Below are 57,163 nucleotides of genomic sequence, written 5' to 3'. Positions count from 1 at the left end.
CCATCTCCGTATCTGTCGGTGCAACCGTCCAGGATGCACTTTCTCAGCTTCTTTCCAACAAACAACGTAAGAGGACCGTTGCTGCCTATGCAGGTGACCAAGTAATCGACCTACTTACGCCCCTGACCGAGGATACCGTTCTTACCCCGATCCAGATTAACAGTGAGGAAGGGCTTGATGTCATTCGCCACTCCACCGCTCATATCATGGCTCATGCGGTTCGGGATCTTTTCGGTGACAATGTAAAAGTTGCTATTGGACCGGCCATTGAAAACGGTTTTTATTACGATTTCCTGCGCGACGAGGCCTTCACTCCGGAAGATTTCGAGAAAATTGAAGCACGGATGCAGGAGATCGCTGCCCAGAATATTCCATTTAGCCGCAAGGAGTTGCCAAGCGCTGAAGCCATCAAATCCTTTGCTGCCGAAGGAGAAAAATACAAGGTCGAACTCATTGAGGATCTTGAAACGGAAACAGTCTCCCTCTACAGTGTGGGTGATTTTGTCGACCTCTGCCGGGGCCCGCACGTACCGAACACCTCTTTTATCAAGGCGTTTAAGCTGCTTCGCGTAGCCGGTGCTTACTGGCGTGGTGACGAGAAACGAGATGTTCTCCAGCGTATTTATGGGACGGCATTCTTTGACGCCAAGGCACTCAAAAAACACCTCAACGCTCTTGAGGAAGCCAAAAAACGAGACCATCGCAAACTCGGCAAGGAACTGGAACTATTCACCACCGAGGATCAGATCGGTCCAGGCCTTATTTTGTGGCAACCAAAAGGTGCCCAATTACGAAGACTTATTGAGGACTACTGGAAGGACGAACACTACCAGCACGGTTACGAACTCCTGTATACGCCGCATATTGCCCGCCAGGATCTCTGGAAGACCTCCGGTCATCTCGATTTCTACGGCGAGAATATGTATTCGGCTATGGATATTGATGACGTTCAGTACCAGCTCAAACCGATGAACTGCCCCTTCCATATCGGTGTCTATCAATCAAAGAAGAGGAGTTACCGGGAATTCCCCTTGCGCTGGGCTGAACTGGGTACCGTATATCGTTATGAACGTGCCGGTGCACTCCACGGCTTGTTGCGCGTTCGCGGTTTTACCCAGGACGATGCACACATCTTCTGTCGCCCAGACCAGCTTGAAGACGAGATATTTAATATCCTCGAACTCAACCTGCATATCCTGAAAACCTTCGGATTTGACGATTACGACATTTACCTCTCCACAAGACCGGAGAAATATGTCGGTACCGATGAAAACTGGGAGGCTGCAACCAACGCCCTGAAGCTCGCCCTGGAGAAAAAAGGACTCAATTATGAGATCGATCCGGGTGAAGGTGTTTTCTACGGACCCAAAATAGACATCAAGATCAAGGACCAGCTTTCTCGCTCCTGGCAATGCTCCACCATTCAGGTCGACTTCAACCTGCCGGAACGTTTTGAAATGAGCTTTGTCGGAGCCGATAACGCTGAACATCAACCAATAATGATACATAGAGCCCTGATGGGTTCACTGGAACGCTTCATTGGTGTGTTGATTGAGCACTACGCTGGCGTCTTTCCACTCTGGTTTGCTCCGGTACAGGCACGCATACTCAATATTACTGATGATCAGGCCGATTACTGCGAAGAAGTTTACGGCGCCTTGAGAAAAGCCGGACTGCGTATTGAAAAAGATCTTCGAAACGAGAAATTGAACTACAAAATACGCGAAGCTCAATTGGCTAAGATACCGTATATGCTAATCATCGGAGACAAGGAAAAGGAAAGCAACCAAGTCACAGTCAGGTTGAGGGACGGTAAGAACCTGCCACCTATGTCCATCAACGAGTTTGCAGATAAAGTCCGTAATGAGGTACAATCAGGAAGAGGAATCTGATTTTTTTTCATCCTGATGAATTTAATCATGTACCGGATGGAAAAAATACGCTATTATCATGATCTTTTTATAACGGTGAAGAATACTTATTTCTTTACAGCTCGTAAAATTTCAATGGAGGAACAGTTATTAACAGGAGAGGAAGGCCCACGCCGGCTCAACGTGAAGTAAAAGCTGTCATTAATGATGCTATCCGTTACCCGCAAGTACGACTTATAGGTAGTGACGGAACACAACACGGCGTTGTCACTATAGACGAAGCTCGTGACAAGGCATATAATGAAGGTCTGGACCTGGTCGAAGTATCTGCAAACGCTGATCCGCCTGTTTGCAGGATAATGAACTACGACAAGTTCCGCTACGAGCAGAAAAAGAAACAGCAGGAAGCCAAGAAAAAGCAGACTACTGTTGAAACAAAAGAGATTAAGTTCAGACCCAAGACAGAAGAACACGACCTGAATTTCAAGATCAAGAACATTAAAAAATTTCTTGGTCAGCGAAACAAGGTGAAAATCACCATGCGTTTCAGGGGCAGGGAAATTGTGTATTCCCAGTCCATCGGTCTGGAAGCAATGAACAAGATTGCCGAGGCACTAAAGGAAGACGCCATTATCCTGCAGCCGCCGAAGATGGAAGGCCGGCAATTGGTGATGTTTGTAGGACCAAAATAGCTTTGAATTTTGATTATGGATTTCTCTCCCCGTTGAAACCCATTTTCGTTTAACGATAAAGCCGATCATAAGAAAGACTGCATCAACTTCCCTCTCGATGAGGTTGATCTTTGCTGTCGGCAACGTATATGGAGTGCAAAGGAGTAACTACCATGCCAAAGATGAAAACTAACCGGGGCGCTGCCAAGCGTTTCTCGAAAACCGGCTCAGGAAAACTTAAGCGCAATAAAGCGTACTCAAGTCACATCCTGACCAAGAAGTCGACTAAAAGAAAGCGCGGCTTGCGTCAGAGTGATATAGTATCAGCCGCTGATCATAAGGGAATCAAAAGGATTCTTCCATACATGTAAAGATCTGGCCGGAGGTGTCTTTTTAGCGACATATTCTCCGGGCTATGAGATCCTGCACGTACTGCAGGGATAAAAGGAGTTTAACATGCCACGCGTTACACGAGGTTTTAAAGCACGCAGAAGAAGAAACAGAGTTCTGAAGCTTGCAAAAGGTTACAGGGGAGGCCGATCACGGCTTTACCGTACAGCCACTGAGGCTGTTGATCGTGCATTAGTATATGCCTACCGCGATCGTCGTACCAAGAAAAGAGATTTTCGTCGTCTCTGGATTGCCCGCATCAATGCCGGCACACGGATGAATGACATGAGTTACAGCCAGTTCATCGGCGGCTTGAAAAAGGCCGGTGTAGAACTGGACAGGAAGGTACTCTCGAACATGGCGATTCTCGACGCCGAAGCTTTCTCCAAGGTTGTTCAGGTAGCAAAAGCAGCGAACGCGTAACCCCTCCTGTTTTATACGTTTTTTGTATCTACATGCCGGTAATGGTTCTTAACCATTAACCGGCATGTTCATTCATTGAGCACTTAGTTTCCTCATTTATATGTATCAGGACAGCCAAAGGTTGCAAAGAAACAGGGCAACAGCGCTCATGCTTTCCTTAGGCATCAGCGAAACCACTACATACTGTTTCACTGATCCCAGACTTATAGATAACCTGCATCTGTCCAGTGACGATATTCGCCGAAGATTTGTTTGCCTTCTTAACCCGTTGACCAAAAAACAAGGGGTTATTCGTACCCTCCTGTTGCCGGGCCTTCTTAAACGCGTTAAAAAGGATATTGAAAGCCAGCAATCAGCAGTCCGCCTTTTTGAGATCGGTACAGTATTCCACCCTGTAAATGAGAGAAGCAAGCCCCAGGAAATAATACATATCTCCGGCGTATTAACTGACTCCAGGCAAAGTGAAGATCCAGTTCTTTATGATCCAGCTTATACCATCGATATTTCCGATACCCAAAAGGTTGTTGAGCGCTTGCTTGATGAATTGCGTGTCAGCGAAGAAATCAATGGGGAAATAGAATTTGTCCATCCTGCCCAAGAAGGTGTGGAAAATTTTTGCAATCCCGACTATGCTCTTCTGGTTTTTGCTGGAGGCACTTTTTTGGGGTCTATCGGTAAGATCGACCCGGAAATTCTCCGTAGTTTCAGCATCAAAAATGAGGTTTGCTATTTTGATCTCAACTTTGATGCAATCTGCGAGTTGAAAACAGGAGTGAGCAGGTTTTCATTACTGCCGGTTCGCCCGTCAGCCAGAAGAGATATCTCCCTGGTAGTAGATCAGAACGTGACTGAAGGCCAACTCCTTGCCACCATACAGAACAGCCGAGAGGAACTCATCAGATCAGCCGAGATACTTGATGTGTTCCAGGGCAACATGATTGACAAAGGAATAAAGAGCGTCTCGGTCTCGATCACCTATCGATCGTTCACCAAGGCACTTACAGAAAAAATTGTGGAAAATGTCCACACAAAAATAGTAAAGTTGCTTACCGATAAGTTCGGGAGCAGTTTCAGGGATGCATAAGTTATGAACAGCAGTAATTTAACACGTAAAGACCTCGCAGAGGCAATCGCTAGCCGCCTCGGTTATCCGCAGTCCAGTTGTGCTGATATTGTCGACAGCTTTTTAGACACCATGAAGCAAGCACTTCTTGAAGGAGAGAGCATCAAGCTTGTCCATTACGGGACCTTCACCATCCGCGATAAATCACCGCGCCGTGGCAGAAACCCAAGGACTGGAGAATCGATAACCATTAAAGAGCGTCAAACAGTTAATTTCAGACCTAGCAAAAAACTGAGAGAGCAGATTAACGCCGCAGCATAAAACTACTCAGAACCATTTTAAACGGAGTTCACCTGGCAACATGCACGTTGACATTCCAGATAAGCTCTATTTTAAAATCGGTGAAGTTGGAAAACTGGCCGAGGTGCCAACTCACGTCCTTCGTTACTGGGAATCGGAATTCAAGGGTATAAAACCCAAACGTGCCAGTTCCAAACAGCGATTATATCGGCGTGAGGATGTGGAGTTAATCCTGCAGATCAAGAGTCTGCTGCATGAGCAAGGCTACACCATTGCCGGAGCCAGAAAGCTCATTGAAAGCGGAGCTGAAATACCTGCTGCTCCAGCTCCAACCGCCAAACGCGGTACTGTCGACCGTGACGCAGCACAAAAACTTGATGAAATTAAGGATGAATTACAGCAATTGCATCAGTTCATTCAGAAAATGAAATAATGTGCCATACTTTCTTGCCTGATTCATTGACAGTAAGGCCAAGTAATGGTACAAAAGCAAACCAGGTCGGGATGTAGCGCAGTCTGGTAGCGCACCTGAATGGGGTTCAGGGGGTCGGAAGTTCAAATCTTCTCATCCCGACCAGTTTTTTCTAAAGATATAAGCGAGCTATCTAGCTCGCTTTTTCTTTTTTGGTGTCCCGGTCGTATCCCGTCTTGTCGCCTCGTAAATCCCTTGTAGTTCTTCCCCTGAAACTTGAAAATGTCTGTCGAAAGCTTTGTTTGTTGAGTGCATTGTTGCACGCTTTATTTGTTCCGGCAAGGCTATCTCTCTTAATGACACCGCTGAGCTGTGACGTGTACCACCGTATACGTCCACCCCTTCTATTCCTAGATTTGTACAAGCAATCTTCCACCACTTATAAAAAACATTTTCCCCAAACCTCTGCCCAAGAGCAACCCCACTGACTCCTTTGCCGTGACGGAAAAAGTACAAATCCGGTAAACCTGTCGGCTACTTCGATAGAAAATCTATATCTTCTTTGATGAGTAGAACTATTTGCCGCCAGTGGTATTTGTCAGCTCGAACGCCTTGATAATAGTTATGGCCTTCCTTCAGGTGAGATAAGATTGTGGAAGTACCACCAACCACATTCCCCCCACCCAAAGGAGGCCATCGCATGAAATTTTATAGCAAACAACATCAGTATTACTGTGGAATCGATCTACATGCCAGAAAAATGTATGTCTTCGTTATCAATAGCAAAGGGGAAGTGAAAGTTCACAAGAACATTAAAACAGACCCCGATGAACTGCTCTCACTCCTCAAGACTTTTCTTGATGACATTATCATTGGGGTAGAGTGTGTTTTTTATTGGTACTGGCTCGCTGATTTCTATGCCAAACAAAACATCCCCTTTACTCTCGGCCATGCGCTGTACATGAAGGCAATCCACGGAGGCAAGACCAAGAACGATAAGATCGATTCCTATAAGATTGCTTTACTGTTAAAGGGAGGTAATTTCCCAACAGCGTATCCCTATCCGCAAGAGTGGCGTTCAACCCGTGATCTTCTCAGGCGTAGAATATATATCTCACGCCTTGTGGCGAACTGGTTGCCCACATACAGAACACCAACACCCAGTACAATCTTCCGCAACTCCGGAAAAAACTGACCAGAAAGTTCAATCATGACGGTGTTGCAGAACGATTCGATGATCCGGCTGTCCGTAAAAGCGTTGAGGTAAATCTGGAAATGGTACAGGCTCTTAACGGGGTGATGCGTAAGCTGGAGTGGTATCTGGAAAAAACTGCCAGGCAGCACGATTACCATTCACTTTATCTGCTGCGCTCTATTCCTGGTGTCGGTCAAATACTCGCCCTGGTGATCCTCTATGAAGTTCACGATATAAAACGTTTCCCAAGGGTCCAGGACTTCTCGTCCTATGCCAGACTTATCAGACCGACGAAGGAATCAGATGGCAAATGGGCAGGAAATTCAAACAAGAAAATCGGAAATCACCATCTCAAATGGGCCATCAAGGATGGCGGCAATTCTCATGCTCCGTGATTCACAGCAGGCCAAATATTATTTCTCAAAACTTACCAGGAAATACAACAAAGGGAAGGCACTGAGGATTTTTACACATAAACTTGGACGAGCGATCTATTTTCTGCTCAAAAACAAGGAGGCTTTCGATATCGATAAATTCTTTGCAGTAGCATGAGGGAAGGGAAGGAGGAACTTGTTGTATAACTGAAATCACTTACGGTTAGTCCAGTTCTCTTTATTTTTTGTATGTGACGTTGATCACCGCCAGAGAGTGGATAATGACCATGAAGTTCAAGGGCTTTGATTGGCACTCCTTCCCATTTTCCTTTTCAGCATACAGATCGTTGGCGATGTTATGATCGTGCTCTGCCCCTTCCCTATGTCCCGATCTGAATTTCAAAATTATTGGTTAAATCACCATGGGCCCTTATTTAAGAAATTTGCTGCCACCTATAAAGCTGTACGCTACGTTCAAAGCCATACGTTTGACACACCTTTAAACGAAAGCATGCAAAGAAATCGTGGAACATTAATGGATTATGATGGGGTCGGAGAAATCTGGTGGCAATCAGAAGAAGATTTTTTGGCTGCTATCAATTCTCCTGAAGGCCAAAAACTTCGTCCTGTCTTCATTGAAGACGAAGCAAAATTTGTAGATATGGAAAAATCATCAGTCTTTTTTACAACTGAACATGTATTAGTTGATGAGATCAAACCACAACAACCGCAAAATAAGCCTACTAGCCGTTCCTTAACAGAAAAAATAATAAAGGTGAGTGTAATTGTATCCGAAAATCGAAAACTGCAGGTTTGACGCCGAATACTATCTCACCACGCACATTCCCATGATTAAAGAAGCCTTAGGCACAGCACTTAAAGGGATTGAATTTGAAACAGGCATCTCTGGTCGTGAGTCTAGTTCATCGCCGTCATATGTCGCAATAGGACATATGTACTTTGATTCCGTAGAAGAATATCGAAATGCTATGGGATATCATGTTGAAAAAATGAAAAGAGACATCCATAAGTTTACGAATGTTATGCCAATAATACAAATTGGTGAGGTCAGGCTCTCATCCGTCCCAGAAATCAACTTATCAAAGTAAAAGCATAAATTAAAAGCGTAAACAATGTAATACTAAAGCTGTAACGGAAGTACAGCCAGAGGATCTTTTGATCGACAAACGAAGAGCGTTTTATCAACAGTCCCGCCCACGATTGAACCTCGGTGTTCCTCGCTATATCGGAAATGGCCATCTCCCCTGAGCTTATAGGTAAAAGCGGGATTGTTGATAAAACGTTGTTGAACTGAGCCGAAATTTGTAGGCGAGTGGCGTTGATAGACCTCTCTGTGGATTTTGAATTGAAAGTCCTGTTTTGTATGAAGAATTTCAGCTATGCTGAACATCTTCATTGTGCCGTTTTCCTCCTGCTGTTGGCACTGGTGGATAGGCTTTCAGTCTAGCAGATCAATTGTGCATCAGCAAAGTCTTTTTCGCGAAGCGATTAAGAGCATAACGAGTCTGTAGAAAAAGGCATTTTAGAAGGACACAAGATCCTCAGCCCATTTTTTTATCGGGTTATAAGAATCGCTCTCTAATCTAGCGTTGTATATCTTTCTATTACATTCTTACGTCATTTTGCTCTCTAGTGCATTGTATGAGTATACAGGGAGACACCTCGCTCCTCTTCTATCTTATCAACTTGCCACTGCTCCATATGTATGGACCTTTTTCAAGTTATGAACAACGCAGAACAGGTTCCACTGTGTGCTGACTTTCTTCTTTCTACGCAGACTGAACCGATCAAGGCCCATAGTCGACCGAATATGGGCAAATGGTGGTTCACCAACAGCCAACCGCATACCATAGATCGCTCGGCCTATGGTCGTGTCAATCTTCCGTTTCATTTTCTCTGTGAAGCGTTCTTTACCCGTACGCTTTTTTCCGGAAAAGTAGGCAACCTGGCGGATCTCAGTTTTCTCGGGCTTTCGCAAACATTCACGGCGAAGATGACAGGGGAGGCAGTCTCGCTTAGCACCCTTGAATTTGTATGCAAGATAGTCCTTCACCCTGACCTTGCTGCCGCTTCGATAAAGTTTTTTGCCAGCAGGGCATATTGCGTGGCTCAGATCATCGGCAAAAGTAAAATGCTCCGGTCTGAATAGACGCTTGCCACCTGACCTGGTCGCAAAGTGATAGGAAGGAAGATCTTTATACCGCTCTGCAGTTACAAAGCGAGGATCGCGCTTTCGGAAACGGTTATCTGCCACATACGCATCGATATTTTCATTATAGAGATACTCAAGATTTTTCTCTGAATGGTACCCGCTATCAGCTACCACTTTGGTCTTTTCAAGGACCTCTGGATCACCTATCTTTTCGAAGTTGGCTTGTATCGACTCCACTACAGGTATCAAAAGGTTGGACTCGCTGCCCTGCCCATAGGCTTCTGCTCCAACAATGACCTGATTCTTCTTGTCAACAGAGGCAACACCGACATACCCTTGTATTACTCCCTTCGATGTAGCCATTTTGGCAGATTCATTATCGGTAATGTTTGATTTGACTGCTTTCCCGCCGCTGCCACGGTGATCGTCATGGTCTTTCAACCAATCCCTGATCTTTGCTGCACTCTTTCGCAGCTTCTCCTTATACTTCTCTTCACGCTCAAGTACTTCTGGCTCCATTTTCTCAAGATCCATGCACTGATGGCGAAAAACCATTCTTTGCAGGGCCCTTTCTATCTTCTCTGCCTTTTTAGTCAAATATCCTAGGTACCGCTCCATTCTTTGGAGGCATTGCTCGGGAGCTTGCAACCATCAATGGCAAACATTTCCCGGCCGATAAGATTCTGTTGGTCACAGACTAAGAGCACTTGCAGGAACAGGGCGACGACCTCCTTGTCCATGCTTGAGATAAAGCTGGCTATGGTCGTGAAGTGAGGTCTACTATTGGCAGAAAGAGCCATAAAGAGAACATTCTTCTCACAACATTCAGCGATAGATCGACTTGACGTGATTCCACGGGAATAGGCAAGTAGTATGATCTTCAGTAAAATCCTTGGATCGTAGGCTGGGGCATCAGTCTCGTCGTTGTTGAATCTGGCATCAAAGATGGAAAGATCGAGTTCGTTGTCGACTAGACAGTTCATGGTGTACTCAAATGTGCCCTTCTGTATCTGTTCTTTGAAGACTACTGGTATGAACATCCCCTGAGCGTAGGAATACGGCTTGTATTTTGCCATGGCTTTCGACTTTCTGCAGGGTTGAGCGGTTGATTACCTATTAACGATGCTCATCGTACCAGCATGTATCTGATTTGACTATTGTTATTACCTTTTTCTACACGCTCAACGTTTTGGGTAACCTGACCGCGTCACCCACATTTTCCGCGTCAGCGCCGCCACCGTTCACACGGTCAGGTTGACCCTTTGGTTGTGCGGTTTTTTATATATTTTCCTCTTCATATTCTCTAGCTGAAGAAAGTGCAGAAGCTACAAGACCTGTTGGGACTGCTACTACCCCTAAACCGACCATAAGAACAAAAAACGTAAATATCTTCCCGCCCGCTGTAACTGGGTATACATCTCCGTAACCAACTGTCGTAAGTGTGCACAATGCCCACCATAAACTTTGGAAAACTGACGAAAAAGCTTCAGGCTGCGCACTATTTTCGAAAAAGTATATTCCAACTGATGCAAAATAAAGAACCATCACCGCAACGATTGTAAATAGCACTAATTCTTCTTTGGCAATTAAAAGTGCCCTGTGAAACCTTTTTATGGCAAGGCTGTACCGAAGTAACTTGAACGCTCGAAACAGCCTAAGAAGTCTCAAAATTCTTACTGCCCTTAAATCAATTCCAGTTGGCAAATAGAAGGGCAATATTGCGAGAAAATCTATGATACCGAAAAAGCTGAATACAAATTCGAATTTTCTGTCAGCGACAACAATTCTGCTTAAATATTCTAAAGTGAAAATTGAGACAGTAATTACTTCGATGTATTTCAGAATTCTTATGGTTTGCCCTGACAAATTAGGCAATGTTTCTACTGAAAAGGAAACTAAAGACACCAATATAAGGAACTGAATAAATAGGTCGAAAATACGACCTTGGGGTGTGTCATTATTTTCTATAATTTGTTTAAAGTTCATGATCCTTCTTTAGACGCACAACGTTCGGAGTGACTGGCAATATTACCATGATAATGGAGCGCTTGCGCTTCTATTATCATGGTAATATTGTCCAGTCGACTCCGTGGTTATCGGTTGCGCAGCACCGTTAACCACGGTGGCGGCTGGTTTCCAGGCACTCCGGACGTTATTACGGAGCGTAGCGGAGTAAGTTCCGGTGGAATGACTTGTTGGACGAAGCCGCTACGCGGCAGACACCCTCCGAAACATATCAAGTTGCATTTTGTAACCCATTGCTTTTTCAGTAATAAGAACGAGCCGACAATGCAAGATACTTTTGTCGGCAGCAACCCTTATTACTTGAAGGAGGTTACAATGAACTGCAAGATGCCAAGCGATCCGCAATTTTCGACGCATTATCAAAAACACCTCAAGTGCCTGAAACTCAACGGCCTGCAACCAAAAACAGTGGAGGCGTTCTCCCGGGCGCTCAGGCGCATCGGCAACTATTTCGATGGCGAAATTGCCGACCTTTCCCCAGACGAGTTACTCGACTATTTTCACGACCTGTTGGAGTCCAGATCCTGGAGCGCGGTCAAACTCGATCTCTATGGCCTGAAATTCTTTTACACCCATGTCTTGAATAAACCATGGCAGGATATTCCCCTGGTCAAGCCGCCGAAAACCTCGAGGATCCCGGACATATTGTCCGTTGAGCAGCTCAATGCCTTACTGGCGGCAACCACCACCATCAGCTACAAGGTCTTTTTCTTTACCGCCTACAGCATGGGATTACGCCTTGGCGAAGGGATCAACCTGAAAGTTGGCGATATCGACCGCACCACTATGCGGGTCCATGTTCGAAACGCCAAAGGCAACAAAGACAGACTGGTGCCGATAACTGACTATACGCTCCATGTATTGAGATCCTTTTGGCAGATGCACAGGCATCCGCAGTTTATTTTCCCCAATCGCAAAAGAGGGTTGAAAAAGGCCCACCTGGCCGAGACTCCTCTGGACCGGGGCGGTATTCAGGTCGCAATGAAAACCGTTGTCGAGGAGCTCGGGATCAAAAAACAGATCTCTTGCCACTCGCTCCGTCACGCCTTCGCCACCCATTTGCTGGAAGCTGGTGTCGATCTCGTCGAATTGCAGCAGATTTTAGGGCATGTCAGCATCCTGACCACCGCGCGATATACGCACTTAACCACAAAAACCAAAAACAATGCCTATCAGGCAATCAACACCCTGGTTCATTCCGTTGATATTCAGTGGGGAGGTTGGAAATGATTCTTCTCTCCTCCATTATCAACCATTTCGAAACGACTTTTCTTGAGAAGTACCAAGATGTTCTCTTGCCCGGCCATAAAAAAGCGCTGCGTGATATGAAACGGTGCAGGTCGAAGCAGGGGTTGCATATGCTGGCAAGCTGCTCCGACCTGGACTGCACCGAGCGGGTATATATCCCGCATTCCTGCGGCAACAGGAACTGTCCCCATTGCCAGAACCACGAAAACTGGCAATGGATTGAAAATCAACTCGACAAGCGGTTGCCCGCCACCTATTATCTGGCCACCTTTACCTTGCCGCAACAACTCCGCGACCTCACCTGGAAGAACCAGAAGCTCATCTACTCACTGATGTTCTCCTGCGTCCAGGATGTTCTGAAGACATTTACCAGCAACGATAAAAAACTGCGTGGCTCGGCAGGATTCACCACCGTATTGCATACCAAAGCCAGAAATCTCGATTTTCATCCCCATATCCATGTGGTCATGCCCGCTGCAAGCATCAATGAGAAAAGTGGCATGTGGCGGGTGAAATCCGCCGGCTATCTTTTCAACCATAAGAACCTGGCCAAGGTCTTCAGGGCAAAACTGCTGGAGGCCGCTGTCGACCAGGGACTGTACGTCCCTGCAACTACCCCGAAAGATTGGGTGGTTGACTGCAGGGATGTCGGCAACGGCGATAAGGCCTTCATCTATCTCGGCAAATATCTATACAAGGGCGTCATTCAAGAAAAGGACATTCTGCGCTGCGAGAATGGCGAAGTCACATTCAGATACATGCATGCTGAAAGCAAAGCGTATCGAACCAGGACCGTTAGCGGAGAATATTTTCTCTACCTGTTGATGCTCCATGTTCTGCCGAAAGGTTTTCAAAGAACACGATGCTATGGTTATCTTCATCCCTGCAGCAAGAAACTTGTCAAGTTTTTGCAGTTGGTTCTACGAGTACCGGCCTTTCTCATGCACAAACGAAAAAAAGAGCGAGCAACGATTACCTGTCCACGGTGTGGCAAACCAATGAAGATCGTCAAGACAGGTCTTCGTAAACCGCCACTTGATCTGGCCGCGTGCTTCACCTAAGCATGACAGGAGAATCGGTTATGTAACCTGTAACGACATACGCCTTTTCAAAAACCGATTCGCTCGGCAAAGCATTACTACGCTCAAAAAACAGGCAATTTGAGAAGCAATAGCAGTTATTAACCCGAGAAATCAGGTACAATAGCATATCTTGCCTGCGACCGATTTTTTCTCTTTCCTGATTGCCTGTTCGTCCCCCTCTGTATCAAAAAGCTATTTGCTATAGGACTCGGGCTTGTCCAACCAACGGTTCAGATCTTGGTTCGCTGCGCTCTCAAGATCTAACCTTATTCGTTAGGTTTTAATATTACAGATTATTTTAACCTTCCAAAATAACTCATAGCTTTTGCTTTTTGTCCATTCATGGTTTCTGTTTCAAATATTTCACATTTCATTTTCTGAAAAGACTTTAGTATATTTATCAACTCATTTGGCTTTTGATGATGCATAGTAATACCAAAATTGGATTTAAATGTTTTGTCTGAGTCACAACAAAATTCGACCAAATGTAGAATACCACCTGGTTTTAATATACGTTTGATTTCTGCAATAATTTTTTCTTTTTTTTCAAGCTCTGGAACGCAAGTTAGTACAGCACATAAAATGATGGTCCCAAACTGGTTATTTAAAAATTTTGTTTTTGTGTCATTACTTTCAATTAATGATAACTCTGGATTTATCTTATTTCCTCGCTTTATCATTTCAGGAGATGTGTCTATACCAATAATATTGTTATAGCCTTGTTCCAAAAGAACTTTACAAACTCTTCCGTAGCCACAACCATAATCAAGGATAGGACTATCAAAAGCAACATGTTGCCTAAAACTCAACTGATCCACTTCAAGATTAAAATTAATCTGTTGTGCCACAGAATTCCAAGCTTCAACTTGCATAGATTTTTATTTTTGTTACCTAACGAGTCTGTAGAAAAAGGCAGTATAGAAGGACACAAGAGTCTTAGCCCATTTTTTATCGGGTTTTAAGAATCGCTCTCTAATCTACCGTTGTATATCTTGTTTATTTCATTCTTACGTCATTTTGCTCTCTAGTGCATTGTATGAGTATACTTGGAGACACCTCGCTCCTCTTTTATCTTATCAACTTGCCACTGCTCCATATGTATGGACCTTTTTCAAGTTATGAACAACGCAGAACAGGTTCCACTGTGTGCTGACTTTCTTCTTTCCACGCAGACTGAACCGATCAAGGCCCATAGTCGACCGAATATGGGCAAATGGTGGTTCACCAACAGCCAACCGCATACCATAGATCGCTCGGCCTATGGTCGTGTCAATCTTCCGTTTCATTTTCTCTGTGAAGCGTTCTTTACCCGTACGCTTTTTTCCGGAAAAGTAGGCAACCTGGCGGATCTCAGTTTTCTCGGGCTTTCGCAAACATTCACGGCGAAGATGACAGGGGAGGCAGTCTCGCTTAGCACCCTTGAATTTGTATGCAAGATAGTCCTTCACCCTGACCTTGCTGCCGCTTCGATAAAGTTTTTTGCCAGCAGGGCATATTGCGTGGCTCAGATCATCGGCAAAAGTAAAATGCTCCGGTCTGAATAGACGCTTGCCACCTGACCTGGTCGCAAAGTGATAGGAAGGAAGATCTTTATACCGCTCTGCAGTTACAAAGCGAGGATCGCGCTTTCGGAAACGGTTATCTGCCACATACGCATCGATATTTTCATTATAGAGATACTCAAGATTTTTCTCTGAATGGTACCCGCTATCAGCTACCACTTTGGTCTTTTCAAGGACCTCTGGATCACCTATCTTTTCGAAGTTGGCTTGTATCGACTCCACTACAGGTATCAAAAGGTTGGACTCGCTGCCCTGGCCATAGGCTTCTGCTCCAACAATGACCTGATTCTTCTTGTCAACAGAGGCAACACCGACATACCCTTGTATTACTCCCTTCGATGTAGCCATTTTGGCAGATTCATTATCGGTAATGTTTGATTTGACTGCTTTCCCGCCGCTGCCACGGTGATCGTCATGGTCTTTCAACCAATCCCTGATCTTTGCTGCACTCTTTCGCAGCTTCTCCTTATACTTCTCTTCACGCTCAAGTACTTCTGGCTCCATTTTCTCAAGATCCATGCACTGATGGCGAAAAACCATTCTTTGCAGGGCCCTTTCTATCTTCTCTGCCTTTTTAGTCAAATATCCTAGGTACCGCTCCATTCTTTGGAGGCATTGCTCGGAAGCTTGCAACCATCAATGGCAAACATTTCCCGACCGATAAGATTCTGTTGGTCACAGACTAAGAGCACTTGCAGGAAAAGGGTGACGACCTCCTTGTCCATGCTTGAGATAAAGCTGGCTATGGTCGTGAAGTGAGGTCTACTATTGGCAGAAAGAGCCATAAAGAGAACATTCTTCTCACAACAGTCAGCGATAGATCGACTTGACGTGATTCCACGGGAATAGGCAAGTAGTATGATCTTCAGTAAAATCCTTGGATCGTAGGCTGGGGCACCAGTCTCGTCGTTGTTGAATCTGGCATCAAAAATGGAAAGATCGAGTTCGTTGTCGACCAGATAGTTCAGGGTATACTCAAATGTACCCTTCTGTATCTGTTCTTTGAAGAATACTGGTATGAACATCCCCTGAGCGTAGGAATACGGCTTGTATTTTGCCATGGCTTTCGACTTTCTGCAGGGTTGAGCGGTTGATTACCTGTTGATGGTGCTCATTATACCAGTAAGTATCTGATTTGACTATAGTGAATACCTTTTTCTACAGACTCAACGTTGAACTCAGTGGTTTGCGGATTAATAGCAAGATGCTGGCGTCAAGAAGAACTTACTTGATGCCCTGTAATTTCAAAATACCGCCAACCTCAGCAAATCCACTGGAGTGACTGGTTATTTTAATTATTCTGTTTCATCTTCATTGTCAGTTGGGTAAACTGACAACCCCAAAGAAATTCCAATGTTACCAAGAATTTTCAATAGTTCTGGCTCAAAATAGAAAGAACACCATCCTGGTGGATATATTTCAGCCCCAAAATCAGCAACTGCTCCATCTACACCTTGATGAGAAACTAACTTAGTGAGAACTTTTTGATGAGATTTGCAAAACGATATTGCTTCATTAATTTGCTTCTCAATTTCCGAAAAATCTGAACTACTCAATTCAATACTAAGACCAGATGTTTCATTAAGACGACTATTAGGGTTGGAGTTGAATTTGGGCTGACCTTTTCGCCAAACTTTGATTGCTTCAAGTTCTGGTTCTAAAGTGATGCTATCAACATCAAATTCATTTCCCCATACTCTAAGAACACAACTCATTTCAGATTCTCACCTGTATATTCTTTTTGGTGCTTTGAAAAATAACGTCGCAAATAACCGGCGCAAATGGAGCGCAGCGTAATTTGCGTCCGAGTTAATTTGCTTTGTTAGCCCTTCTCATCTTCCTGAAAGGTTCGAATTTCTTTTTCGCCATTTCTATCCAAGGACGCAGGTTGTGGTCTGCAAGATAGTCCCTCTTCGTCTGCTCCTCAGACTCTCTGCAGAAATAGGAATCTTCATATACGTTTAGATAGTGATACGAAGTCTCGCAGTCCCAATCTGCGTTGGCTGCATCCAGGTGCTCCCCGGCTAGCCTGAGGAACGTGGCCCATGATAACTCCCGCCGCTCATACCGAAGCCATAGACATGCAACATGGAACTTCTCCATGTCGCCAGGACCCGCCACAAATGGTTCCGAAAAAATGTATTCTCGAATCGACTTGGACTGGTCGCCGCAGTACTTCTTGATTGCGAGGTCACCGAGCCAGGGTGGAGCGGCGTCAAGTCCCATGATGATCTGCTCGGCCCATGGGTGGGTATAGCTAAAGTCGATCAGATGCGACTCAATCATCTCAAGGACGTAAAAACATTCCTGTTTGCTTGGAATCGACATCGTCATCTTCCTTTGGCTAACGTCCGGAGTGACTGGCAATATTGCCATGATAATGGAGCGTTTGCGCTTCGATTATCATGGTAATATTGTCCAGTCGACTCCGTGGTTATCGGTTGCGCAGCACCGTTAACCACGGTGGCGGCTGGTTTCCAGGCACTCCGGACGTTATCACGGCGCGAAGCGACGTGATAACGTGCTGGTCACCGGTTGCTATGGAGCGGCAGCGGAATAGCAATCCGGTGGACTGGTTTGATAATAGTTATGGCCTTCCTTCAGGTGAGATAAGATTGTGGAAGTACCACCAACCACATCCCCACCACCCAAAGGAGGCCATAGCATGAAATTTTATAGCAAACAACATCAGTATTACTGTGGAATCGATCTACATGCTAGAAAAATGTATGTCTGCGTTATCAATAGCAAAGGGGAAGTTAAAGTTCACAAGAACATTAAAACAGACCCCGATGAACTGCTCTCACTCATCACGACCTTTTTAGATGACATTATCATTGGAGTAGAGTGTGTATTCTGCTGGTATTGGCTCGCTGATTTCTGTGCCCAACACAACATCCCCTTCACTCTTGGCCACGCCTTGTATATGAAGGCTATTCACGGAAGCAAGACCAAGAACGACAAAATCGACTCCTACAAGATTGCTTTACTTTTAAAAGGCGGCAATTTCCCTACAGCCTACCCCTATCCGCAGGAGTGGAGATCAACCCGTGACCTCTTAAGGCGCAGAATGTATATTTCACGCCGTTGTGGGGAGTTGGTTGCTCATATTCAAAACACCAACACTCAGTATAATCTTCCCCAGATGAAGAAAAAGTTGACCCGTAAGTTCAATCATGACGGTGTCGCTGAGCGGTTCGACGACCCTGCTGTGCGCAAAAGCGTTGAGGTCAATCTTGAGATGATCCAGGCACTCAACGGGGTGATGCGTAAACTTGAGTGGCATCTTGAAAAAACAGCAAGACAGCACGATTATCATTCCCTTTATCTGCTCCGTTCAATTCCTGGGGTCGGCCAGATACTTGCCCTGGTGATCCTTTACGAAGTCCACGACATAAAGCGCTTCCCAAGAGTCCAGGACTTTTCCTCCTATGCCAGACTCATAAGACCGACCAAAGTATCAGACGGCAAATGGGCAGGAAATTCAAACAAGAAAATCGGTAATCACCATCTCAAGTGGGCCATTAAAGAGGCAGCAATCCTCATGCTCAGGGATTCACAGCAGGCAAAATATTATGTCTCAAAACTCACCAGAAAGTACAACAAAGGAAAAGCTCTGGGGATTTATACACACAAATTGGGAAGGGCAATTTACTATCTGCTCAAGAACAAGGAGGCTTTTGATATCGATAAATTTTTTGCGGTAGCATGAGAATTGGGGAGGAGGAGCTTGTTGTCTAACTGAAACCATTTACGGTCAGTCCGGCTCTCTTTATTCCTTGTATGTGACGTTGATCACCCCCAAAGAGTGGATTAAGACCATGGAGTTCATGGGTTTTGATTGGCACTCCTCCCCTTTTCCTTTTCAGCATACAGATCGCTGACAATCGTACGATCGTGCTCTGCCCCTTATCCGAGTGACACCCTAACTGGATGTTTCTTTTAGAAACAAGCCGATAGCTTTGACTGCGCCGGAATAAGGGTTCGAAATATATTCTGAGGCTGTCTGAAGACAGCACCCTGGTTGTCAAAGAGCAGTGTGGCAAATCAGGTAATCCCTATAGATGTTTGGTGCAGACGCTTACGGCGCTGAAACCCACGATTGAAGACAAAAGTTGGAGCAAACGAGTTCGTTGTCAAAAGATCTGATACTTCGTTGGTTAATCGGTTAATTGTGACCTTTTTTCGCTTCAATGGTGAATATTATCTCTTGACATCGGAAGGCCATATAGAGGTTAAGCATTCCCGTGTGCCCACGCCAAGAACAACCGTATAAGCTCCTCAAGTTTTTGCGGGCCGCCGTAGCCCACGAACTTGCCATTTTCAAGCTTGGTTATCAGCCAATTATCTCCACTGGTGTCGGCTTCTTCACCAACACCGTACGAGAACTCTTGATACTCACTATCTTCAAGATCGGTATCCATGAGGTCGATTTTCAACAGCCAGCCCGGGTTATCGAGCGTTCCAATCTCAACACCGTAGGTATGCTCCCAATCTTCATTGCACTGAGACAGATACCACTCTTCGAGCTCTTTGATTGCTTTCATGATCAATATGCTTAACGTGAAGTTCACCGGAAACTTTGAAGCGAAGCGTAAAAGATTTCCGGTGAAACGTTTTGTTAGCCAATTTCTCTAATTATATTTGATGTTTCTGCAACATTTTTTGTATTTTTTACCTGACCCACAAGGACATGGAGAATTCCTTCCAATCTTTCCAACTTTTGGTTTTTGTGTTGAAGGTTCCTGGGGAAATTCAGTTGCAGTTTTGTACTGCATGGATAAATTATCCGTTTCGAAGAAATTCCAGTCTCTATTTAGATCTTTATAATACTCTTTTTCTTCTTTAGTCCAGTTTTCGCAGTTCATCAGAATAAAGTCTTCTGAATTTGTTTCTGAAAATTTAGGAGCATCAATAGCTATACCTACGATAGTATTTAAATGTTCAAATTTATTCTTTGCAGTACCACAAGCAATTTCAAGTATTGTTCTCCTCTTTTCTCTGTACTCTTCATATGTTTCTGAAAAACCTTGGACTTTCAATTGAAGAAAGAGATATGCCTTACCTTTGAAAAAAGAAGGCATAAAGGAAAGATTTCTAACCAATTTTTCAGTTGTTTCAGGGAAAGATTGAATAGCTTTTATCATGTGGCTTGAGAGATAACGCCTGTGAAACCTAGGCTCTTTTGCCATTTCATGTATTGCACTTTTCCCATCGAGAGGTGTCTCCTCACCTAATATCGTACCATCTAATGTGTGCCCACATGTTCTCTGTATAATATCATCCCAAAGGTAAGATTCCTTATCAGCTTCTTTTTTGGCCTTATACTCTTTACGTTCTAAGAAATCTTGCCATTCACCTTCGCCAATAAAGATACCATTAACGCCTTCATCCAACGTTCCAATATAATGGCAATTGTTATCTTTATCGAAATTCCTGAAATAATGAGATAATAGATCTTCTTCCCCACAATACACTAAAGCATTGTACTTTTTGATGGCGCGTATCTTGGCATCTAGATAAGCGGTAAAGTCAAAAAATGTGTCTAGTTCTGAAAAAATTATTGGTAGATTGTGGGAGTCGAAAATGTGAACAGGATTGCTCTTGTCTAGATCTATGAAAAATGGGAATGGTAGCTTTTCTGTATGCTCTCCGTATGATACGGCTAAACTGCCATAGATATTATCTTCATCAAATTTTTCGCATGCTTCTTTTGCCCCATGGGCAATAATTATTTTATGAACGGTTATATTCTTTACATCAAACTCTATTGGAAACGGAATTTTATTTTCTTGGTCTAAGTAAATTTTTCTTGATTGAAGTATATACCTTTCTGCTCCATTTGCAGTTCTGACTTGAGCATCTATTACTTTTTTCTTCCATCGATTCCAGAGTACATTGGGATCTTTACTCTCATTTTGTAATGTTAGGTTTTCTCTATCAAAAAAAATAAATACATGATTATCGAAAACAGCCAACAAGTCACACAGTTCGTCTTGGTTGTCATTAAACGGATTTGGGTAAGACCATAATTTAAGGAAAGTATTTTCACATAGATCAGCTAATAATTTTTCCGTAGCTGTAACACCTTCTGACTTCTTAATTTCCATATTATTTCGTTAATTTTCTTTGGTGGCTAACGTCCGGAGTGACTGGCAATATTGCCATGATAATGGAGCGTTTGCGCTTCGATTATCATGGTAATATTGTCCAGTCGACTCCGTGGTTATCGGTTGCGCAGCACCGTTAACCACGGTGGCGGCTGGTTTCCAGGCACTCCGGACGTTATCACGGCGCGAAGCGACGTGATAACGTGGAGTTAAGGGGCACCAAGAGTTTCTAGTATATCGCTACTTGAAATAAAGAAATACCATTAATGATTGAATATTGAAAATGCCGTAACCTTTTGGTGTCCCTCTTGAACGATTTGTTAAATAAAAATTTGTTTTTTTCTTTATGCTTTTTTACTTCAACTTGTTTCGTCTTCTTCTGCGTCTTCATCCTCTCCATATAAGAGGTCGCTCAGTTCTTCTGGAGACATTCTTTTAACTATTTTTTCAAACTTACGATCATACCGTCTATCATTCGGTTCAATACCCTTTTGAGCTTTTCTTTTGTATTGACGGTCAAAGGTGCCAATTTGTGATTCAAGCGCTTTCTTGCGTTTGCTTTTCATTATTTGTCGTTGTTGATGTTGCTTTTATTCGTTGTTGGACGAAGCCGCTACGCGGCAGACACCCTCCGAAACATATCAAGTTGCATTTTGTAACCCATTGCTTTTTCAGTAATAAGAACGAGCCGACAATGCAAGATACTTTTTTCGGCAGCAACCCTTATTACTTGAAGGAGGTTACAATGAACTGCAAGATGCCAAGCGATCCGCAATTTTCGACGCATTATCAAAAACACCTCAAGTGCCTGAAACTCAACGGCCTGCAACCAAAAACAGTGGAGGCGTACTCCCGGGCGCTCAGGCGCATCGGCAACTATTTCGATGGCGAAATTGCCGACCTTTCCCCAGACGAGTTACTCGACTATTTTCACGACCTGTTGGAGTCCAGATCCTGGAGCGCGGTCAAACTCGATCTCTATGGCCTGAAATTCTTTTACACCCATGTCTTGAATAAACCATGGCAGGATATTCCCCTGGTCAAGCCGCCGAAAACCTCGAGGATCCCGGACATATTGTCCGTTGAGCAACTCAATGCCTTACTGGCGGCAACCACCACCATCAGCTACAAGGTCTTTTTCTTTACCGCCTACAGCATGGGATTACGCCTTGGCGAAGGGATCAACCTGAAAGTTGGCGATATCGACCGCACCACTATGCGGGTCCATATTCGAAACGCCAAAGGCAACAAAGACAGACTGGTGCCGATAACTGCCTATACACTCCATGTATTGAGATCCTTTTGGCAGATGCACAGGCATCCGCAGTTTATTTTCCCCAATCGCAAAAGAGGGTTGAAAAAGGCCCACCTGGCCGAGACTCCTCTGGACCGGGGCGGTATTCAGGTCGCAATGAAAACCGTTGTCGACGAGCTCGGGATCAAAAAACAGATCTCTTGCCACTCGCTCCGTCACGCCTTCGCTACCCATTTGCTGGAAGCTGGTGTCGATCTCGTCGAATTGCAGCAGATTTTAGGGCATGTCAGCATCCTGACCACCGCGCGCTATACGCACTTAACCACAAAAACCAAAAACAATGCCTATCAGACAATCAACACCCTGGTCAATTCCGTTGATATTCAGTGGGGAGGTTGGAAATGATTCTTCTCTCCTCCATTATCAACCATTTCGAAACGACTTTTCTTGAGAAGTACCAAGATGTTCTCTTGCCCGGCCATAAAAAAGCGCTGCGTGATATGAAACGGTGCAGGTCGAAGCAGGGGTTGCATATGCTGGCAAGCTGCTCCGACCTGGACTGCACCGAGCGGGTATATATCCCGCATTCCTGCGGCAACAGGAACTGTCCCCATTGCCAGAACCACGAAAACTGGCAATGGATTGAAAATCAACTCGACAAGCGGTTGCCCGCCACCTATTATCTGGCCACCTTTACCTTGCCGCAACAACTCCGCGACCTCACCTGGAAGAACCAGAAGCTCATCTACTCACTGATGTTCTCCTGCGTCCAGGATGTTCTGAAGACATTTACCAGCAACGATAAAAAACTGCGTGGCTCGGCAGGATTCACCACCGTATTGCATACCAAAGCCAGAAATCTCGATTTTCATCCCCATATCCATGTGGTCATGCCCGCTGCAAGCATCAATGAGAAAAGTGGCATGTGGCGGGTGAAATCCGCCGGCTATCTTTTCAACCATAAGAACCTGGCCAAGGTCTTCAGGGCAAAACTGCTGGAGGCCGCTGTCGACCAGGGACTGTACGTCCCTGCAACTACCCCGAAAGATTGGGTGGTTGACTGCAGGGATGTCGGCAACGGCGATAAGGCCTTCATCTATCTCGGCAAATATCTATACAAGGGCGTCATTCAAGAAAAGGACATTCTGCGCTGCGAGAATGGCGAAGTCACATTCAGATACATGCATGCTGAAAGCAAAGCGTATCGAACCAGGACCGTTAGCGGAGAATATTTTCTCTACCTGTTGATGCTCCATGTTTTACCGAAAGGTTTTCAAAGAACGAGATGCTACGGCTTTCTCCATCCCTGCAGTAAAAAACTTTTAAAACTCCTGCAGTTGGTAATGAGGAAACCTCTCTTTTTCATGCTCAAACGGAAAAAAGAGCGGGCAACAATCACCTGCCCACGATGCGGCAAGCCAATGAATATCGTAAAAACACGCATTCGTAAACCGACCGCCTTGCTGACTGCTTGCTTAACCTGAACATGATAGGAAAAACGGTTATGTGACCTACAAAGACATACGCCTTTTCAAAATCCGATTTTATCGGCAATGGGCAACTATGCCTAAATATGGGCAATTTCCGTCTCGACTGAAGCTTCCAACCTGAAAAAACAGGTAAGAGAGCAAGAGACTATTTTTTTTCTCCTTCCCAATTGCCCTGTTCACCACCCCAGCATAAAAAAGCAATTTTCTATAATAGAGACCGGGCTTGTCCAACAAACGGTTCAGATTGTGGCTCGCTGCGCTCTCACAATCTAACCTTATTCGTTATGTGTTTAATATTATTTCATGTTTTATAAACGAAAAAACGAACGCGCAGATAACTACTACAAATATTGAGATTGACGGAATATTTAGTGCAATGAATACTGGCTTGGAAATGTTTTTTCTTACAAATAGTGACAAAATCGAAACAACAATCCAACACGGTATTGCAGGTAAAACGCTCAATAATGCACCGTTTAAGTTCTCATAGTTAGAAGGTGATCCGTAATCTACAAAATAGCTGAACAGAAATACGCTACTTAAACCAAAGAAAAATATTCCAGCTATTGAACTAAGCATTATTAAAGCAAGAATTATTTTTCCATTTAAGCTCATGATAATATTTTGAATAAATCGATAAATCTGTTGTGAGTTTATATGTTTTGGTCACATAATGCCGAGCTGAGCGGCAAATATCCTCGATAATGGGTCGTTTACGAGCCGATTATTGAGGTTATTTGCCGGCTCGAGTGTTTGGTTATCGCGTAGCGTAGCGGAGCGTTGACCAAACGCTTGAGTCGGGTACCGCTCAGCTCGGCATTATCGAGTTCGCGAAGCGAAGTCGATAACAAGGAAGTAACCGGCATCTGAAAGCGGTGTGAAGCGACAGCGGAACACCGCTTTCAGATGCCCGTGTTAACTGCTGTGTTATGGTGCCTTTTATTTCAAACAGTTATCTGATTTCAGCAATTCTGCCATGTAGCTATATGATGTAATCCTATTGTTTTTATTTCAAATACTTGTTAAAAATTCGACTGATACTTCCATCAGCTTTCATTCGTCTGATAATTTCATCGTATTTGCTTATAAGCCGTTTTTTTTCAGGATGATCTGATGCTATGCTGAATGCATTATAATAGGATTTTGATTTCAGAGGTTTGGGCAAATATGCAATGGCATTTAGCCGTCCCTTCTGTTTTTCTTCGTAAAGCGTAAGCATGGTAGGCATGGGGACAATATCAAAACGGTTTGCAAGAAGTTTGGATATCTGATTTGTGTGCTGAGTTGAAATATCCAGTTTCAAATCCGATTTCCAGAATTCAGGTGTATATGATGAATCTTTTGTTGCCCCTACCCTAAGTCCCTTAATATCTTTCAGTTCCTGAAAATGTATTTTGCCTTCATCTGTTTTTCGGATGAAGAAATTCCACGATAATTCCACATACGACTCTTCGGGATAAAGAAGATATTCCATTCGTTCCTTATTTTTTGAAATAGTCAGAATCATATCAGCTTTACCGTCCCTGGCATCTTTCAATGTTCTTGACGTGGTGGCAATAACAATCCGATAGGGAATATTCAGTTCTTTCATCAGAAGATCAAGAATTTCTGGCGTAATGCCGGTGACAGAACCATCTGATTCCGATTTGAATACAAGCGGGGTGTCAACAGTTGAATAAAACAGGAATTCCCGTGCATTCGCCTCATGAATTATGCCGCATATAAGGGTTGTCATCATCATAACAGCAAGTAAATATTGTCTGTTCAATTTCCACATTTGTTTCTTTCTCCTTTATAACATTGATGATTTCAGTAATGACACCATAACGTGGAATTAAGGGGCTGCGGGGCCTCTAGTATTTTCTTTATAGATTTGAACCATCTTTTGATCTGGCTCGGACTTTTAAACGCCGAGCCTCACGCAGTCCCTCTTTAATGATTTGTTATCGTTTATTTTTATTTTTATAAATTGAATTGCATTGGTGATTCATTTAATTGATACATTCTCGTTACATGATATTTCAATCACATCTCCACTTTGCATTTGGATTAAATAGCCATTATTTTGATATTTGATCTCATAAATGCTTCCAGATGAACCCCAGGAGTCTTTTCTTGGTATTAATATTTGTGTGACTTCTATAAATTCAATGGTTTTCTTTATTGGCAACTGTGGTTTTTTATACAACATATTTATTGTAAAGATTGCACTTTTTTCTTTCCAGTTCACTTTAATATCTTTTAGAGTGCAATCATGTAATGCCATGCCTTTTATGTTGTTCATGCTTTTTTATCGATAACGTTTTAATAACCTGCCGCAACAAATCTTGCTGCAGGGTGGTTGAGTTACTTGCGAGTTTTGGCGCAGCTTCAAACTTTGAAGTAGCGCGATCGTGTTGCGGTCTGTGTTTATTTGGTGGTTATAAAATCATTTATGGCTTTATGTAGTTAAGAAAAATATAAATAGCACATGCACCGACAAACAAATTGACTGAAATTCCAATGTAGAATGGTTTCGATAGCTTATGAGACAAAGATAATCTTGTTAAAGGGAATCGTTTTGTAGAACCGCCTAACTCAAAACTGCAATTATTACATTCAAATTTCAGAGGTTTTCCAAAAAGGATAAAACCAATAGGTGTTGAGATAAGTAACGCGTATTGCCACCAACTGAATAGAGGCTCAAGATAACCAATTTTGCAATGTGTACATTTGGTGAAATTTACACCATCCAATTTTTGTTTGTTTGGATTTCCACCAAGTCCTATTAGTCCAGGTTTCTTTTTTCTTACGTACCACCATATACCGACAACAATTAGTATCCAAACTATCAAGATCAGTTCATGAGTGTTCATTATGCTTTAATTTATAACGTGGAGTTCTACGGACCCGCGTTGTTTGCGGGGTCCGTAGTAACGATTTGTTAGCGATTTTATAGTTTTTTCAGTTTCTTATCCGCAAGTGTAGCGTGTTTCTTTACTGGTGCGAACTGTCCAATCTCCGTCACTATTTTCAAGGATATATTCTTCGGTTGAAAAACAATCTGAGCCCCTATGCTCGACATATGCTATAACATTTGCTGTATTGTAGTTGATAACTATTTTTTTGAACTTGATTATTACAGGCCGCGACAGTTCGTTTGTCTTTTTTATTTTGCATAGAGCGTAGGTTTCGCATTCTATTTCTGAAAAATTCAAAACCAGGAGTGTCGTTTTATATTTTTCTGTTTCTATATGAGTCTTATTTGAATCGTCGATAATTGAAACTGCTATATGCGTCAATTGGTCATTTACTCTTTTGTTTATTTCAGCAGCTCTTTGGTCCTCATAGATAATTACAGCTTTAATGATTTTTTCATTGTCAGAATTTTGAATGTTGCTCCCAAGGCATAATGATAGGAAAATTACTAACAAAAATAGCTTCAATATTTTGATTACTTTCATTTTCTATTTTAACGCTAACGTTGAATTCAGCGGCCCGGGGTTGTTTCCGGGTCCGCTGGAATGACTGGTTGGGCATGTTCCTTTAATTCAGGCACATACTCACTTAACGTACAGAGTAATTCATGAGCAATTTGCCTCATACAAGCCAATTCAGGACGCCCTTTTAACGCAGATTCAATACTATTTTTGGAAAAAATCCAGCCTAATGAATTTTCTCGTGATATTGCTAAATAAGCTTCTTCAAGTTCAGGGTCTACATGAGCCCCACCATCTGTATCTGCAACATGAAGAATTAATTCTCTTCTGCAAAAGGTTCGTTTTTTATTATCTTTTAGAACTGGATCATTCCACCACTTTAGAAATTTGACTCGTTTCATTGGTTTTGGACTACCACCCATACTTATTAAGGGTAAGTAATAACCGTCTTCACCAGTCACCCTTAGCCCTACTAAATTGCATTCAGTCAATAAATTTCTTGGGCTAAGTGGACCAGCCGAATCAAAAAAACGACCCTTTCGATACCCCAATTGTTCTAATAGTGAACGTGATTGACCATGATGATGAAGCAGGACACGCAAACTAAGTGATATGTGTTTCCCTATTGCTTCCAAGCCATTGTCATAAGCTTCGCACGCATTTCGAAGTAACTGAAGTTGTTCAATCAATTCTTTTTTAAGCTCACCTTTTGGCCTGGCTTTTCGTTTTCTTTTTGCCATAATCTATCTCATGAGGCCCAACGCTGAGTTCAGCGGACCCGCGCTGTTGCGGGGTCCGCTGTAACGTCTGGTTATTTGATTTTATTGTATTTTTGCACTTTTCTCTAGATTGTGTCTTGCGCACAGCAATTGAATATTTTCAGCTTTTAAAGACGTTCCACCTTTTGAATATGGCAGGATATGGTCAAAATGCAGTTCATCAGTTGCCCCACATGTAACGCACTTACCGCCGTCACGTTTCCAGACCTCTAGCTTCACACTGGTTGGAATAATACGACTCCTGTTTACTTCTCTATTTGCTTTATCTTCGGCTAATGATTCATCAGTAACATTTTCTATGGCAACCAATTTGAATTTGAAAACATTTCTTGTACCATCTGATTGCTGCCATGAGTCGACCAAATGAAAGTAACCGTTATCAGACCAAATACCAGGCTTCAATTTTTCATATACTTGAACAATATCTGGCCCTTTTGAACCTTGCTTAAAACCTTGAGCGGCGTTATTAAATTTCCCATTTTCGGTTAAGGATCCACTTGCTCTGCCCTCTGGCTGATCATAATCTTTTGGATTGGAGATACCTTTTGTTTTTGCAACATCATGCCCTTCATAAATCAGAACAGTACCATCTTCTGTAATCTCATCTTGATAAGGTGAATTTTCTCTAACTGACATTAAAATTACAGAATGCTTACCTTTTAGTCTAAAATTCATTCCTTTTTGGAGGCTTGTTCCTTCTTTTTGGCACATTTCTATATATGAAATTATGTTGCCTCGCATTTTCTTTTCCTTATTAGGCTAACACATTGTAAATACGTGAGGATATTCAACGAGTAATTAAAGAACCAAACAACCTTTAGCGAGAGGAAAAGTCCATTTCCCATTTTCTTTTAAGTAGGGCTCTTTGTATATGAAATATTCACCGTCAAATTTGTAATTTTTGAAAAGTAATATTTTTTTATTTCTATTTTTGTAAGCGTCATAAAGGTCTTTATTGCCATATATAAGTTTTTGGACTTCTGACCCTGTATTTTGGCCTTCATATAATACAACCTCCCCCATAAATTCATCAATGTATGGATTGGATGTATCATTGCTAAATAGTACCAAGTATCCTTTTTTTGTAGCTTTAATTCCTGAAGGCTTTTTGTAATCAAAATTAAAAATTTTATCCAATTGGTCCAGATCGTAATCTTTTCCGGTTTGAAGTATATTGGTCATAATTTTGATCTCCTATCTATGTATGAATCATTTTTTACAAATAACCATTTATTATCAGGTCTATTTGCCCTGATAAGTTGATATTGACCTGATTTTAGGTACAGTGTATCTTGCATAATATCAGTTTCAAAATTAGATGAATCTTACCATAAGTCCCCTATGTCCAACAGAAAAAAGAAAAAAATACTTGAAGAAGTCCGGGAGATATTGCGAATAAAGCATTATTCTATTCACACGGAGCGTTCTTACTGTGACTGGATCAAGAAATTCATACTTTTTCATAACATGAAGGGACGTGAAGAACTCTTTATCAACAGTGAACAGAAGATTGAGTCGTATCTTTCGTATTTAGCATTAGAACGTCATGTTGCTCCTGCTACTCAAAACCAGGCAATGAATGCTCTCGTTTTTCTTTATAAGAAAGTGCTTAAGACAGAGCTCGATGGTCTCATCGATGGAGTTCGAGCACCTAAAAAACTTAATGTACCGGTTGTCCTTAGTAGGAACGAGGTTGCAAATACCATTGGATTAATGCATGGTGTCGGCCGTCTGGCAACACAGATTTTGTACGGGAGCGGCCTCAGGATTAGCGAGGTCATCCGTCTAAGGGTAAATGCCATTGACTTTGAATATTGCCAAATAACTGTACGATCAGGCAAAGGAAACAAAGATCGCGTGACAACGTTTCCCAAAGTTATTGAGCCAGTTTTGCGAGAACATCTCAACCATGTGCGATTAATCCATGAACAAGACATCAAAGTCGGTTTTGGCGAGGTCTACTTACCAAACGCACTTGCTAGAAAATATCCAAAAGCGGCCAGTGAGTTTGGTTGGCAGTATGTTTTTCCATCTCGCAATATATCCGTTGATCCTCGAAGCGGCAAAAAGCGACGTCATCATATTGATGCCAGTGTTGTGAACAAGGCAATAAAATCGGCGGTAAAAAAGACGGGGTTAGATAAAAAGGTCAGTGCTCACACATTTCGCCATAGTTTTGCTACTCACTTGCTCGAGCGAGGAACTGACATTCGAACCATCCAGGCCTTACTCGGCCACAATGATGTTTCCACAACTATGATTTACACCCACGTACTGCAGCAGGGTGGCCAAGGTGTGAGTAGCCCGTTAGATGATCTTTTTACAGCAAAATGAAGATGTCGAAACAGGGTAGGAGTGTAGATTTATCTAACCAGTAAACAGGTAGTTATTTCAAATAGTAGTGATAGCGAAAAACAGGGAGTCAGGTCAAGCTACATCACACAACAAATCAATGCACCGTATGAACCGATGATTTACTCGTACATGGTGTCCCGGATGTGTCCCGACCCACGCCACGCTACATACCACGTATTTACTGACCAGTCGGAAGTTCAAATCTTCTCATCCCGACCAGCAATTGCAAGGGGTTATAGCTTAACAGCTTTAACTCCTTTTTTGTTTCAAGTGAACTTTCTAACGATTTTTTCAACTTCTACTTATCCTCATATAAGTCCATATCTGGATAATATTTTTCGGCACATACCTGGCAAATACTGTGGCTGAACTCAGCCTCAGAATGTTCATGGAGGTATTCCTCAATTTGATTCCAGTATCCTTTGTCATCCCTGATTTTTTTACAATACGAACAAATAGGCAGCAAACCGCTTAACTGTTTTACTTGTTGCATTGCCACTTGAAGATCCGAAATCAATTTGTCTTTTTGTTGTTCGGTCTTCTTTTGCACGGTAATATCGTTGAATGTTACGATAAGGCTATCTGGAAGAAAAAAGAAATAGAGTTCACAAATCTTCACATTGCCGTCTTTGCATGTAACCCGATATTCACCGGTGTTTACAGGATGTTCTGAATCTTTGGCTATTTCCAGGAAATGTGTCCATCTATCAATCACATCTTGTCTGTACTCGGGGTCCGGGTATGCAACCTGATACCATTCCGATGCAGTGGAAGCCGTATGTCCGAAAAGATCAAGGGCGCTAATGCTCCAGTAAAATATTTTGTCATTTTTTAAATCAACAACGGCTACTGGAAAGGGTGTCGCATCAAGGGTGGACCTCAGTTTGCTTTCGCTCTGAAGCAATAACTTTTCGGCGTGCTGACGTTCATCTATTTCAAGAGATAATTTATCATTAGATTTTTTTAGCTCATATGTACGGTTTCTGACACGCTGCTCCATTTTATCATAAGCTTCTTGCAGAGCCATCTCTGCTGTTTTACGTCTTTTCCCAAGAATAAAAAGACTAATGCTTACAACAGAAAGTATCAGTGCCCATAACATCAAAATAACGGAATGAATTTTCCTTTGGTTGTCCATCATTTGACTTAAATTGGTCAGGGCATGATAACCAATCTCATCAATTTTGCTTTCCATTTGATAAAAGAGAGATCGTTGCATAAGTTGTTCCTTTATCCCATGAGATTCTTGGTCCTTCCATTGAGAAAAGGCAAGCTTTTGAATCAGACTCTGGATTGTTTCCAGCTGTTTCAAATGGTTCAACATTTGATTGTCTTTAAGGGGAATACCAGGAAAATTACTAATTGTACTCCTGCCATTGATGATATCTTGGACAGAGAGAATGGATTGGTCATAATATGGCCAAATATTCTCAATGCGAATCGATTTGTCTCCTGCGAGCATCCTTTCAAGCAGTAGTTGCCCTTTTGTAGTAGAGGTCTTGATCTGCATAAGATTGTCATAAACGGGTACATTCTTAGTTATCTCATTTCGCCACTGCCAATTACCAAAAATGATGAGGGCCAAGAAAACAATCCCCATAATAAAAACAATAAGAATGGATGGCTCAATACTAAATATAGCTTTTTTGTATCGTGCTTCGTTCATATTATTTCCCTAAAAACTCAGATAATTCGAATACCGTTCGTTGCATGACCATATAAGTCATTGCTCCATACATAGGTCTGCTGCTGTAATATTATTTGGGAATTCAGTGAAACCGAATGGTTTCACAAGATCATGATGTTCCTTTGTTCCGATAAATTTTTTTAAATGATTATTGAATTCATAAAGGAGTTTTCGATCCTCTTTTCTAAACCCAAATGCACCGTATCCTCTTACAACCTTACCATTAATTAAGGGGTCTTTGAACGGTTGAGCTCTTTCGACAGTTGAGTCGTTTGAGCTATCGATTATCCTCTGAATGCTCAGACTTGTAAGAGCCAGAGCATCTGCATGACCGCCCCTGACCGCATCCAAACCCGATGAAGAATCTGGAACTTCCAAAATACGTGACTCAGGAACGCCAATTGCCTGTGCATATCCCATTTCAGCAGCACCTTTCATAACGCAGAGAATGGCCTTTGGATTTTTTGCCACATCTTCATAACTATAAAGCTTTTTAGGGTTCCCGGCTCTTACCAAAAAAGCTTGCCCTACGCTGTAGGTGGGCTCAGAAAATGAAATCTCTTTACATCTTTTTGGCAGGATAAACATACCGGCAGCAATCATGTCAAAACGACCAGCTTTAAGGCCGGAAATCAGGGAGCCAAACTCGGTAAACACTCCCTCTATTTTGTGCACCCCCATTTCAGAAAGGATTTTTTTTGTTATTTCAGGAGCTTCCCCGGTAAGCTTACCCTCTGCTGTTTTATAACCATAAGGGATATCATTCGCAAAACCAACTCGAAGTACCCCTTCTTTCTTTATACGTGAAAGTGTAGATTCGGGTTCCTGGGAACAGGAATAAAAAATTATACTGAATCCTATTATCAAGAGAACCATTATTGGAAAATTGTGGCCTCTGAATATTTTTTTCATCTTTTGCTCCTTGGGCATGCTGATCCTTTTTTATCACACTTTTGATTATTATAAGATTTCAAGTCTCTAGAACACAAAAGGTTATGGAAAGAATGTTACATTCGGATCACAGTGAGGGAACACTGGATTCAATCTTAATCTCGCCGCTATAGTTGAACAGCTCATTACACGTTAATTGAGATAGTCCCGATTTGATCTGACACTTCACTTATACAAGTGAGGGGTACCAGTTTTGATAAAGGTGCGAACCAACCATCAAAACAAAAGAGGTATCCCTCATACTTCATGGTAACGAACGTATCGTAAAACACAAGGTAGGATTACTCAATCTTACCGAGGAATTGTACAACGTCTCACGAGCCTGTAAAATTATGGGCCTCTCCAGAGACACTTTTACCGCTATAAAGATGCAGTTGAAGAAGGTGGTGTTGATGCCCTGATCGACAAGAGCAAGAGAAAACCTGATGTCAAAAACAGGGTTGATGAGATGACGGAAATTGTCGTCGTTGCTTACGCTGTTGAGCAACCTGCTCACGGGCAGTTCCGAGCCAGTAACGAACCAAGAAAACGTGGTGTATTCATCTCTCCCTGCGGAGTGAGATGCGTCTGGCTCAGGAAAAATGATCTTGACCGAGGCCCAGGTCCAAGCGCTTGAGAAAAAGAAAAATGATAACCTTGTTTCAGGAGAAATAGAGACTATCTCATTTTAGACCCTGTGGTACGAAAAAGCGTTGAGGTGAACCTCGAGATGATTCAAGCCCTCAACCAGGTCATGCGTAAACTTGAGTGGCATCTGGAAAAGACCGCACGCCAACATGACTGCCATCCCCTCTATCTCCTGCGGTCGATTACGGGTGTCGGACAATTCCTGGCGCTGGGCATCCTTAATGAGGTACACGACATTAAAAGCTTTCCCCGAGCCCAAGATTGTTCTTCCTATGCCCGTCTTATCAAACCATCAAAAAGAGTCACACAGCAAATGAGCAGGGATTCACTGCAGGCCAAATATTATGTGTCATTCTTGAAGATTTCTCACATAGTGTTACCTTGACTTAAACAAATGCTGTTTGTTGTTCTAACACCCACATAATCACCTTCAATAAAGAGAGGAATGTAATAACCAGTATGAAGGAAGCATCATGAAGCGCCCTGCCCGTATTGCGCTATCCTTACTCGTATTGCTGAATTCACTGATCCTTGATTTAAGAAGAGAACCCACCTTGCAAGAATCCATATGAAAGCAATCACTTATCGCCAATATGGCAGCCCTGATGTTTTGACAATGGAAAACATAGATAGGCCAATCCCAGACGATGATGAAGTTCTGGTAAAAAGCCATGCAGTTTCTATAAATTCATGGGACTGGGACATGTTGACAGGCAAACCATTTGAGTACCGTTTGTTCAGCGGTCTTTTCAAACCGAAAAGTACCCGACTGCATGGATGTGATATAGCAGGTAAAGTCGAAGCTATTGGCCAGAATGTAAAACACTTCCAAGCAGGAGATGAAGTGTTTGGCGACCTGTCAGAGAATGGTTGGGGTGCATTTTCAGAGTATGTTTGTGCTCGTGAAAAAGATCTATTTCTTAAACCTTCTCGTATGACATTTGAGCAGGCAGCATGCCTGTCTCATGGAGGAAATCTTGCTGTTCAGGGCCTTATTGATATTGGTCAGATTAAATCCGGTCAGAAGGTATTGATTAATGGTGGGTGTGGCAGCACTGGTACTTTAGCTATCCAGATAGCAAAACTATTCGATGTTGAATTGACATGTGTGGACAGCACAGAGAAGTTAGAGATGATGCTCAAACTCGGCGCGGACAATGTCATCGATTACACAAAAGAAAATTTTACAAGAAATGGACAACAGTATGATCTAATTTTTGATGTCAAAACTACTCGGTCCATTTTTGATTATCAACGCGTGTTATATCCAAATGGAGTATATGTAACTGTTGGCGGCAATACTTCTCGGATTTTACAAATAGCGATTTTAGGCAAGATAAGCAGAAAGTATAAAATGAACATTGTTGGCTATAAACCAAACAAGGATTTACAATATATAACTGATCTCTTTGAAGCTGGTAAACTCAACCCTATAATCGACAAATGCTATCAATTAGAAGAAACTGCTGAAGCATTTCGATATTTTGGCAGTGGCTGTTTCAAAGGAAAAATTGTTATAACACTATAATACAGAACCACCATGGATATCACTACCAAACGGCGTGAAGTCGAGCCAATATTTTTCGCCCGCTTTCACTTCCAATCCGTCTGAAATATCCATTAATTTCAAAATGTATAATCAATAGGAGTTTTTTCATGGAGATAATAAAATGGAGAGAATCATACAATATCGGTATTGAGTCAATGGACCTACAACATAAACTTATAATTGAACTCATTAACAAGCTATACAACATGATACGTCAGGAAGAGTCGAGTACCATGATAGCTGAGATTCTGGAAGAAATGAAAATATATGCAGAGGAACATTTCAGGGAAGAAGAGAGTCTATTGGAAACCCATAAGTATCCGGCCCTTTCCGAGCACAGAGATCAGCACCAAGTATATAGGGAAAAACTTCAAGACCTTCTAATCAATAATGATGAAGCAATAATGGATACTTATACCTTTCTGAGAAAATGGTGGACAGAACATATTATGAATGAAGATAAGCAATATAGTGAATTTCTGGCTCAATAAAAAAAAGATGAGTAGTTTAGCTACTCTGAGCAAAACCACTCCCTCAAAAATCTCATGACTAGTGGATCAATATGCATGCAGCACCTACTGACACGTGCTTAATGGCTTCCATTGAACTCAACCCAATTCGCATAATTTTCAAATCCGGCACCGCTGTGAACTGATGAGGAATTCGGTCTGGTAGAGCCGAAATGTTCTTCTTTAAGGAGGTGTTTGAGTCTACTTGAAAGGGCAGTTACTATAACGGGAAAGAAAGCGTCAAACGGGCAACCAAAAGATATTGCGCAGAAGAAATAGCAGCTGACAAGGTGCTCAAAATGTAGTTCACGAACTTTCCCGTAACCAGTAACATTACCCTCCCGGAGAAGTTTCCCGAGACACACTGCACGCTATACACGGAGTAAACTGTATAAAAGTCAAACTCTTCTCACCCCGAACAGTAGTTATACATAAGCTTACGGCAGATACCGCATACTTTTTGCTTCTTTCTTGTCACACCTTTCAATGAGTGGTTCTTTGCAACCCCTCCTGATAGAAAACAAGAATATTAAGAGATCTGTTTCATTTCGACATGATATGACTTTTTGACAAATTCCTTCACTGCAGTTGTAAACTTCTGTACCCCTTCATTTGTTTCTTCCCCCTTGTAACGTAAAGCGACATACATGAGAAAAATATGCCTGGTATCCTTGTATAGCCATTTTCTTTCAGATTCCAGTTTTTTAAGCAGTGTCAGGGGGCCTTGTGCTGGGATATTGGGAATCCCCAATTCTTCGAGTCTCCTGCGAAATAACAACCAAAAAGTCGCTACAGGATCCGTTGCCGGTTGGTTACGTACAAGAGTAATGACAAGCAGAATAGTTGCACCAGCAAGAACAAGTACAAAGAGAATGATTCCCCAGGACTTTTTCATCTCTTGAAAGTCAAACTGTAGCCAGGAGAAAAACCTGTTTTGATCAGCTGCCGAATATTGCATTACCCAGGTATTCCAATTGCTGTTGGCCATATCCCAAAAATAGGTCACTTTCTTAAACTGTTCCAGCAAAGCTGGCAAACCAAGTTCGGATAACCAGGAGGTCTCATCTTTCCCAGACCCAGTGGAATTCGTGCCCATAAATCTATTTGGGTCAGCGACCGTTGTGGGATCAACTCGCTGCCACCCTGAGTCATCGATTTGCACCTCCACCCAAACATGCGCATCAGATTGCCTCACAACAAGATAGTCACCGTATGGATTGACCTGTCCTCCAAGATAACCACCAACCAGACGTGCTGGCACTCCGGCAGCCCGCATCAAAAATGCAAAAGAAGCGGCATAATGTTCACAATACCCCTTCCGAGTAGCAAAAAGAAAAGCATCTATAGGGTGTTCTGCTTCTTTTTCAGTCAGAAAGCCGGGTGAAAAAGTATATTCAAATGAATTGTTCTCGAAATAGTCGAGTGCATTTTGAACAACGGTCTGCGGTGAAACCGATTGCCAGCTCTTAGCTAGAGCACGGGCCCGGGGATTACTTACTCCCGGTAATCTCAATGCCATTTCCCGTTGACCGGGTATTTGATTAGGACGAGCACCCATACTTGAGGTTACAGAATAACTGATCCGGCTACTCACCGGAAGATATTGATAGATTGTGTAGTCATGACGAAGCCATCTGGAATGACCCTGCACAATGATCGGCAGATCCAGCACCGGTAGCCATCGTTTACTGTGAGCTTCTAACGTAATGGTGTAATCATATTTTTCATCAGCGACCTCATAACCTGGCGGTGTGAAATGCGACCTCCTTCCACGTTGCCAGACTGTTCCATCAAAATCCCAGAATACTATACTGCGCCAATAAAGTTGACTGGGGTGTGGTGTTCTCACCCCATCAAACACCGCCCTGAAGGCTATTTGACGGTTCTCGGCAAGTTCTGCAATTCCCCCTAAACGCAGCTCCGTTGTAAACCCTGTATAGCCGCTTTTGATTGGCACCCGGCCGATGAAACCTGTCTGAATGCGTGGAAAGGTCAGGAAGAGAATGATCATTATTGGGAACGCTGCTGCCGAGACAGTTAAAGCCATCTTCCAGGACTTGCCAAAAGAAAGAGACGGGAACTGAATATGGGCAAGAGTGGTTGTGTTAAAAATGAGAGTAAATAAAATATAGGCTGTTGCAAAAATTGAATCGTTAAAGAACATCCCGCTGACTATCGTGAAATAACAGAGGATGACAGCAATTACTGCATCTCGCACACTTCGGATTTCGAATATTTTCATTGTTATCATGAAAATCAGCAACGATACAAAAGCCTCAACAGTGACCCCTTCATGCGTTCCGGCAGAAACCAAAAAGAGGAACAAACCGGTCACTGATCGAATACGCAAGCCCGGCGTTGGCATCACTCTGTAAAATGAAACAAAGATATATGCCCATAGAGAAAAACATATGATTACCGCAGGAAACGAAATGTTAGGCAGATGAGGTAGACTGCTCAACACTACAGTGTAAAAAGCATGCCGGTATTCGTTCGGAAATTTCTGGGAATATTTCATCAGCTATAAAGCGCCAGAGCTTTCAGGCATTCATTTTGGTGGGCCTGACCTCGGTTTGGGGGAATGTGAAACTCACCAAGCCTAAGGCCATATTTCACCTCATCTGCACTAGCAGAGAGCACCATATATGTCAGTTGGGAAAGTTTCAGTTCAAGATCGTTGCCTGGGAGGTCTTGAAGAGAGAATATCGTGCTGGCTGTCTCGTTTTCTTCAAAACGCTTCGTATGGAATCCTTTCCCCCCGGCAAACCCCTTCCAGTGGATTCTTTTCAAGCTGTCTCCAGGTAAATATGGATCGAGCCCGGTAAAATCACCACGACCTTTTTGCTCTTGCCGAAAATCACCGGGTTCTGACCCATTGTTATATTCTCTCTGTAAGGGAGCTGAAACAGGTTTGGGAAACACCAGACACTTCAATTCTTCAGCCCGGCGAGATTGTAGCTGAATCAACCCAAAAGGAAAAGTTGTAGACAGGTCAATAAATTGAACACGCAGGTATCCGCGTTTTTCGGTTGGATGATAGAGTGTTACCCCCGTTTTATAACCTTGATCAATGTCTATTGTCTGGCCGTGAATAGGATCGAGGGTTACATGAATCCCATATTTTGAGGTAGCAGGTGCATCCACTGTAAAAAATACTCTGCATAACTGACCGGCAAACACTGGTTTTGCATCCTGCCCTTTCACGGTTATGCCTGTCAGGTTCCTCCAAGTAAAGAAGGAAGAAACAAAGAACAGGCCACCGAGAAAGAAGGTCAGAAGATATCCCAGGTTATTATTGTGGTTAATGGAACCCACCAGGAGGGCGAGGAGCATGCCACCATAAACAAATCCATACCGCGTTGGCATTACCCGGTACCTGCTGCCATATAAAGGAAGGTAAGGCAGCAAATGACCTGGCCGGATGTGGTTTAGTACACTCATAAACTTTCTGGTAACGATGTGTGCTCAAGCTGGAATCGGAACCGAGGTAAATAACTGACGTATTTCCTCCGTGCTCAATTCGCTGTAGGTGTCCTTACGCCGTAAACGGTGAACAGCTAAATATGGTAAAATGATCTGTACGTCTTCCGGTAAAACGAACTCCCTCCCTTGCATTAAAGACCATGACTGCGCGGCCCGGACAAGTGAAAGCCCGGCCCGCGGTGATAAACCAATTGAAAACTCTCCACATTCCCTTGAGAAGGATAAGAGATCCTGTATATAATCAATCAATGTTTTTGACAGTTGAATTTTCCTTGCGGTTCTCTGGAGTGCAATTACCTGTCCTGGTTGAAGTACTGGCTCAAGATCTGACAGTCCCCCTATAACTCCGCCATGTTGCAGTAATTCATGCTCAGCTTTCCTGGACGGATAACCAATGGAAATTCTGAAAAGGAATCGATCTAACTGGGATTCGGGTAGAGGGTACGTACCCGAATACTCCAAAGGATTTTGTGTTGCCAGAACGAAAAATGGTTGAGGCAATTGCCTCGTTTTTCCTTCACTGGAAACCTGGTATTCCTCCATCGCCTCAAGCAGTGCACTCTGGGTTTTTGGTGTTGTTCTGTTTATTTCATCAGCAAGAAGAACCTGAGTGAAAATCGGTCCTTTGTGAAATGAAAACGAGCCATTTGTCTGATCAAAGATGGATACTCCCAGAATATCTCCGGGAAGCATGTCGCTCGTGCACTGTATTCGTTGAAATTTAAGGCCGAGAATTTTCGCCAATACTTTTGCCAATGTGGTTTTGCCAATCCCCGGGATATCCTCAATGAGCAAGTGACCTCCAGAGATAAGACAGCAGAGACCCAGCCGTACCTGATGATTTTTTCCGAGTATAAGCGTACCGATTTCCTTTTCTAATTTTTCAAAAAGATCCACCAACTGACCAGGTTTTTGAGGAACACTATCGTCTGTTACTAAAGATTCCATCTTAATAATTACCCCACCTGACGAATATACTCATCCAGCAAAATATCCGCGTATCCGAGTGATTCTCGTCAGTAATTCATTTCAATTTCCACATGCTGATCAAACTTGGCAGCTCCTGAAAAATTGAAATACATGCAGCATATTGCCCTGTTTGCAGGCAGGTAGCTCTTTTACCATCATTGAGCCTGTTACAAGTAGATAACACATGCACGAGAAAAATATTTCCCAGCCTCAGAAAGAGACTATAGAAAAGAATAATCTCTATCAAAGCAAAGTCCACCAGGCAGCAACCGCACAATTACTGAACTTTCCGATTCATATCACATGATATGCCGTAAAAATACGCCCGCCCAAATATTTTGAAATATGGAATTAAGATGAGAACCAAGACGACGGTCAACTGGAAAAACGACAGGCGTTCGCCCAACGGAAACCATCGATAGGTTTAAGCCTGGCCGAGGAATGTAAGGTGCAACAAAGAAAGGAAAGCAACTTCAGAATAATGTCCATCCGAAAACTGCCCGTTCGGATCAAGACTATTAAGGTAAACAACCCTCAATCATGGGATCGAAAATTCTTCTATCGCTTACCCAGTTCTTCACAACAACCAGGTCTTTATATCATTCAGGCCAACCCGTTCGACTCCCAGGATTGCTTCAGGTTCAGGGCTTTCACCAGGTATTCCTCCCAGTGCTCTGTTGACATTTTTTCGCCAAATTCCTGTTGATATTGATCGGTTATCTGTTTTTTTACTTTACTGCTCGTAACATCCCACTCGATGTACAAATCCTTTCGCTGCTTATCAGTCATACGTAATGTACTCCTCATGAATATATAATAATTCTAATGTACCCCGGTTATCTTACAAACTTCATACAAACCTTTTTCAGAAACTCTTATCGACCCGCCTCCCAGCTATTTTTTGCCATTTCCCGCCAGAAAATTGTTCATCCACGCCACTCCTCCCCATCGCCACGAATCCTCTTAGTGCCCACAGTAGTCAGAAGAAAAAAAGCGACATAGTCAGACGAGAGATTGGCGTAAACAGGCAAGAAAGAAATTAATTAAATACTTAGGCTGGTCTGTGCTGGTTTTATGACGGGAAGAAACAAGAAACAACAAGAATTCACAAATGATTATGGACTATCACTACACTCTTTATAAGGACCATCTTGAAGTTCAGATATGCGGCAATTTTGTCATACAGGAAGCAATCAACAAATTTTCGATTCTGCTTGAATACTGTCGGGATACTGACTGTCGAAAAGTACTCATTGATTACAGCCAGGTTAGCAACATGCCCAGCGGCACATTACGACATCTTTACCAATTCAGCATTGAGGACAAATACAGCAGGTATATGCTGGAGTTCAATAAAAGTATATCCTTCGCAAGCATTCATACGATACTTACTGCTGAGAGGACTGATACCAAAAATGACACCCTCCTGTTCAGCATGAGAAATCGATCATTCAAAACTCTGGAGGAGGCACGAAACTGGCTAAAAGTGAAATCAGACCAATAATCTGCCCCCTCACATGGGAAACAAAACACAACAAGCTGCTGACATGATTTTAAAATACTGGTAGTCTCCCTGTAACAAAGAACTAATCAGCATAACAGGGAACATAGTTGTTTCCAGACATGCCAAGGAGGAGATGATGAAGAAGATCATAGTGATGCTTGTCATTGCATTAGCAGCAGGATACGGATTCTTGGGTTACCACTTCATACTTTTTGACGACAGCCTGAAAATCCTCAAAAAAACAGGGGTCCGTTATGAAAACACAGTCGTCGACGCCCGGGGCACCAAGAAGCTTGAAATCTTGCTCAAACCGGATTTGCTCGAGGCGGGAATCCAGGACCTCGTAAAACAACTGGACACAGCCGCAGAAAAGGCCCAACAGTGAGGAATTACCTATTAACTCAAATCATGACGGGAACCTGGACGTCCCGTTATGATCAAGAAAGCCGCGTATTCTCATTTTTCAGCAACGATTTTTCCCTATCTCTCTCACGCGTTCTTGAGGCAAAAAGAAAAATTACGAAGTTGCCCACACCTTTAAAACTGTGATATTCTTGATGCAAGGTTTCCCGCCAACATAAACAAGGAGATCCTCAATGACACAAAAGATTATCACGGTCAAAATGAAGGAAGAATTCAGAACATGCCCGACGTGCGGGTACAGAGACGGCTTTCATTCAATGTTCCGTCAAGACGGTGATACGACCAAGTGGCTGCTTATCTGCCCTTCTTGTCACGACGCCTTTGATATAGGGCTTACTGCCAACCGAAACGGCAGCAGTGAATAAGCCTGTTCAAGCCCCCGCTAAAGGCCTCAAGGAATGACTGGTACATTGATTTATCTATAAAAAATCAATTTGCCCCATCTCAATGCTATGCTACAATAGAGTGTTGTACCGGTAAGAAATCTGGTCTGAATACTACACAGAAGTCAATGCCAGGCAATCATCCAGCTACTGCTTCTCCACCGACTGTTTATGGAGACCGTGGAAGCATGACAGAAATTCAGGAGATACGGAGTAGAGCGCATGCCATCCCGCCCCAAAAACAAACCTCAAAAACTTAGCAAACAGCAGACTTCCCCTGTGAGGGTTGGTGAAATTGATAAACTGGCAAACGAGATGCTGCAACTGGAAACAGCCCTCAATGCCAATATCCCAACGACCCTCTGGATCAGCGACCTGCACGGTGAAGGCGATAGGTTCAAATCGATCCTCCGCGGACGGTTCGGGGTATTGTACCAGACCTGTCGCGAAGCTTTGCCTAACACCTTCAGCCCTGAGAAAATCCAGTATCTGGTAAAAATAATCCGCCGCAAAGAGTATTTTCGGGATGATCTTGTTTATATGGACATGCAGGACGTTATCCTCTGTCTTGTTGAAGTACTGAAATATAAAATCACCAACATCGGCTACCAGATAAACGAAATCCTCAAACCCGAATTCAGGGATCCCATCAGCAGACTCCTCTCCGGGCTCACGGTACCAGACCCGGTTTTCGAGGAGGATATAATATCCAAAAGGTTAATTTCCCACCTTTCTTATGCTATCAGCCAGGTGCTACTGGACCGGATCCAGGTTCTTGGCGATATATTTGACCGGGGTCCTCAACCGGATAAAATAATCCGTATCCTCTCTTCACCGGCATATAACCGAATTGTTGACTATGTCTACGGGAACCACGACATTTTATGGATGGGTGCCGCCTCTGGCAATCTCTCCCTTATTGCGGAAGCTCTTCGTATTACCAGCCGCTACGATCACTTTGAATTAATGGACCGGCTTCATTTCGACACCACGAAACTCGCCGAATTTGCCGAACGAACGTATCCTGCAGAAAAAGCCACTGGCAAGTTTAAGGCCAAGACTGATCGCGGTCGCTCCATGGAAAAGGCTTTGGCAATCATCCAGTTCAAGCTCGAAGAACGAACAATAATGGAGAATCCCGCCTATGATATGAGTTCACGATTGTGGCTCGACCGGCTGGCTGCAATGCTGAAAGAGGGAAAAACAGAAGGACTTAACGACACTCACTTTCCCACCCTCGACCTTGATAATCCGCAGGCCCTCACAGAAGAGGAACATGCCATCATCGACGATCTATCCAGACAATTCGCATCAAACAGCAAAATGAAGCGGTTGTTAGGATTCTTTTTCACCAGGGGTAACACCTATCACATCCACTCCAACACCCTCAACATACACGCCCTGGTGCCCTCCACTGCCAATGGAGAGTTTGAAGAGTTCATGGGCCGCAAGGGAAAGTACCTGCTCGATCACATCCAGGAGACAATCCGCAAGGTTGGCGAAAAATACATCGAGGGGACACCGCAAAGCCAGCATGACCAAGACCTGTTCTTCTACCTCTGGTGCGGACCGAAATCACCGTTTTTTGGCAAACATGCCATGAAAACTTTTGAAAGATATTTCCTCATCGACAAGGAAACCCATGTAGAACGAACACTGTTCTGGAAGGACAACATGCAGACCGACGCCTTCAAGAAGAAGATGCTGAAGGAATTTGGTGTTCACCGGGTTGTTTTCGGTCACACCCCGGTAAACTACATGAAAGGCGCCCGCATGGCCAGCGAAGATGGCGTGGCCATCAATGTCGACGGCGGTTTTGCGGAAGCATACTATAACCGTGGGCACTCCCTGGTTCACACCCCGCACCAGCTTTACGGTATTATCCTCCCGACACCCGATGAAATCAAGGAAGCAGAAAGAAAACTGGAAGCGGCACCCCTCGATATCGAGCTGATTGACGAATTCCGGCAGCCAATGAAAATGAAAGATACAATTGAGGGCCAGAATCTCAAAGTGCAGCGCGATGCCATAATGAATCAAATCCGGGAACTTACGGCCCTTCATGATACAAACATCAAATAAAGATATGGACACTAATTACGGAATGGAAATGGTCAGGGCGACCGAAATCGCCGCACTGACGGCCGCACGTCTTCAGGGACTTGGAAATGATGAGGAAATCCTTAATAAAACCCGTGCTGCCATCGTCAAGACCCTCAACAGAATTAACATCGAGGGGACGGTCATCAACGATCGTTTCAAGAGGCGGGAAGGCATCGTCCAGCTCCCCGCCACCATTGGCGGCGGCGGCCCAAAGACTGATGTCATGGCGATCGCCCTGGAAGGATATCACTCCGCAGCAGACGGCCGCAACAATGTCACCTCTTTTGCTGTGATAGCTCAGGAAGATGCAATCCAGTCTGTGCCAAACCTGTTAATGTACAAACTGGTTGTCGGACCGGAAGTGGGCAATGTTATCGATATCAACCAACCACCTATTGTCAATGTCAAACGAACAGCCAGAGCCCTCAGGAAATATACCGAAAACGTGACAGTGTGTATATTGAACCAGGCACGGCACCATCAATTAATCCACGAAGTACGCAGTTGCGGAGCGCGCATCAAGCTCATTGAGGAAGGCGAAATATCCGGCTGTCTGGCAGCAATTTCCGGTAAAAAGGCCGATATCTACATGGGGTACGGCTATGCCCCGGAAGGTACAATGGCTGCAGCGGCTATCAGCTGCATGGGTGGTTATTTCGAAGGTAAAATATTTTACGAAAACGACCGTGATAAATCAATGGGCAAGGAGCACGGCATAACTGATTTCGAAAAAATCTTCAGGGTCCAGGATCTCATCCGCTCAAAGGAGGTGGCCATTGCTGCAACAGGCATCACCGACGGCGAGTTCCTTGAAGGAGTCCGCTTCACATCCAACGGTGCAATCACCAGCTCGTTTATTGCCCGGGGTAAAACACATACCTACAGAAAACTGGAAACACGACACTTTTTCGATTACAAACCTGTATTTTAACCTGTCTGACAGAAAATGTGCTCCTGCCAGGAGGTTGTCCGAGAATAGACATTTTTTCTAAGACCGAAGCATTTTAGAAAAAAAAGAGCAGGCATACGACTGATATTCGGAACATTATTTTGATTAAATAAACGAAAAGCTGGGGAGCAAGAAAGCAGAAGCTTAAAGTAACAGGTGGAACGTGAATGGACACCAGCCCTCTTATTCAACCAATGTCGTTTTTCCCGGAAACGGCACTTATACTACTATATGAAACCTGTTGAGAAATAACGGAGAGAAAACATGCCAAAAGTTGAACCACCCAAAGGAGCGATCTTACAACGCGATAAAGAAACGTACGCCATTGTTCCCCGCATTCCGGCCGGGCTCCTTCCCCGAAAAGACCTGAAAGCCATAACAGCTGTGGTAGAAAAATACGACATCCCGATCGTCAAAGTAACTTCAGGTCACAGGATAGCACTGGTCGGTATGACCCAGGACCAGATTGAACCCATATACAAAGACCTGGATATGGATCCGGGTAAAGCGGTCGAACTCTGCCTGCACTATGTCCAGGCTTGCCCTGGCACCGAGGTTTGCCAGTTCGGGATTCAGGACTCACTCGGAATGGGCCTGAAACTTGAAGAAGCTTTTGCGGGGATAGATATGCCAGCCAAGTTTAAGGTCGGTGTCTCAGGCTGTCCGTTCTGTTGTGCCGAAAACTTCGTACGAGACCTGGGACTGATGGGCAAAAAGAAAGGCTGGACCCTTAGTTTCGGGGGAAACTCGGGTAGAAAGGTACGGGCAGGAGACATCATTGCTGAAGACATCAGCGATGACGAGGCGGTCGAAATGGCACGTAAACTCGTCACCTATTACGCTGAACACGCCCGCAAGAAGGAAAGGACCTCAACATTTGTCACCCGGCATACCATCGAAAAAATAATTACCGAGGCTCTTTAAGCCGGATTTTCCATCCCTAGGTATCCCCTGCCAAAGTTGTCAAACACTATTGGGCCAGGGGATAGTCATGTCAGATCTGTTTAGGCCTAGCACAAGAAACCGACCGATAAAAAACATGGGTGTTTTTTCCTTTCAGTTTTGCTGCATACATCGCTTTGTCTGCTTTAATTAGAAGTCCTTCGATATCTTCATCATCATCGGGAAAAAGGCTGATACCAATACTGGCTCCCAGATTGCATTGATGTGCTCCCACCTGAAAATCCTGCTGAAAACGTTCACTAATTTTACCAGCAATGGCATTGAGGTACTGGGAATCTTCCAGTTCCGATACCAGAATCACAAACTCATCTCCCCCGAACCGGGCGACGACATCACTCTTCCTGAGAACCTGGATCAATCGCTCCCCTACCTCTTTTAAGACATAATCTCCAGCCCTGTGCCCGAACCTGTCATTAACCGGTTTAAAATTATCCAGATCAATAAACAATACCGCTATTTTCTGATCATACCGAAGCGCAGAATTCATAGAGGACTTCAGGATTTCCATAAAAAGCCTCCGATTGGGGAGGCCTGTGAGGTTATCATGATTGGCCAGGTTCATGATTTTGCGATTGGCTTCTTCAAGTTCCTCATTTTTGAGCCTGTAGATCTCTGCTTGCTGCTGTTTTTGCTCGAGTTTATGTTCAAACTCCAGACTTTTCAGCTTCAATTCAGCCTTCATCAGGTTATACTCTTTTTCTGCCGAATTGTATTTCTTCAAGAACTCCAATGCGTTAGCATAATCTCCATTCTCTTCATACATGGTGCTCAGGTTTTCATAGCACCGACACTGAAACCGACCGATATCTTTCTTTACGGCCAGAGCCAGAGCCTGATTAATATAACTAAAAGATTTATCAACATGCCCCTGGCTTAGATTAAGCACACCCAGTTCATACAGGTTTTCCGTTTCAATTTTGACATTCCCAAGTTTCTTCGAGATTTCAAGACTCTTCTTGAAATCAGTTTCTGCTTGTCTATATTGCTCCCGATGGCGGTTCAGAATACCCTGGGTCGTTAAAAGTTCGGATTCAAAATGAGTATCCTTGGCTTTCCTGGCCCTGGTAAATGCCCCATTGAGATATATGCCCGCCTTATCATACTCACCAGTCTTGATATAATAGTGACCGATACACTTGGAGGCAGTGTAGAAACCCGTATTATTGATCTCCGGATTGTTCAGTGCTTCTGTAAAATAATCAAAGGCCTGGTCTATTTTGCCCAACTCATTAAAAACCAGACCGATATTGGCAAGAGCAGAAGCTTCTCGTTCCTGCAAATTTTTCTTCTTGGCCAGCTTCAGGCTTTTCAGGAAATAAGGAAGTGCATGGTCATAATTCCCCATGTCCATATGCATCACCCCGAGAGCATTCACGGCCTTCAACCTTCCATATTCATCACCGATAAGCTTGTACTGTTCAGGAAGGTCCTTTAAGAGAGGAAACACCAGATCAAACTCACATTTGTGAATATGATACCAGGCCTTGTGAAACAAGGAATCTAGCACACCTTTGGTATAACCAGCTTTCTCCGAGAAAACCCGTGTCTCTTCACAGAGAGCGAGCGCCCGTTCCATGTCATGAGCCAGGATATTCATGAATTTGGTACTGCTGGCTTCCAGTGTCTGAATCTGGTCAAAATTAATAATCTTCAAAACACCACCTGAATTTTGGAAATATAGAAAGTGTGAGGATAGCGTAATTTGAAATGTTTTTTAAGACTTTTGTAGAACAATTTTATTGCTTTCATAAAAGTCGTAGAATTACCATTTTTGTTCAGATCAAGGCAAACGCGAAAAATTATCGCCGCCGGCATAGAGTTACTATTCTGAGAACAATTTTTCGCGTTTAACGAAGATATGGGCGGAAAGTGCATTCTCGGACAGCATCCTGGAGAAACAGTCTTTCCATACACACCTTTCACGCTGTCATTGTTATGACGGAAAAATGTACAGATGTCTTGAGCATAGTAATATTTTGCGACCTCAACAGGTATGCGTCTGTTCGCCTGCAGGTAGAGAGACGATAGCAAAAATCCATCCCCCCGGATACGATTCGGCGCCCCACTCATCATTTCATTACTATTGAATTTTCATAACCTGCCGATAAGAGATACAGAGAATGACAAAATAATTTTTCTTATCGACAGGTAAAACATGTACCAACCGGACATCCCTTTACAACAAGTTCAGGACGAAGTACCCCAGCAATTAGCCAGGGCGAAATATGTATCCATCGAACGAAGGTCATCCTATGACACGGTTTTTATGGTTGATGACAGCCCGTTTCAGTCCGCTATGCCTCGTCCGACCCACTGGTCCATAGCCTGGTCGGATCTGATGATGACCATGTTCATCCTGTTTCTTTCCATGTTTGTTTACCAGACAGCCAATATGGAATTCCTGACCGAGAAGAAACCTGAAGTCATTGGCGGCGACACCACGGAAGCCCTTAACTCAGATGTGTTCTCTGATAACGGCTTACCATTCGCCCCGATCTCGCCCGCACTTCCGCTGATGACCAGTGGTACAATCCAGAAAGTCGAATCTGTAACCCTTCAGGATATTGATATTGATCAGGTCTATCCGGCAGGGACAGAGGAATTGATATATACAGAAGCTATCGAACAGGAACCTGAAGTCATTGAATCAGTGTCGGTTGAGGAACAAATAGTAGAAAATTCAAGAGCATTTCTTGTGGCCCCCCCCCCGGTCGCCCCCACGACCCAGAAGGATCCACAGGAGATAATCGAGCCGCGTCCGCTTACAGCTGAATTTTCAGGGCCACCCCAGAACCAGTTAAATGATATGTACCGGTTGTCTCAAGAGGCACTGGCCACTAACAACCTGGATAAATTTGCTTCGCTTGATCTGGTGCCGGATAAAACAATGCGTATCATACTCACCGGGGATCTGCTCTTTTCCCCCGGACAGGCGGATCTTGGATATGATTCTGTCACTTCCCTGCAAAAAGTTGCTGCAGTTATTAAAAAAACTCCGTATATGATTAATATCGTCGGTCATACCGACAATGTTCCCATGCATTCGGATCGTTATGCCAGCAACTGGGAACTGTCACTGGCAAGAGCAAGTACTGTCGCCCGATTCCTCATTGAGGAGATGGGCATGAACCCGAGCCAGTTTGTGGTGAGTGGATACTCCTCTTTCAGGCCGCTTCAACCCAACATAAACGAGAAAAACCGGGCAAAAAACCGACGGGTAGAAATTATCATCAGCAAGCGACTGCCCAAACCGGTCCCCGCTACAGCAGCAACCCTTGAATAGGAAGATACCTGCACACCTCTATGAAACGGCAAAACATAACCGGGTTTATCCTCTGTGTCGCCCTGTTCGGACTCGGCTTCTTTTTAAACGGCAACCTCAATCTCTATTTCAATCTTTCTGGTCTGCTCATTGTCTTCGGGGGAACATTCGGGGCCACCCTGCTCAGTTTCAAGACGGCGCAATTGGCTATTGTTCGCAAGGTTCTCTGGTCTTCCTACAACCGACCTGTAAATAATGAAACGGAGATCATAAACATCCTGATCGATCTCTCCATCCGTTCCCGCGCCGATGGCATCCTCACCTTGCAACAACATGAAAATAAAACCACGGTCTACTTTCTCAGGAGAGCGCTGGGTTGCCTGGTGGATGGTTATAAGCCGGAACAAATACGGGACATCCTCAATACCGAGATGTATTTCTTCAGGTTACGCCGTGAAGACTCCGAACGTGTTCTCCGATCCATCGCCGAATTTTTCCCATCTTTTGGAATCATTGGTTCAGTAGTCGGCCTTATCACAATGCTGGGTGGCATCGGCGACACCTCCACCATACTACGTGCCATCCCGATCGCCCTTACCTCTACCCTGTACGGGCTCATTTTTTCCAATTTCTTTTTCCTGCCTTTCGCAGCAAATCTCAAGGAGAGAACCAATCACGAACTCCTGCTTCAGAAAATTATTATGGAAGGTGTGATATCCATCCAATCGGAAATGAACCCGGTCATCCTGAAAACCAAGCTCGAATCATTTCTCACCCCTTCAGACCGTGAAACAAAACTGGTATCCTACGAGAAGATCAGGGAACGATTCAAGATTGAGAAAGAACAGGTAAAGGACAAGGCCTTCGACCTCTACCTCGATGACTGACCTGGATTTGTCATGAACATGGAATCAATTTGATTCTGCATCGGCGCCCTATAGTTTGACTAAAAATCCTGACACGCTCATCTTTTTTTTCAACGCACAAGTCTACTGTTTGTAAAGGTTGGCGCTGACAATCTATTTTTCCCCCTCGTTCACTCTCTCTTTCCCATGCAATATCGATCCGGTTATGCTATTACTGATCAGGTAATTGTGATTCATTCCCAGCCCTGAAACTACCACCTCGAAATTCTTTTTACATAAGGATTTACTAATGTTACGACACTATATCCTTCTCTTTTCCGCACTGACCCTGTTGTCTGCCGGATGTGCCGTAAATAGCCGGACACAGATGGAAGCAAATGGGATCAGCGCTCTCTCTGCCGAAGAAATATACACTCTCCTGGCGGACAGAACTCTGCACCTGACATCAATGGATTTTGACGGGAAAATTTTATTCCTTCAGAACGGCTCCCTCTCCGCCCATAACAGGGACAACCAAAAAGACAGTGGTGAATGGGATATCACGACAGATAGTGAGCTCTGCATTGAATTTCGTACCTGGTTTTATGGGGATCGGCATTGCTATACCCTCTTTCCCGACAGCAAGGAAAACAGTTACATATTCTTTTCCGCCAACGGTGCCCGTTCTTATAGCGCCGTTCAACTGCGCACCACCCCTGAAGGCCTCAGACCTCAAAAGAAGAAGAAAAAAGAATCATACCTGAAACAAAAAAACAGCCCCGCTCAACCGCCCGAACAAGTGACTTCAGCGGTACAGGCACAGCCACGCCAGCAGCCTCCTGGCCCACTGCCCAGCAAAGAGGAGATGAAACACCTCCTGGTAAAAACCGCACGCAACTGCCCGGAATGTAATCTGGCAGGTGCGGACCTGAGTCGGGCTAATCTGGTAGAGGCAAACCTGGCAGGCGCGGACCTCTCCGGTGCCAATTTGCGCGGAGCAAACCTGCGCAGGGCAAACCTGGCAGGTGCGAACCTGAACCGGGCCAACCTCACTCTGGCCAATCTGCCAGGAGCAAACCTCCGAGGCTGCAACCTGGAAAACGCCGATTTCACCAAAGCGAACCTCATTAAGGCCGATTTCACACAAGCCCGCACTGAAGGTGCGGTGTTCAATACAACACATCTCGAAGGAACCATAGGACTCAAGTAAATTATGTCAGCAGCCGGTTTTACCCACCTTCACGTTCATACCCAGTACAGTCTTCTTGACGGTGCCATCAGACTTCCCGACCTCCTTGAGAAATGTAAGGAATACGGGATGGACAGCGTCGCAATGACCGACCACGGCGCCATGTTCGGAGCGCTCGAGTTTTATACCAAGGCCAAAAAGGCGGATATAAAACCGCTGGTCGGCTGTGAGCTCTATATTGCTCCAAAAAGCAGGAAAGACAAAAAACAGATAGATGGGCAGATCGCATACCATATCGTGCTGTTGGCCATGAATTATACAGGCTACCAGAACCTGATGAAAATGGCGAGTATCGCCCAGCATGAAGGTTTTTATTATAAGCCGAGAATTGATAAAGAGGTATTGCGCGAAAACAACGAGGGTATTATCGCCCTCACAGCTTGTCTGCACGGGGAAATCCCCTACCTCATCGGCCAGAAAAACATGGACGGCGCCCGTGCAAAAACCCAGGAACTGCTCGACATCTTCGGTGACCGACTCTATTTCGAGATTCAGGAAAACGGCATTCCCGAGCAGACCCCCGTAAACGAAGGTTTGATTGAGCTCAGCAAGGAGTTCGGTATCAAGGTCGTCGCCACAAACGACTGCCACTATCTAAACCGTGAAGAGGCGCATGCCCACGAGGTGCTCCTGTGCATTCAGACAGGTAAGACCATCAACGATCCAAAGCGGTTTCGCTTCTCCACAGATGAATTTTATTTTAAATCTCCGGATGAAATGAGGAAGAGCTTCTCATACTTTCCGGAGGCCGTTGCCAATACCCAGGAAATTGTAGACCGTTGCAACCTGGAAATAGATCTCGGCCAGTACTATTTCCCCGACTTCCCCGTAGAGGAAGGTGAAACTCTTGACTCGATGTTCATTGCCGCCTGTAAGGAAGGATTGCAAAAGCGGTTTGCCAAAATGCGTGAGGCCGGCACACTTTCACCCGAACTGGAAAAGCAATATGAAGCACGGCTGGATATGGAGATTGATGTCATCATCACCATGGGATTTCCAGGTTACTTTCTCATCGTGGCCGACTTTATCAACTGGGCCCTGGATCATGATATTCCTGTCGGACCCGGCAGAGGGTCAGGTGCAGGATCACTGGCAGCTTACTGCATGGCCATCACCCACATCGACCCAATCCCCCATGGCCTGATCTTTGAACGATTCCTTAATATCGAACGAAAATCCATGCCGGACTTCGATATCGATTTCTGTATGGACCGCCGTGGAGAGGTGATTGACTACGTACGAGGCAAATACGGCGGTCCTCGCCATGTTGCCCAGATCGTCACCTACGGAACCATGAAGGCACGTGGCGTTATCCGTGATGTGGGGCGGGCCCTGGATATCCCGTTTGGCGAAGTGGACAAGATTGCCAAACTGGTACCGGATCAATTGAAGATGACTATCAAAAAAGCACTTCAGGAGGAACCGAAACTCCAGGAGGCTGCCGATTACGATCCGAGAATCCAGGAGCTGCTCACCGTATCCAAAACTCTTGAAGGACTGGCCAGACATACCGGTATCCATGCCGCAGGGGTTGTTGTCTCTCCGGGCCCGATGACCCAGTTTCTGCCTACATGCCGTGGCCATAACGAGGAAACAGTCACCCAGTATGACATGAAACATACTGAAATGACCGGACTTATAAAATTTGATTTCCTTGGCTTGAAAACACTCACCGTTATCGACAAGGCGGTCAAGCATATCAAGTCGGATATTGGCAGGGATCTCGATATCTCGACCATTCCCCTGGACGATCAAAAGACCTTTAAACTCCTCTGCGACGGCGATGCCCTTGGTGTGTTTCAGCTGGAAAGTTCCGGCATGCGTGAGCTCCTGGTGAAGATGGCACCCGAACAGTTCAGTGACCTGGTCGCTCTTGTTGCCCTCTACCGTCCCGGCCCACTTGACTCCGGTATGGTGGATGATTTTGTGGAAACAAAACACGGCCGGGCCACCGCCAACTACCCACTGCCCCAGATAAAATCAGTTCTTGAAGAAACCTACGGCGTCATTGTCTACCAGGAACAGGTTATGAAAATTGCCAACATCCTGGCAAGTTATTCCCTTGGAGATGCTGATATTCTGCGACGTGCCATGGGTAAAAAAATACCCGAGGTGATGGACCAGGAAAAGGTCAAGTTCATGAAAGGGGCATTAAAGAATGAAGTCCCCGAGGACAAAGCGGAATATATCTTTGACCTGATGGCAAAATTTGCCGGCTACGGTTTCAACAAATCTCATTCTGCAGCCTATGCCCTGGTCTCCTACCAGACTGCCTACCTGAAAGCGCACTATCCGGCTCAATTCATGGCCGCCCTGCTCTCCTGCGATATGACCAACACCGACAAGGTGGTCAACTATATCAATGAGTGCCGGGAACATAACATTGAGGTACTGCCCCCAGATGTAAACGAGAGTTTCAAAGACTTCACCGTCATAGACGACCGGGTTCGCTTTGGCCTTGCAGCAGTAAAAAACGTGGGTGAATCGGCACTGGATTCGATCATTGAAGAGCGGGAGAAGAACGGTAAATTCACCTCACTCTCAAATTTTTGCAACCGGGTCGATTCACGCAGAGTCAATTCCAGGGTAATTGAGGCATTGATCAAGTCCGGCTCACTTGATTCATTCGGTTACAAGCGCTCACAATACATGGCAGTTCTGGATACGGCCATGGAACAGGCAAAGGCTGTCCAGCGCGATCTGCAAAGCGGACAGATGTCACTCTTTTCCGTGGCTCCCCAGGCGGAAGAAAGCTCGACCGAACTCAACGAGACGGTCATGCCGGATATTCCGGAGTGGGATGAGCGCACCCGTCTTGCCCGGGAAAAAGAGACGGTCGGCTTTTATATTACAGGCCACCCGCTGGATGACGCCCTGGTCGAGATTAAGACGATTACCGATTCTGACATTCATAACCTGGAGAACTGGGGAAATGAGCAGCCGGTACGTATAGGCGGTTTGATCCGCAATTGCAAACGGCTTAAGAGCAAAAGAGGCGATCCCATGGCTTTTATCACCGTTGAGGATATCATGGAAACGGTTGAAGTCATCGTCTTCCCCGACACCTATTCACGATGTGAACAGATACTCGACTCTCCGGACCCGGTAATCATTCAGGGAACAGTCCAGCAGGATGAAAGGGGACCGAAAATAATTGCCGATTCCATAGACTACCTGCCCGAAGCCAGGGAAAAATATACTGAAAAAGTTATTATCAGGCTGGACGCAGACAAGGTGAACAGGCAACAGATTGAACAGGTAAAGAAAAAACTCTACCAGTTTCACGGTTCCTGTCCCATACTGCTAACTCTGCATTTTCCTGGACAGGGCGAAGTCGATATCGAGGTGATACGGGACCTCACAATCAAACCGTGCCGGGAACTCAGCGATCAGCTTGAAGAGGCCCTCCACTACAACCCTCTCATCTTCAAGAAGAAGACAATCACCCTGACCCCGCGTAAGAAACGATGGAATAACGGAGGCCAGAAGAAGAACTAACCAAAACTCAGCCCACATTCAGGGCAGGTTGCGGTCGTAGGCGTAAAAGAGGTGCCGCAGGCGGGACACTGTACTTCACCCGCCTGCTCATCGAAAATCGCCTGGGCCGTTGAAAGATCATGGTGGGCGAGTGCCGTCGTCTCCTGGTAGTCACGCTGCAGTATTTCCACAGCGATTCGGGCATCCTGTTCCTTAACCTCCAACTGGAGGTCCGGGCCGCCTCAGCCCTTACTGCAATTTCCCGATTCTCCGGTGAGCAGAGCCGGGATAGTATGACGAGCAAGTAGAACCTGGTACGGTTTGAGATCACGGAGCTTGCCGTTACGGATAGCAACAAGACGATCTTCCGGGCTGATCTCCATGGATCTCTCGCCGTTCATTTTTTCCTCTTCCTTAAGTGCGGCAAGTTTTTCCTTGCCGGAGATGAGGTCGACTTCGCACACATGACATTGCCTTATACCCGCTCTATACTCATCACCGCACTGAGGACAATAGAGCATTGCAGGGTCGACGTCGGGATGTGTGGTATCCACCTCCCTGGGTATCTCGTTATCCTTCTTTGCCCAACTAAAAAACTTTTTCAGCATATTTCAACTCCCAACATTTGATTACAGGATATACCTGCTGAGATCCTGATCCTCAATAATATTGGTCAATTGCTCACGGACATATGCACCGGTAACAACAAATTCCTCGTCACCTCGCTCAGAAGCATCGAAGGAGAGTGCATCCAGGACTCGCTCCAGCACAGTATGCAGCCTTCTGGCACCTATCTCCTCCATCTTCTCGTTGACATCAACAGCAATACGCGCCATCTCCTCGATACCATCTTCGGTAAAAATCAGCCTCACACCCTCGGTGGCCATGAGTGCAGTGTACTGTTTGGTGAGTGCATTTTCAGGTTCGGTCAGGATACGGATAAATTCATCCTTGCCTAGCGGGTGCAATTCAACACGAATAGGGAAACGGCCCTGCAATTCAGGAATCAAATCCGACGGTTTACTGACGTGAAATGCACCGCTGGCGATAAACAGGATATGATCCGTCTTCACCATGCCGTACTTGGTGGAAACAGTAGCCCCTTCAACAATGGGAAGTAGATCGCGCTGAACGCCTTCCCGGGAGACTTCCGGACCATGGGAACCACCACCACTTCTTGAGACGATCTTATCTATTTCATCAAGGAACACAATTCCGGACTCTTCGGTACGACGCAACGCCTCTTTTACCACGTTGTCCATGTCGACAAGGCGCTCCATCTCTTCCTTGGTCAGGGCCTCGTAGGCATCCTGGACTTTCATCTTACGTTTCTTTTTCTTACCGGGAAACATCTTAGAAAAGGCGTCCTTGAGATTTGACTGCATATCGTCCATGCCACCACCGCCGGTCGGCCCCATAACCTCAATAATGGGTATGGATTGCTGTTCCTGTTGCGAAAACTCGACCTCGCGATCATCGAGCTTGCCGTCACGGAACATCTGCCGGAACTTCTCACGGGTACTGTTCTGGTCCGGCCTCTCCTGTGTTGTTGCAGGCAGCTCATAACCCTTCATGGTAAAGGAGGTCGTGCCATCAGGTCCATTTTGGGGGGCTGACATCGGGCTGGGCGGAAGCAGAAGGTCGAGAATTTTATCCTCAGCATTAGCTTCGGCAATCCCCGATATACGGTTCTTTTCTTCCTCCTTAACCATGTTGATAGCCAACTCCACAAGATCACGGACCATCGATTCCACATCACGGCCCACATACCCGACCTCGGTGAACTTCGAGGCTTCCACCTTGATAAACGGAGACTGGGCAAGCGAGGCCAGCCGTCTTGCAATCTCGGTTTTACCCACTCCCGTGGGACCGATCATGATAATGTTTTTCGGGACGATCTCTTCCCGTAAAGGCGATTCAACCTGCCGCCTGCGCCACCTGTTTCGAAGGGCAATGGCGACGGAACGTTTCGCGTCGGCCTGGCCGATAATGTATTTATCCAGTTCAAGCAGTATTTCTTTTGGTGTCAGGGA

General features: G+C 44.4%; 58 protein-coding genes, 1 tRNA gene and 2 pseudogenes (2 of these 61 running past the window's edge). 33 read left to right on the top strand and 28 right to left on the bottom strand.

What is annotated here, in order from left to right; translation table 11 throughout:
* The 12 genes and pseudogenes from thrS to GA520_RS05525 form a co-directional block, all read left to right on the top strand.
* Positions 1-1,892, top strand: the 3' portion of a protein-coding gene (gene thrS, locus GA520_RS05575; protein ID WP_163340827.1) for a threonine--tRNA ligase. 37 nt of this gene lie to the left of the window's left edge; 1,892 of the gene's 1,929 nt are visible here — the last part of the coding sequence; the start codon falls outside the window, past its left edge; the stop codon is at positions 1,890-1,892.
* Between the two features lie 128 nt (positions 1,893-2,020).
* Entirely contained in the window at positions 2,021-2,563 is a 543-nt protein-coding gene (infC, locus tag GA520_RS05570; RefSeq protein WP_163340868.1) for a translation initiation factor IF-3, read from the top strand.
* A gap of 152 nt (positions 2,564-2,715) precedes the next feature.
* A complete protein-coding gene (gene rpmI, locus GA520_RS05565) occupies positions 2,716-2,913 on the top strand; it encodes a 50S ribosomal protein L35 (RefSeq protein ID WP_163340826.1) in 198 nt (65 codons plus the stop codon).
* Between the two features lie 85 nt (positions 2,914-2,998).
* On the top strand, positions 2,999-3,355 hold the full coding sequence (rplT, locus tag GA520_RS05560; RefSeq protein ID WP_163340824.1) for a 50S ribosomal protein L20: 357 nt from the start codon (positions 2,999-3,001) through the stop codon (positions 3,353-3,355).
* 148 nt (positions 3,356-3,503) lie between these two features.
* On the top strand, positions 3,504-4,439 hold the full coding sequence (locus tag GA520_RS05555; RefSeq protein ID WP_163340822.1) for a hypothetical protein: 936 nt from the start codon (positions 3,504-3,506) through the stop codon (positions 4,437-4,439).
* Positions 4,440-4,442: 3 nt separating this feature from the next.
* The gene (locus tag GA520_RS05550) at positions 4,443-4,739 is read left to right on the top strand and encodes an integration host factor subunit alpha (RefSeq protein WP_163340820.1); all 297 of its coding nucleotides are present in this window, start codon (positions 4,443-4,445) and stop codon (positions 4,737-4,739) included.
* 40 nt (positions 4,740-4,779) lie between these two features.
* Positions 4,780-5,151 (top strand): MerR family transcriptional regulator, encoded by a 372-nt coding sequence (locus tag GA520_RS05545; RefSeq protein WP_163340819.1) that lies wholly within the window; start codon positions 4,780-4,782, stop codon positions 5,149-5,151.
* A gap of 67 nt (positions 5,152-5,218) precedes the next feature.
* Positions 5,219-5,295 (top strand) — tRNA-Pro (locus GA520_RS05540).
* A 535-nt stretch (positions 5,296-5,830) separates the two neighbouring features.
* Positions 5,831-6,696: pseudogene (locus GA520_RS05535) on the top strand (IS110 family transposase); the annotation flags it as partial.
* Positions 6,697-6,709: 13 nt separating this feature from the next.
* Complete coding sequence (locus tag GA520_RS27085; protein ID WP_370362744.1) at positions 6,710-6,877, top strand: hypothetical protein; 168 nt, start codon at positions 6,710-6,712, stop codon at positions 6,875-6,877.
* Between the two features lie 180 nt (positions 6,878-7,057).
* A complete protein-coding gene (locus tag GA520_RS05530; RefSeq protein ID WP_163340817.1) occupies positions 7,058-7,516 on the top strand; it encodes an EthD domain-containing protein in 459 nt (152 codons plus the stop codon).
* A 31-nt stretch (positions 7,517-7,547) separates the two neighbouring features.
* Entirely contained in the window at positions 7,548-7,808 is a 261-nt protein-coding gene (locus tag GA520_RS05525; RefSeq protein ID WP_304511301.1) for an EthD family reductase, read from the top strand.
* A gap of 593 nt (positions 7,809-8,401) precedes the next feature.
* On the opposite strand, the gene GA520_RS05520 is transcribed toward GA520_RS05525, so the two are convergent.
* From GA520_RS05520 to GA520_RS05510, 3 genes are all read right to left on the bottom strand, one after another.
* Positions 8,402-9,469, bottom strand: coding sequence for a transposase (locus GA520_RS05520; RefSeq protein WP_304511300.1), 1,068 nt, complete (start codon positions 9,467-9,469; stop codon positions 8,402-8,404).
* 5 nt (positions 9,470-9,474) lie between these two features.
* Complete coding sequence (locus GA520_RS05515; RefSeq protein ID WP_163341205.1) at positions 9,475-9,948, bottom strand: transposase; 474 nt, start codon at positions 9,946-9,948, stop codon at positions 9,475-9,477.
* Between the two features lie 202 nt (positions 9,949-10,150).
* Positions 10,151-10,858: an ion transporter gene (locus GA520_RS05510; RefSeq protein WP_163341208.1), complete on the bottom strand. Its 708-nt coding sequence runs from the start codon at positions 10,856-10,858 to the stop codon at positions 10,151-10,153.
* Between the two features lie 354 nt (positions 10,859-11,212).
* Here GA520_RS05510 and GA520_RS05505 point away from each other — a divergent pair, with 354 nt between their 5' ends.
* Positions 11,213-12,127 carry a site-specific integrase gene (locus GA520_RS05505; protein WP_304511299.1) on the top strand — a complete coding sequence of 305 codons (915 nt, stop codon included), beginning with the start codon at positions 11,213-11,215 and terminating at the stop codon, positions 12,125-12,127.
* Positions 12,124-13,206 carry a transposase gene (locus GA520_RS05500; protein ID WP_304511298.1) on the top strand — a complete coding sequence of 361 codons (1,083 nt, stop codon included), beginning with the start codon at positions 12,124-12,126 and terminating at the stop codon, positions 13,204-13,206. The genes GA520_RS05505 and GA520_RS05500 overlap by 4 nt, the downstream gene beginning before the upstream one ends.
* 314 nt (positions 13,207-13,520) lie before the next feature.
* Here the strand turns inward: GA520_RS05500 and GA520_RS05495 are convergent, their stop codons facing one another.
* From GA520_RS05495 to GA520_RS05475, 5 genes are all read right to left on the bottom strand, one after another.
* Positions 13,521-14,099: a class I SAM-dependent methyltransferase gene (locus GA520_RS05495; protein ID WP_163341194.1), complete on the bottom strand. Its 579-nt coding sequence runs from the start codon at positions 14,097-14,099 to the stop codon at positions 13,521-13,523.
* A 204-nt stretch (positions 14,100-14,303) separates the two neighbouring features.
* Positions 14,304-15,371, bottom strand: a complete 1,068-nt coding sequence (locus tag GA520_RS05490) for a transposase (RefSeq protein ID WP_304511297.1) — start codon at positions 15,369-15,371, stop codon at positions 14,304-14,306.
* Positions 15,372-15,376: 5 nt separating this feature from the next.
* Positions 15,377-15,850, bottom strand: coding sequence for a transposase (locus GA520_RS05485; RefSeq protein WP_205749433.1), 474 nt, complete (start codon positions 15,848-15,850; stop codon positions 15,377-15,379).
* Between the two features lie 234 nt (positions 15,851-16,084).
* Positions 16,085-16,504, bottom strand: coding sequence for a DUF4279 domain-containing protein (locus GA520_RS05480; RefSeq protein ID WP_163341186.1), 420 nt, complete (start codon positions 16,502-16,504; stop codon positions 16,085-16,087).
* Between the two features lie 94 nt (positions 16,505-16,598).
* The gene (locus tag GA520_RS05475; protein WP_163341189.1) at positions 16,599-17,117 is read right to left on the bottom strand and encodes a hypothetical protein; all 519 of its coding nucleotides are present in this window, start codon (positions 17,115-17,117) and stop codon (positions 16,599-16,601) included.
* Positions 17,118-17,203: 86 nt separating this feature from the next.
* On the opposite strand from GA520_RS05475, the gene GA520_RS05470 reads away from it, so the two are divergent.
* Entirely contained in the window at positions 17,204-17,458 is a 255-nt protein-coding gene (locus GA520_RS05470; RefSeq protein WP_304511295.1) for a hypothetical protein, read from the top strand.
* Entirely contained in the window at positions 17,455-18,501 is a 1,047-nt protein-coding gene (locus GA520_RS05465; protein WP_163341219.1) for an IS110 family transposase, read from the top strand. Before GA520_RS05470 ends, GA520_RS05465 begins: the two co-directional genes overlap by 4 nt.
* 523 nt (positions 18,502-19,024) lie before the next feature.
* Here GA520_RS05465 and GA520_RS05460 read toward each other — a convergent pair.
* The 3 genes from GA520_RS05460 to GA520_RS05450 all read right to left on the bottom strand — a co-directional run bounded on the left by GA520_RS05460 (position 19,025) and on the right by GA520_RS05450 (position 21,465).
* Positions 19,025-19,336 carry an immunity 53 family protein gene (locus GA520_RS05460; RefSeq protein ID WP_163341178.1) on the bottom strand — a complete coding sequence of 104 codons (312 nt, stop codon included), beginning with the start codon at positions 19,334-19,336 and terminating at the stop codon, positions 19,025-19,027.
* A gap of 87 nt (positions 19,337-19,423) precedes the next feature.
* Complete coding sequence (locus GA520_RS05455; RefSeq protein WP_304511294.1) at positions 19,424-20,899, bottom strand: YecA family protein; 1,476 nt, start codon at positions 20,897-20,899, stop codon at positions 19,424-19,426.
* Between the two features lie 359 nt (positions 20,900-21,258).
* Entirely contained in the window at positions 21,259-21,465 is a 207-nt protein-coding gene (locus GA520_RS05450; protein ID WP_163341175.1) for a hypothetical protein, read from the bottom strand.
* A gap of 179 nt (positions 21,466-21,644) precedes the next feature.
* Here GA520_RS05450 and GA520_RS05445 point away from each other — a divergent pair, with 179 nt between their 5' ends.
* Positions 21,645-22,559 carry a site-specific integrase gene (locus GA520_RS05445; RefSeq protein WP_304511293.1) on the top strand — a complete coding sequence of 305 codons (915 nt, stop codon included), beginning with the start codon at positions 21,645-21,647 and terminating at the stop codon, positions 22,557-22,559.
* Complete coding sequence (locus tag GA520_RS05440) at positions 22,556-23,638, top strand: transposase (protein WP_304511230.1); 1,083 nt, start codon at positions 22,556-22,558, stop codon at positions 23,636-23,638. Before GA520_RS05445 ends, GA520_RS05440 begins: the two co-directional genes overlap by 4 nt.
* Before the next feature lie 1,012 nt (positions 23,639-24,650).
* Here the strand turns inward: GA520_RS05440 and GA520_RS05435 are convergent.
* The 6 genes from GA520_RS05435 to GA520_RS05410 form a co-directional block, all read right to left on the bottom strand.
* Entirely contained in the window at positions 24,651-25,421 is a 771-nt protein-coding gene (locus GA520_RS05435) for an ABC transporter substrate-binding protein (RefSeq protein ID WP_163339571.1), read from the bottom strand.
* 210 nt (positions 25,422-25,631) lie between these two features.
* Positions 25,632-25,928: a hypothetical protein gene (locus GA520_RS05430; RefSeq protein WP_163339572.1), complete on the bottom strand. Its 297-nt coding sequence runs from the start codon at positions 25,926-25,928 to the stop codon at positions 25,632-25,634.
* 667 nt (positions 25,929-26,595) lie between these two features.
* On the bottom strand, positions 26,596-27,087 hold the full coding sequence (locus GA520_RS05425; protein ID WP_163339573.1) for a hypothetical protein: 492 nt from the start codon (positions 27,085-27,087) through the stop codon (positions 26,596-26,598).
* A 26-nt stretch (positions 27,088-27,113) separates the two neighbouring features.
* A complete protein-coding gene (locus tag GA520_RS05420) occupies positions 27,114-27,803 on the bottom strand; it encodes a hypothetical protein (RefSeq protein ID WP_163339574.1) in 690 nt (229 codons plus the stop codon).
* Positions 27,804-27,884: 81 nt separating this feature from the next.
* On the bottom strand, positions 27,885-28,583 hold the full coding sequence (locus GA520_RS05415; RefSeq protein ID WP_163339575.1) for an HNH endonuclease: 699 nt from the start codon (positions 28,581-28,583) through the stop codon (positions 27,885-27,887).
* A 57-nt stretch (positions 28,584-28,640) separates the two neighbouring features.
* Positions 28,641-29,024 carry a hypothetical protein gene (locus tag GA520_RS05410; protein ID WP_163339576.1) on the bottom strand — a complete coding sequence of 128 codons (384 nt, stop codon included), beginning with the start codon at positions 29,022-29,024 and terminating at the stop codon, positions 28,641-28,643.
* Between the two features lie 159 nt (positions 29,025-29,183).
* Here GA520_RS05410 and GA520_RS05405 point away from each other — a divergent pair, with 159 nt between their 5' ends.
* Positions 29,184-30,176, top strand: coding sequence for an integron integrase (locus GA520_RS05405; RefSeq protein ID WP_163339577.1), 993 nt, complete (start codon positions 29,184-29,186; stop codon positions 30,174-30,176).
* A 319-nt stretch (positions 30,177-30,495) separates the two neighbouring features.
* Here the strand turns inward: GA520_RS05405 and GA520_RS05400 are convergent, their stop codons facing one another.
* Together GA520_RS05400 and ehuB are read right to left on the bottom strand one after the other, a co-directional pair.
* On the bottom strand, positions 30,496-31,863 hold the full coding sequence (locus tag GA520_RS05400; RefSeq protein ID WP_163339578.1) for a PAS domain S-box protein: 1,368 nt from the start codon (positions 31,861-31,863) through the stop codon (positions 30,496-30,498).
* Between the two features lie 57 nt (positions 31,864-31,920).
* Complete coding sequence (ehuB, locus tag GA520_RS05395; protein ID WP_205749351.1) at positions 31,921-32,796, bottom strand: ectoine/hydroxyectoine ABC transporter substrate-binding protein EhuB; 876 nt, start codon at positions 32,794-32,796, stop codon at positions 31,921-31,923.
* 278 nt (positions 32,797-33,074) lie between these two features.
* Here ehuB and GA520_RS05390 point away from each other — a divergent pair.
* Positions 33,075-33,494 (top strand): annotated as a pseudogene (locus GA520_RS05390) (helix-turn-helix domain-containing protein); the annotation flags it as partial.
* An 8-nt stretch (positions 33,495-33,502) separates the two neighbouring features.
* Here GA520_RS05390 and GA520_RS05385 read toward each other — a convergent pair.
* On the bottom strand, positions 33,503-33,721 hold the full coding sequence (locus GA520_RS05385) for a hypothetical protein (RefSeq protein ID WP_240910215.1): 219 nt from the start codon (positions 33,719-33,721) through the stop codon (positions 33,503-33,505).
* Here GA520_RS05385 and GA520_RS27080 point away from each other — a divergent pair.
* From GA520_RS27080 to GA520_RS05375, 3 genes are all read left to right on the top strand, one after another.
* Entirely contained in the window at positions 33,635-33,847 is a 213-nt protein-coding gene (locus tag GA520_RS27080) for a transposase (protein ID WP_370362789.1), read from the top strand. The two genes, GA520_RS05385 and GA520_RS27080, sit on opposite strands and share 87 nt — an antisense overlap.
* A gap of 183 nt (positions 33,848-34,030) precedes the next feature.
* Positions 34,031-34,990 carry an NAD(P)-dependent alcohol dehydrogenase gene (locus GA520_RS05380; protein ID WP_163339580.1) on the top strand — a complete coding sequence of 320 codons (960 nt, stop codon included), beginning with the start codon at positions 34,031-34,033 and terminating at the stop codon, positions 34,988-34,990.
* A gap of 128 nt (positions 34,991-35,118) precedes the next feature.
* A complete protein-coding gene (locus GA520_RS05375) occupies positions 35,119-35,502 on the top strand; it encodes a bacteriohemerythrin (protein WP_163339581.1) in 384 nt (127 codons plus the stop codon).
* A 547-nt stretch (positions 35,503-36,049) separates the two neighbouring features.
* On the opposite strand, the gene GA520_RS05370 is transcribed toward GA520_RS05375, so the two are convergent.
* From GA520_RS05370 to GA520_RS05355, 4 genes are all read right to left on the bottom strand, one after another.
* On the bottom strand, positions 36,050-38,038 hold the full coding sequence (locus tag GA520_RS05370; protein ID WP_163339582.1) for a DUF3488 and transglutaminase-like domain-containing protein: 1,989 nt from the start codon (positions 38,036-38,038) through the stop codon (positions 36,050-36,052).
* On the bottom strand, positions 38,038-38,961 hold the full coding sequence (locus tag GA520_RS05365; protein ID WP_163339583.1) for a DUF58 domain-containing protein: 924 nt from the start codon (positions 38,959-38,961) through the stop codon (positions 38,038-38,040). The genes GA520_RS05370 and GA520_RS05365 overlap by 1 nt, the downstream gene beginning before the upstream one ends.
* 24 nt (positions 38,962-38,985) lie before the next feature.
* The gene (locus GA520_RS05360) at positions 38,986-39,951 is read right to left on the bottom strand and encodes a MoxR family ATPase (RefSeq protein WP_163339584.1); all 966 of its coding nucleotides are present in this window, start codon (positions 39,949-39,951) and stop codon (positions 38,986-38,988) included.
* A gap of 624 nt (positions 39,952-40,575) precedes the next feature.
* On the bottom strand, positions 40,576-40,761 hold the full coding sequence (locus GA520_RS05355; RefSeq protein ID WP_163339585.1) for a hypothetical protein: 186 nt from the start codon (positions 40,759-40,761) through the stop codon (positions 40,576-40,578).
* Positions 40,762-41,083: 322 nt separating this feature from the next.
* On the opposite strand from GA520_RS05355, the gene GA520_RS05350 reads away from it, so the two are divergent.
* The 6 genes from GA520_RS05350 to GA520_RS05325 all read left to right on the top strand — a co-directional run bounded on the left by GA520_RS05350 (position 41,084) and on the right by GA520_RS05325 (position 46,258).
* Positions 41,084-41,476: a hypothetical protein gene (locus GA520_RS05350; RefSeq protein WP_163339586.1), complete on the top strand. Its 393-nt coding sequence runs from the start codon at positions 41,084-41,086 to the stop codon at positions 41,474-41,476.
* 133 nt (positions 41,477-41,609) lie between these two features.
* A complete protein-coding gene (locus GA520_RS05345; protein ID WP_240910216.1) occupies positions 41,610-41,861 on the top strand; it encodes a hypothetical protein in 252 nt (83 codons plus the stop codon).
* Between the two features lie 211 nt (positions 41,862-42,072).
* Positions 42,073-42,264, top strand: coding sequence for a hypothetical protein (locus GA520_RS05340; protein WP_163339587.1), 192 nt, complete (start codon positions 42,073-42,075; stop codon positions 42,262-42,264).
* Between the two features lie 240 nt (positions 42,265-42,504).
* Positions 42,505-44,364 (top strand): fructose-bisphosphatase class III, encoded by a 1,860-nt coding sequence (locus tag GA520_RS05335; RefSeq protein ID WP_163339588.1) that lies wholly within the window; start codon positions 42,505-42,507, stop codon positions 44,362-44,364.
* A complete protein-coding gene (locus GA520_RS05330) occupies positions 44,345-45,316 on the top strand; it encodes a fructose-bisphosphatase class II family protein (protein ID WP_240910217.1) in 972 nt (323 codons plus the stop codon). The genes GA520_RS05335 and GA520_RS05330 overlap by 20 nt, the downstream gene beginning before the upstream one ends.
* A gap of 282 nt (positions 45,317-45,598) precedes the next feature.
* Positions 45,599-46,258 (top strand): NAD(P)/FAD-dependent oxidoreductase, encoded by a 660-nt coding sequence (locus GA520_RS05325; protein ID WP_163339589.1) that lies wholly within the window; start codon positions 45,599-45,601, stop codon positions 46,256-46,258.
* 70 nt (positions 46,259-46,328) lie between these two features.
* Here GA520_RS05325 and GA520_RS05320 read toward each other — a convergent pair whose 3' ends face one another.
* Positions 46,329-47,951, bottom strand: a complete 1,623-nt coding sequence (locus tag GA520_RS05320; protein ID WP_163339590.1) for a tetratricopeptide repeat-containing diguanylate cyclase — start codon at positions 47,949-47,951, stop codon at positions 46,329-46,331.
* 501 nt (positions 47,952-48,452) lie between these two features.
* Here GA520_RS05320 and GA520_RS05315 point away from each other — a divergent pair.
* The 4 genes from GA520_RS05315 to dnaE all read left to right on the top strand — a co-directional run bounded on the left by GA520_RS05315 (position 48,453) and on the right by dnaE (position 55,151).
* Entirely contained in the window at positions 48,453-49,580 is a 1,128-nt protein-coding gene (locus GA520_RS05315; RefSeq protein ID WP_163339591.1) for an OmpA family protein, read from the top strand.
* 20 nt (positions 49,581-49,600) lie between these two features.
* Positions 49,601-50,446 carry a motility protein A gene (locus GA520_RS05310; RefSeq protein WP_163339592.1) on the top strand — a complete coding sequence of 282 codons (846 nt, stop codon included), beginning with the start codon at positions 49,601-49,603 and terminating at the stop codon, positions 50,444-50,446.
* A gap of 268 nt (positions 50,447-50,714) precedes the next feature.
* On the top strand, positions 50,715-51,614 hold the full coding sequence (locus GA520_RS05305; protein ID WP_205749352.1) for a pentapeptide repeat-containing protein: 900 nt from the start codon (positions 50,715-50,717) through the stop codon (positions 51,612-51,614).
* 3 nt (positions 51,615-51,617) lie between these two features.
* A complete protein-coding gene (gene dnaE / locus GA520_RS05300) occupies positions 51,618-55,151 on the top strand; it encodes a DNA polymerase III subunit alpha (RefSeq protein ID WP_163339593.1) in 3,534 nt (1,177 codons plus the stop codon).
* Here dnaE and GA520_RS05295 read toward each other — a convergent pair.
* The 3 genes in view from GA520_RS05295 to hslU are tightly spaced (at most 21 nt apart) and all read right to left on the bottom strand, a layout consistent with a single transcriptional unit that may run on beyond the window.
* Positions 55,148-55,354 carry a hypothetical protein gene (locus GA520_RS05295; RefSeq protein ID WP_163339594.1) on the bottom strand — a complete coding sequence of 69 codons (207 nt, stop codon included), beginning with the start codon at positions 55,352-55,354 and terminating at the stop codon, positions 55,148-55,150. The genes dnaE and GA520_RS05295 overlap by 4 nt on opposite strands.
* Before the next feature lie 18 nt (positions 55,355-55,372).
* Positions 55,373-55,738 (bottom strand): hypothetical protein, encoded by a 366-nt coding sequence (locus GA520_RS05290; protein ID WP_163339595.1) that lies wholly within the window; start codon positions 55,736-55,738, stop codon positions 55,373-55,375.
* Positions 55,739-55,759: 21 nt separating this feature from the next.
* Positions 55,760-57,163: the 3' portion of an ATP-dependent protease ATPase subunit HslU gene (hslU, locus tag GA520_RS05285; RefSeq protein ID WP_163339596.1), read on the bottom strand. Its footprint extends 15 nt past the window's final position; 1,404 of the gene's 1,419 nt are visible here — the last part of the coding sequence; the start codon falls outside the window, past its right edge — the gene reads right to left on this strand; it ends in the stop codon at positions 55,760-55,762.

It is taken from the genome of Desulfopila sp. IMCC35008 (assembly GCF_010646885.2).
GTDB lineage: Bacteria > Desulfobacterota > Desulfobulbia > Desulfobulbales > Desulfocapsaceae > Desulfopila.
This window is presented reverse-complemented; position numbering and strand designations above follow the sequence as displayed.

Excerpts from the sequence above, each read along its gene's own strand:
- rpmI (WP_163340826.1), top strand. The coding sequence starts at position 2,716 with ATGCCAAAGATGAAAACTAACCGGGGCGCTGCCAAGCGTTTCTCGAAA.
- rplT (WP_163340824.1), top strand. The coding sequence starts at position 2,999 with ATGCCACGCGTTACACGAGGTTTTAAAGCACGCAGAAGAAGAAACAGA.
- GA520_RS05555 (WP_163340822.1), top strand. The coding sequence starts at position 3,504 with ATGCTTTCCTTAGGCATCAGCGAAACCACTACATACTGTTTCACTGAT.
- GA520_RS05550 (WP_163340820.1), top strand. The coding sequence starts at position 4,443 with ATGAACAGCAGTAATTTAACACGTAAAGACCTCGCAGAGGCAATCGCT.
- GA520_RS05545 (WP_163340819.1), top strand. The coding sequence starts at position 4,780 with ATGCACGTTGACATTCCAGATAAGCTCTATTTTAAAATCGGTGAAGTT.
- GA520_RS27085 (WP_370362744.1), top strand. The coding sequence starts at position 6,710 with ATGCTCCGTGATTCACAGCAGGCCAAATATTATTTCTCAAAACTTACC.
- GA520_RS05530 (WP_163340817.1), top strand. The coding sequence starts at position 7,058 with ATGATCGTGCTCTGCCCCTTCCCTATGTCCCGATCTGAATTTCAAAAT.
- GA520_RS05525 (WP_304511301.1), top strand. The coding sequence starts at position 7,548 with ATGATTAAAGAAGCCTTAGGCACAGCACTTAAAGGGATTGAATTTGAA.
- GA520_RS05515 (WP_163341205.1), bottom strand. The coding sequence starts at position 9,948 with ATGGCAAAATACAAGCCGTATTCCTACGCTCAGGGGATGTTCATACCA.
- GA520_RS05510 (WP_163341208.1), bottom strand. The coding sequence starts at position 10,858 with ATGAACTTTAAACAAATTATAGAAAATAATGACACACCCCAAGGTCGT.
- GA520_RS05505 (WP_304511299.1), top strand. The coding sequence starts at position 11,213 with ATGAACTGCAAGATGCCAAGCGATCCGCAATTTTCGACGCATTATCAA.
- GA520_RS05500 (WP_304511298.1), top strand. The coding sequence starts at position 12,124 with ATGATTCTTCTCTCCTCCATTATCAACCATTTCGAAACGACTTTTCTT.
- GA520_RS05495 (WP_163341194.1), bottom strand. The coding sequence starts at position 14,099 with ATGCAAGTTGAAGCTTGGAATTCTGTGGCACAACAGATTAATTTTAAT.
- GA520_RS05485 (WP_205749433.1), bottom strand. The coding sequence starts at position 15,850 with ATGGCAAAATACAAGCCGTATTCCTACGCTCAGGGGATGTTCATACCA.
- GA520_RS05480 (WP_163341186.1), bottom strand. The coding sequence starts at position 16,504 with ATGAGTTGTGTTCTTAGAGTATGGGGAAATGAATTTGATGTTGATAGC.
- GA520_RS05475 (WP_163341189.1), bottom strand. The coding sequence starts at position 17,117 with ATGTCGATTCCAAGCAAACAGGAATGTTTTTACGTCCTTGAGATGATT.
- GA520_RS05465 (WP_163341219.1), top strand. The coding sequence starts at position 17,455 with ATGAAATTTTATAGCAAACAACATCAGTATTACTGTGGAATCGATCTA.
- GA520_RS05460 (WP_163341178.1), bottom strand. The coding sequence starts at position 19,336 with ATGAAAGCAATCAAAGAGCTCGAAGAGTGGTATCTGTCTCAGTGCAAT.
- GA520_RS05455 (WP_304511294.1), bottom strand. The coding sequence starts at position 20,899 with ATGGAAATTAAGAAGTCAGAAGGTGTTACAGCTACGGAAAAATTATTA.
- GA520_RS05450 (WP_163341175.1), bottom strand. The coding sequence starts at position 21,465 with ATGAAAAGCAAACGCAAGAAAGCGCTTGAATCACAAATTGGCACCTTT.
- GA520_RS05445 (WP_304511293.1), top strand. The coding sequence starts at position 21,645 with ATGAACTGCAAGATGCCAAGCGATCCGCAATTTTCGACGCATTATCAA.
- GA520_RS05440 (WP_304511230.1), top strand. The coding sequence starts at position 22,556 with ATGATTCTTCTCTCCTCCATTATCAACCATTTCGAAACGACTTTTCTT.
- GA520_RS05435 (WP_163339571.1), bottom strand. The coding sequence starts at position 25,421 with ATGTGGAAATTGAACAGACAATATTTACTTGCTGTTATGATGATGACA.
- GA520_RS05430 (WP_163339572.1), bottom strand. The coding sequence starts at position 25,928 with ATGAACAACATAAAAGGCATGGCATTACATGATTGCACTCTAAAAGAT.
- GA520_RS05425 (WP_163339573.1), bottom strand. The coding sequence starts at position 27,087 with ATGAAAGTAATCAAAATATTGAAGCTATTTTTGTTAGTAATTTTCCTA.
- GA520_RS05420 (WP_163339574.1), bottom strand. The coding sequence starts at position 27,803 with ATGGCAAAAAGAAAACGAAAAGCCAGGCCAAAAGGTGAGCTTAAAAAA.
- GA520_RS05415 (WP_163339575.1), bottom strand. The coding sequence starts at position 28,583 with ATGCGAGGCAACATAATTTCATATATAGAAATGTGCCAAAAAGAAGGA.
- GA520_RS05410 (WP_163339576.1), bottom strand. The coding sequence starts at position 29,024 with ATGACCAATATACTTCAAACCGGAAAAGATTACGATCTGGACCAATTG.
- GA520_RS05405 (WP_163339577.1), top strand. The coding sequence starts at position 29,184 with ATGTCCAACAGAAAAAAGAAAAAAATACTTGAAGAAGTCCGGGAGATA.
- GA520_RS05400 (WP_163339578.1), bottom strand. The coding sequence starts at position 31,863 with ATGAACGAAGCACGATACAAAAAAGCTATATTTAGTATTGAGCCATCC.
- ehuB (WP_205749351.1), bottom strand. The coding sequence starts at position 32,796 with ATGAAAAAAATATTCAGAGGCCACAATTTTCCAATAATGGTTCTCTTG.
- GA520_RS05380 (WP_163339580.1), top strand. The coding sequence starts at position 34,031 with ATGAAAGCAATCACTTATCGCCAATATGGCAGCCCTGATGTTTTGACA.
- GA520_RS05375 (WP_163339581.1), top strand. The coding sequence starts at position 35,119 with ATGGAGATAATAAAATGGAGAGAATCATACAATATCGGTATTGAGTCA.
- GA520_RS05370 (WP_163339582.1), bottom strand. The coding sequence starts at position 38,038 with ATGAAATATTCCCAGAAATTTCCGAACGAATACCGGCATGCTTTTTAC.
- GA520_RS05365 (WP_163339583.1), bottom strand. The coding sequence starts at position 38,961 with ATGAGTGTACTAAACCACATCCGGCCAGGTCATTTGCTGCCTTACCTT.
- GA520_RS05360 (WP_163339584.1), bottom strand. The coding sequence starts at position 39,951 with ATGGAATCTTTAGTAACAGACGATAGTGTTCCTCAAAAACCTGGTCAG.
- GA520_RS05355 (WP_163339585.1), bottom strand. The coding sequence starts at position 40,761 with ATGACTGATAAGCAGCGAAAGGATTTGTACATCGAGTGGGATGTTACG.
- GA520_RS05350 (WP_163339586.1), top strand. The coding sequence starts at position 41,084 with ATGATTATGGACTATCACTACACTCTTTATAAGGACCATCTTGAAGTT.
- GA520_RS05345 (WP_240910216.1), top strand. The coding sequence starts at position 41,610 with ATGATGAAGAAGATCATAGTGATGCTTGTCATTGCATTAGCAGCAGGA.
- GA520_RS05340 (WP_163339587.1), top strand. The coding sequence starts at position 42,073 with ATGACACAAAAGATTATCACGGTCAAAATGAAGGAAGAATTCAGAACA.
- GA520_RS05335 (WP_163339588.1), top strand. The coding sequence starts at position 42,505 with ATGCCATCCCGCCCCAAAAACAAACCTCAAAAACTTAGCAAACAGCAG.
- GA520_RS05330 (WP_240910217.1), top strand. The coding sequence starts at position 44,345 with ATGATACAAACATCAAATAAAGATATGGACACTAATTACGGAATGGAA.
- GA520_RS05325 (WP_163339589.1), top strand. The coding sequence starts at position 45,599 with ATGCCAAAAGTTGAACCACCCAAAGGAGCGATCTTACAACGCGATAAA.
- GA520_RS05315 (WP_163339591.1), top strand. The coding sequence starts at position 48,453 with ATGTACCAACCGGACATCCCTTTACAACAAGTTCAGGACGAAGTACCC.
- GA520_RS05310 (WP_163339592.1), top strand. The coding sequence starts at position 49,601 with ATGAAACGGCAAAACATAACCGGGTTTATCCTCTGTGTCGCCCTGTTC.
- GA520_RS05305 (WP_205749352.1), top strand. The coding sequence starts at position 50,715 with ATGTTACGACACTATATCCTTCTCTTTTCCGCACTGACCCTGTTGTCT.
- dnaE (WP_163339593.1), top strand. The coding sequence starts at position 51,618 with ATGTCAGCAGCCGGTTTTACCCACCTTCACGTTCATACCCAGTACAGT.
- GA520_RS05290 (WP_163339595.1), bottom strand. The coding sequence starts at position 55,738 with ATGCTGAAAAAGTTTTTTAGTTGGGCAAAGAAGGATAACGAGATACCC.